Origin of the sequence: Mucilaginibacter sp. (assembly GCF_035492695.1) — a bacterium.
Classification (GTDB): domain Bacteria; phylum Bacteroidota; class Bacteroidia; order Sphingobacteriales; family Sphingobacteriaceae; genus Mucilaginibacter.
This window is the reverse complement of record NZ_DATJJC010000007.1, coordinates 115,343-173,013: the sequence shown is the minus strand read 5'-3', so window position 1 is coordinate 173,013 and position 57,671 is coordinate 115,343. Positions and strand designations below refer to the sequence as shown.

The 57,671-nt window shown below is 45.7% G+C and carries 51 protein-coding genes (2 of these 51 running past the window's edge); 23 read left to right on the top strand and 28 right to left on the bottom strand.

All coding sequences use genetic code 11. From position 1 onward, the window contains the following. Together VL525_RS04955 and VL525_RS04950 are read right to left on the bottom strand one after the other, a co-directional pair. Positions 1–377 carry the 5' end (the start) of a penicillin acylase family protein gene (locus VL525_RS04955; RefSeq protein ID WP_325383979.1) on the bottom strand. It extends 1,801 nt beyond the left edge of the window, so only the first 377 of its 2,178 coding nucleotides appear in the window; the start codon lies at positions 375–377; the stop codon falls past the left edge of the window. Between the two features lie 382 nt (positions 378–759). Beyond that, positions 760–3,189 carry a PAS domain S-box protein gene (locus VL525_RS04950; RefSeq protein WP_325383977.1) on the bottom strand — a complete coding sequence of 810 codons (2,430 nt, stop codon included), beginning with the start codon at positions 3,187–3,189 and terminating at the stop codon, positions 760–762. A 291-nt stretch (positions 3,190–3,480) separates the two neighbouring features. On the opposite strand from VL525_RS04950, the gene VL525_RS04945 reads away from it, so the two are divergent. Then, the gene (locus tag VL525_RS04945) at positions 3,481–4,884 is read left to right on the top strand and encodes an aminopeptidase P family protein (protein WP_325383975.1); all 1,404 of its coding nucleotides are present in this window, start codon (positions 3,481–3,483) and stop codon (positions 4,882–4,884) included. 35 nt (positions 4,885–4,919) lie between these two features. Here the strand turns inward: VL525_RS04945 and VL525_RS04940 are convergent, their stop codons facing one another. From VL525_RS04940 to VL525_RS04925, 4 genes are all read right to left on the bottom strand, one after another. Beyond that, entirely contained in the window at positions 4,920–5,798 is an 879-nt protein-coding gene (locus VL525_RS04940; RefSeq protein WP_325383973.1) for an alpha/beta hydrolase, read from the bottom strand. A 69-nt stretch (positions 5,799–5,867) separates the two neighbouring features. Then, positions 5,868–6,584, bottom strand: a complete 717-nt coding sequence (locus VL525_RS04935) for a hypothetical protein (RefSeq protein WP_325383971.1) — start codon at positions 6,582–6,584, stop codon at positions 5,868–5,870. 11 nt (positions 6,585–6,595) lie between these two features. Further along, positions 6,596–7,492 (bottom strand): MBL fold metallo-hydrolase, encoded by an 897-nt coding sequence (locus tag VL525_RS04930; RefSeq protein ID WP_325383969.1) that lies wholly within the window; start codon positions 7,490–7,492, stop codon positions 6,596–6,598. Between the two features lie 127 nt (positions 7,493–7,619). After that, positions 7,620–8,480 (bottom strand): alpha/beta hydrolase, encoded by an 861-nt coding sequence (locus VL525_RS04925; RefSeq protein WP_325383967.1) that lies wholly within the window; start codon positions 8,478–8,480, stop codon positions 7,620–7,622. Positions 8,481–8,639: 159 nt separating this feature from the next. On the opposite strand from VL525_RS04925, the gene VL525_RS04920 reads away from it, so the two are divergent. Further along, a complete protein-coding gene (locus tag VL525_RS04920) occupies positions 8,640–9,878 on the top strand; it encodes a serpin family protein (protein WP_325383965.1) in 1,239 nt (412 codons plus the stop codon). 60 nt (positions 9,879–9,938) lie between these two features. Here VL525_RS04920 and VL525_RS04915 read toward each other — a convergent pair whose 3' ends face one another. Together VL525_RS04915 and VL525_RS04910 are read right to left on the bottom strand one after the other, a co-directional pair. Next, the gene (locus VL525_RS04915) at positions 9,939–11,477 is read right to left on the bottom strand and encodes a S53 family peptidase (RefSeq protein ID WP_325383964.1); all 1,539 of its coding nucleotides are present in this window, start codon (positions 11,475–11,477) and stop codon (positions 9,939–9,941) included. Between the two features lie 129 nt (positions 11,478–11,606). Then, positions 11,607–11,849, bottom strand: coding sequence for a hypothetical protein (locus tag VL525_RS04910; protein WP_325383962.1), 243 nt, complete (start codon positions 11,847–11,849; stop codon positions 11,607–11,609). 245 nt (positions 11,850–12,094) lie between these two features. On the opposite strand from VL525_RS04910, the gene trxA reads away from it, so the two are divergent. Continuing rightward, positions 12,095–12,391 carry a thioredoxin gene (gene trxA, locus VL525_RS04905; protein WP_325384520.1) on the top strand — a complete coding sequence of 99 codons (297 nt, stop codon included), beginning with the start codon at positions 12,095–12,097 and terminating at the stop codon, positions 12,389–12,391. A gap of 38 nt (positions 12,392–12,429) precedes the next feature. Here trxA and VL525_RS04900 read toward each other — a convergent pair whose 3' ends face one another. Together VL525_RS04900 and VL525_RS04895 are read right to left on the bottom strand one after the other, a co-directional pair. Beyond that, on the bottom strand, positions 12,430–13,659 hold the full coding sequence (locus tag VL525_RS04900; RefSeq protein ID WP_325383960.1) for a DUF1624 domain-containing protein: 1,230 nt from the start codon (positions 13,657–13,659) through the stop codon (positions 12,430–12,432). 107 nt (positions 13,660–13,766) lie between these two features. Further along, positions 13,767–14,954, bottom strand: coding sequence for a DUF1624 domain-containing protein (locus tag VL525_RS04895; RefSeq protein WP_325383958.1), 1,188 nt, complete (start codon positions 14,952–14,954; stop codon positions 13,767–13,769). A 168-nt stretch (positions 14,955–15,122) separates the two neighbouring features. Between VL525_RS04895 and VL525_RS04890 the strand changes: the two genes are divergently transcribed. After that, a complete protein-coding gene (locus VL525_RS04890; protein WP_325383956.1) occupies positions 15,123–15,989 on the top strand; it encodes a sugar phosphate isomerase/epimerase in 867 nt (288 codons plus the stop codon). Positions 15,990–16,045: 56 nt separating this feature from the next. Here VL525_RS04890 and VL525_RS04885 read toward each other — a convergent pair whose 3' ends face one another. The 4 genes from VL525_RS04885 to VL525_RS04870 form a co-directional block, all read right to left on the bottom strand. After that, positions 16,046–17,560 (bottom strand): glycoside hydrolase family 32 protein, encoded by a 1,515-nt coding sequence (locus VL525_RS04885; RefSeq protein ID WP_325383954.1) that lies wholly within the window; start codon positions 17,558–17,560, stop codon positions 16,046–16,048. 1 nt (position 17,561) lies between these two features. Then, on the bottom strand, positions 17,562–18,932 hold the full coding sequence (locus tag VL525_RS04880) for a sugar porter family MFS transporter (RefSeq protein WP_325383952.1): 1,371 nt from the start codon (positions 18,930–18,932) through the stop codon (positions 17,562–17,564). 132 nt (positions 18,933–19,064) lie between these two features. Next, positions 19,065–19,703, bottom strand: coding sequence for a flavin reductase family protein (locus VL525_RS04875; protein ID WP_325383950.1), 639 nt, complete (start codon positions 19,701–19,703; stop codon positions 19,065–19,067). 131 nt (positions 19,704–19,834) lie between these two features. Next, a complete protein-coding gene (locus VL525_RS04870) occupies positions 19,835–20,128 on the bottom strand; it encodes an antibiotic biosynthesis monooxygenase (protein ID WP_325383948.1) in 294 nt (97 codons plus the stop codon). A gap of 132 nt (positions 20,129–20,260) precedes the next feature. On the opposite strand from VL525_RS04870, the gene VL525_RS04865 reads away from it, so the two are divergent. Both VL525_RS04865 and VL525_RS04860 read left to right on the top strand, forming a co-directional pair. After that, positions 20,261–20,782: a hypothetical protein gene (locus VL525_RS04865; protein ID WP_325383946.1), complete on the top strand. Its 522-nt coding sequence runs from the start codon at positions 20,261–20,263 to the stop codon at positions 20,780–20,782. 146 nt (positions 20,783–20,928) lie between these two features. Next, positions 20,929–21,447, top strand: a complete 519-nt coding sequence (locus VL525_RS04860) for a hypothetical protein (RefSeq protein ID WP_325383944.1) — start codon at positions 20,929–20,931, stop codon at positions 21,445–21,447. A gap of 11 nt (positions 21,448–21,458) precedes the next feature. Here the strand turns inward: VL525_RS04860 and VL525_RS04855 are convergent, their stop codons facing one another. Continuing rightward, the gene (locus VL525_RS04855) at positions 21,459–22,547 is read right to left on the bottom strand and encodes a DUF3810 domain-containing protein (RefSeq protein ID WP_325383942.1); all 1,089 of its coding nucleotides are present in this window, start codon (positions 22,545–22,547) and stop codon (positions 21,459–21,461) included. A gap of 137 nt (positions 22,548–22,684) precedes the next feature. After that, complete coding sequence (locus VL525_RS04850; RefSeq protein ID WP_325383940.1) at positions 22,685–23,203, bottom strand: DUF2911 domain-containing protein; 519 nt, start codon at positions 23,201–23,203, stop codon at positions 22,685–22,687. 511 nt (positions 23,204–23,714) lie between these two features. Between VL525_RS04850 and VL525_RS04845 the strand changes: the two genes are divergently transcribed. Beyond that, the gene (locus VL525_RS04845; RefSeq protein ID WP_325383938.1) at positions 23,715–24,131 is read left to right on the top strand and encodes a response regulator; all 417 of its coding nucleotides are present in this window, start codon (positions 23,715–23,717) and stop codon (positions 24,129–24,131) included. Between the two features lie 132 nt (positions 24,132–24,263). After that, positions 24,264–25,910 carry an ArnT family glycosyltransferase gene (locus VL525_RS04840; RefSeq protein WP_325383936.1) on the top strand — a complete coding sequence of 549 codons (1,647 nt, stop codon included), beginning with the start codon at positions 24,264–24,266 and terminating at the stop codon, positions 25,908–25,910. Between the two features lie 3 nt (positions 25,911–25,913). On the opposite strand, the gene VL525_RS04835 is transcribed toward VL525_RS04840, so the two are convergent. After that, the gene (locus tag VL525_RS04835) at positions 25,914–26,582 is read right to left on the bottom strand and encodes a cytochrome b/b6 domain-containing protein (RefSeq protein WP_325383934.1); all 669 of its coding nucleotides are present in this window, start codon (positions 26,580–26,582) and stop codon (positions 25,914–25,916) included. 174 nt (positions 26,583–26,756) lie between these two features. Here VL525_RS04835 and VL525_RS04830 point away from each other — a divergent pair, with 174 nt between their 5' ends. Then, positions 26,757–27,521 carry a hypothetical protein gene (locus VL525_RS04830; protein WP_325383932.1) on the top strand — a complete coding sequence of 255 codons (765 nt, stop codon included), beginning with the start codon at positions 26,757–26,759 and terminating at the stop codon, positions 27,519–27,521. 114 nt (positions 27,522–27,635) lie between these two features. Here VL525_RS04830 and VL525_RS04825 read toward each other — a convergent pair whose 3' ends face one another. The 5 genes from VL525_RS04825 to VL525_RS04805 all read right to left on the bottom strand — a co-directional run bounded on the left by VL525_RS04825 (position 27,636) and on the right by VL525_RS04805 (position 36,004). Then, on the bottom strand, positions 27,636–30,395 hold the full coding sequence (locus tag VL525_RS04825; protein WP_325383930.1) for a TonB-dependent receptor plug domain-containing protein: 2,760 nt from the start codon (positions 30,393–30,395) through the stop codon (positions 27,636–27,638). A 215-nt stretch (positions 30,396–30,610) separates the two neighbouring features. Next, the gene (locus VL525_RS04820; protein ID WP_325383928.1) at positions 30,611–30,853 is read right to left on the bottom strand and encodes a hypothetical protein; all 243 of its coding nucleotides are present in this window, start codon (positions 30,851–30,853) and stop codon (positions 30,611–30,613) included. Between the two features lie 88 nt (positions 30,854–30,941). Beyond that, positions 30,942–33,467 carry an outer membrane beta-barrel family protein gene (locus VL525_RS04815; protein WP_325383926.1) on the bottom strand — a complete coding sequence of 842 codons (2,526 nt, stop codon included), beginning with the start codon at positions 33,465–33,467 and terminating at the stop codon, positions 30,942–30,944. A gap of 89 nt (positions 33,468–33,556) precedes the next feature. Continuing rightward, positions 33,557–33,991, bottom strand: a complete 435-nt coding sequence (locus VL525_RS04810) for an EamA family transporter (RefSeq protein ID WP_325383924.1) — start codon at positions 33,989–33,991, stop codon at positions 33,557–33,559. A 57-nt stretch (positions 33,992–34,048) separates the two neighbouring features. After that, entirely contained in the window at positions 34,049–36,004 is a 1,956-nt protein-coding gene (locus VL525_RS04805; protein WP_325383922.1) for a PAS domain-containing sensor histidine kinase, read from the bottom strand. 174 nt (positions 36,005–36,178) lie between these two features. Between VL525_RS04805 and VL525_RS04800 the strand changes: the two genes are divergently transcribed. The 9 genes from VL525_RS04800 (at position 36,179) to VL525_RS04760 (ending at position 47,712) form a co-directional block, all read left to right on the top strand. Next, positions 36,179–36,856, top strand: coding sequence for a response regulator transcription factor (locus VL525_RS04800; protein ID WP_325383920.1), 678 nt, complete (start codon positions 36,179–36,181; stop codon positions 36,854–36,856). After that, positions 36,853–38,127 carry a HAMP domain-containing sensor histidine kinase gene (locus VL525_RS04795; RefSeq protein WP_325383918.1) on the top strand — a complete coding sequence of 425 codons (1,275 nt, stop codon included), beginning with the start codon at positions 36,853–36,855 and terminating at the stop codon, positions 38,125–38,127. The genes VL525_RS04800 and VL525_RS04795 overlap by 4 nt, the downstream gene beginning before the upstream one ends. A gap of 69 nt (positions 38,128–38,196) precedes the next feature. Further along, the gene (locus tag VL525_RS04790; protein ID WP_325383916.1) at positions 38,197–39,438 is read left to right on the top strand and encodes a TolC family protein; all 1,242 of its coding nucleotides are present in this window, start codon (positions 38,197–38,199) and stop codon (positions 39,436–39,438) included. A 1-nt stretch (position 39,439) separates the two neighbouring features. Then, the gene (locus VL525_RS04785) at positions 39,440–40,390 is read left to right on the top strand and encodes an efflux RND transporter periplasmic adaptor subunit (protein WP_325383914.1); all 951 of its coding nucleotides are present in this window, start codon (positions 39,440–39,442) and stop codon (positions 40,388–40,390) included. Then, positions 40,387–43,491, top strand: a complete 3,105-nt coding sequence (locus VL525_RS04780; RefSeq protein WP_325383912.1) for an efflux RND transporter permease subunit — start codon at positions 40,387–40,389, stop codon at positions 43,489–43,491. Before VL525_RS04785 ends, VL525_RS04780 begins: the two co-directional genes overlap by 4 nt. A 175-nt stretch (positions 43,492–43,666) precedes the next feature. Further along, complete coding sequence (locus VL525_RS04775; RefSeq protein ID WP_325383910.1) at positions 43,667–44,671, top strand: fatty acid desaturase; 1,005 nt, start codon at positions 43,667–43,669, stop codon at positions 44,669–44,671. A 68-nt stretch (positions 44,672–44,739) separates the two neighbouring features. Beyond that, complete coding sequence (locus VL525_RS04770) at positions 44,740–45,180, top strand: hypothetical protein (RefSeq protein WP_325383908.1); 441 nt, start codon at positions 44,740–44,742, stop codon at positions 45,178–45,180. Between the two features lie 115 nt (positions 45,181–45,295). Further along, positions 45,296–46,198: a hypothetical protein gene (locus tag VL525_RS04765; RefSeq protein ID WP_325383906.1), complete on the top strand. Its 903-nt coding sequence runs from the start codon at positions 45,296–45,298 to the stop codon at positions 46,196–46,198. A gap of 113 nt (positions 46,199–46,311) precedes the next feature. Next, a complete protein-coding gene (locus VL525_RS04760) occupies positions 46,312–47,712 on the top strand; it encodes a serine hydrolase (protein WP_325383904.1) in 1,401 nt (466 codons plus the stop codon). Between the two features lie 127 nt (positions 47,713–47,839). Here VL525_RS04760 and VL525_RS04755 read toward each other — a convergent pair whose 3' ends face one another. The 5 genes from VL525_RS04755 to VL525_RS04735 all read right to left on the bottom strand — a co-directional run bounded on the left by VL525_RS04755 (position 47,840) and on the right by VL525_RS04735 (position 54,940). Then, complete coding sequence (locus tag VL525_RS04755; protein WP_325383902.1) at positions 47,840–49,090, bottom strand: NAD(P)/FAD-dependent oxidoreductase; 1,251 nt, start codon at positions 49,088–49,090, stop codon at positions 47,840–47,842. A 5-nt stretch (positions 49,091–49,095) separates the two neighbouring features. Next, a complete protein-coding gene (locus VL525_RS04750; RefSeq protein ID WP_325383900.1) occupies positions 49,096–50,097 on the bottom strand; it encodes a 4-hydroxyproline epimerase in 1,002 nt (333 codons plus the stop codon). Between the two features lie 28 nt (positions 50,098–50,125). After that, positions 50,126–51,739, bottom strand: coding sequence for an aldehyde dehydrogenase (NADP(+)) (locus VL525_RS04745; protein WP_325383897.1), 1,614 nt, complete (start codon positions 51,737–51,739; stop codon positions 50,126–50,128). A 125-nt stretch (positions 51,740–51,864) separates the two neighbouring features. Further along, positions 51,865–52,803 (bottom strand): dihydrodipicolinate synthase family protein, encoded by a 939-nt coding sequence (locus VL525_RS04740; protein WP_325383895.1) that lies wholly within the window; start codon positions 52,801–52,803, stop codon positions 51,865–51,867. Between the two features lie 127 nt (positions 52,804–52,930). Then, on the bottom strand, positions 52,931–54,940 hold the full coding sequence (locus VL525_RS04735) for a glycoside hydrolase family 127 protein (RefSeq protein WP_325383893.1): 2,010 nt from the start codon (positions 54,938–54,940) through the stop codon (positions 52,931–52,933). Positions 54,941–55,160: 220 nt separating this feature from the next. On the opposite strand from VL525_RS04735, the gene VL525_RS04730 reads away from it, so the two are divergent. The 5 genes from VL525_RS04730 to VL525_RS04710 all read left to right on the top strand — a co-directional run bounded on the left by VL525_RS04730 (position 55,161) and on the right by VL525_RS04710 (position 57,404). After that, the gene (locus VL525_RS04730; RefSeq protein ID WP_325383891.1) at positions 55,161–55,523 is read left to right on the top strand and encodes a hypothetical protein; all 363 of its coding nucleotides are present in this window, start codon (positions 55,161–55,163) and stop codon (positions 55,521–55,523) included. 103 nt (positions 55,524–55,626) lie between these two features. Further along, positions 55,627–55,989, top strand: a complete 363-nt coding sequence (locus VL525_RS04725; RefSeq protein ID WP_325383889.1) for a hypothetical protein — start codon at positions 55,627–55,629, stop codon at positions 55,987–55,989. A gap of 79 nt (positions 55,990–56,068) precedes the next feature. Next, on the top strand, positions 56,069–56,437 hold the full coding sequence (locus VL525_RS04720) for a hypothetical protein (protein WP_325383887.1): 369 nt from the start codon (positions 56,069–56,071) through the stop codon (positions 56,435–56,437). A 184-nt stretch (positions 56,438–56,621) separates the two neighbouring features. Further along, on the top strand, positions 56,622–56,990 hold the full coding sequence (locus VL525_RS04715; RefSeq protein WP_325383885.1) for a hypothetical protein: 369 nt from the start codon (positions 56,622–56,624) through the stop codon (positions 56,988–56,990). A gap of 42 nt (positions 56,991–57,032) precedes the next feature. Beyond that, on the top strand, positions 57,033–57,404 hold the full coding sequence (locus VL525_RS04710) for a hypothetical protein (protein WP_325383883.1): 372 nt from the start codon (positions 57,033–57,035) through the stop codon (positions 57,402–57,404). A gap of 39 nt (positions 57,405–57,443) precedes the next feature. Here VL525_RS04710 and VL525_RS04705 read toward each other — a convergent pair whose 3' ends face one another. Further along, on the bottom strand, positions 57,444–57,671 hold the 3' portion of the coding sequence (locus VL525_RS04705; RefSeq protein ID WP_325383881.1) for a PQQ-binding-like beta-propeller repeat protein. Its footprint extends 1,122 nt past the window's final position; 228 of the gene's 1,350 nt are visible here — the last part of the coding sequence; its start codon lies off the right edge, out of view; the stop codon is at positions 57,444–57,446.

Genomic DNA, 57,671 nt, shown 5'->3' with positions numbered 1-57,671 from the left:
TTAACGCCATCGGCAAAAGCGTCCATCAATTTACGGAACCACGGAGCAGCAGCGCGGTAATCCCTGATAGCATCAGCCGTATCGGCTATCAGCTGCAGTTGAATATCGGTGTATAAATTACTTTCCCCGTCAACTTCCGACTGTTTGCCCAACTGGTAAAGATAGTTACGTTCGATACCCTTGAAATTTTCTTCGCATTGCGCATACATCAAACCAAAAACAGCATCAGCGTCAGACTTGCCATAAATGTGCGGCACACCCCAGTTATCACGAATGATAGTTACTGCCTGAGCTTCCTTTTTAAAACGCTCGATTTCCTTTCGGCTGAACTTTTGACCGAAGCCAAGAACCGGCGCGCATAACAACGCTGCAAGCAAAAGCTGTTTTATTGTAACAAAAAATTTACAGTAACAAAAAGTCATAATATGATATCAAAAAACCGTGAATAGAGTAAAAAGGACTATTTTTGTCGAATTGACATTTAATATGAATGTCATATAAAAAAGAAAAATACGCTTTAGCACAATTTTTAAAGCAAACTTCTGTTCATATTACTGGTTTTATTTGTAACAATTGCAAAACAAGAGTTTCAATCAGTTGATTTACAACTATATAAACCACCATACGTACAGTAAGCGATCGATACGATCATAAAGAACTTGGATCAATATTAAACATGTTATCTGAGATTTAGTTGATTCAATATCATTGAGAGTGATATTGATAGTGCGTTCCGGGGTGAGATACGGAACGCATTTTTTATACCTGCTCATTCTTATTCGTCAGTGGCAAAGTGAACCAGAATGTAGAACCTTTGTCTTCCTCGCTAACCAGGCCAACCTTACCCCCATGCCTGCTGATGATTTCCGACGAAATATACAAACCGAGGCCAAGGCCCGAAAAATTATAAGACGATTCATGCACCCTGAAGAAGCGGTCAAAAATATAAGCCTGCTTATCCTGCGGGATACCGATACCAAAATCGGTAACTGAAAACTTCAGATTGGAGCCCGCTTTTTCAATATTGACCATTACCTTATTTTGTCCGGGTGAATATTTAATAGCATTACTCAAAAAGTTCACCATCACCTGCTCGATCCTGGTACGGTCGGCATACACTTCGAGGATTTCATTTTTGTTGACGACGATCTGGTGTGAAGATGTGTACTGCGCGATCTCATTTATACAATCCCGGACTGATTCGCCGAACAGATAATTTGTACAATTCAGCTGCATTTTTCCCGATTGTATACGGGTTACATCCAACAGGTCGTCAACAATGTTCGTCAATTTTCCAACCTGCTTGTTAGCCATGGCAATAAAGGGACGTATTTTAGCAGGATCGAAATCCCTTTCCGATAATTTCTCCAGTATCTGCATCGAAGCTTTCAGGCTTGTTATCGGTGTCTTCAATTCATGACTTGCTACGCCTAAAAACTCGTCGCGCTGTTTTAACAATTTGCTTGCGGCCTTTTGCGCGCGTTCCTGGTCGTCTATATCAATTATGCTGCCGATATACCCTGCAAACCCGGGGTTAAACAAGGGGTTGGCGTAAGTAAGCACCCAGCGGTACTGCCCCTCCTTATTACGAAACCTGAATTTGGTTTGTAGGGGGGTTCGCGCCTGAAACTCGCTGCCAAGCTTTTCAACAACGCCCTGTACATCCTCGGGGTGTACCGCCGCAAGGGTATGCTCCAACAGTTTATCGCTTATGCCGAACCCGGTATAATTTTTCCACGTGTCATTAACGTAAATCAAAGCGCCTTGTTCGTTCGCCTGCCATATAATGATCGAATTGTTGTTGGCTATCGCCTTAAAATGTTCCTCGCTTACTTTCAGCGCTTCCAACGCCATTTTTTGCTCGTGAATGTTCGTGCTGGTACCCACCCACATGATCACCTTCCCATTTTCATCTTTATGGGGATAAACCCGGGTAAGGTGCCAAAGGTATTCACCGTCAGTATTTAAAAAGCGCTGTTCAGATTCAAGGCTCTCACCATTTTTAACAACCCTTGTCCATGCTTCTTTCGCGCGTTCGAGGTCATCCGGATGGATGATTTCCCACGCTCTTTTATTCAGCGCTTTAAAATCAGATAATCCTGTATAATCATACCATCCCTTGTTGTAATATGTAGCGTGGCCATCGGGACCCGATGTCCACATTTTGTGGGGAATAGCATCGGCTAAAAAACGGAACCTGTTCTCGCTTTCCTTTACTTCCTTATTGGCCTTAACCAGTTCTGTAACGTCAAATCCAAAAAATGCGACGCCGTCAATATTACCATCATTGTCATATACGGCTTCCAGTACCATATCCAGCCATATATCTTCGGGCTGCCCCGTGCCATGACGGTCCATTTGAATATGAAATGCCTTGGCACTAAACGGCACACCGGTGAGGTAAACCTCCCGTGATAACTGCGGATCAGCCATCACCTTAAACTTTTCCATCAATTCTTCGGTAGTCAAACCAAGTCCTGAACCCAATTTTGCGAAGTCAGATGCTACCTTATTTGAAAATTCAAGCCTCAGCTCCGGCCCCCTGCGGATAGCGATCATGGCCGGGGCGTTCATCAATATGCTGTAGAGTTCTTCCCGTTGTTTTTTAATGGTACGGTTTAATTCCTGCTCCCGCAATTCCGCCTGCTTCTTATAGCTCACATCTATTACATAGGTTACCGCCTCGGCAAAGTCATTTTCTGCAAGGCGCGAAGAGCCCAGCATTATGCTCACCCGCCTGCCATCCTTCCGGATATATTCTTTTTCAAACGGAGAACAGTACCCCTGCTCATATATTTGTTTTACACCCTCCATGGTGATGGCCGCGTATTCGGGCGGCGTAAGCTTGTTCCAGTTCACCTCACCATTTTTGATGTCCTCTTCAGTATAACCGATAATATCCAGGAAAGCTTTATTTGCATGAACTACCTTACCATCGAGATTGGTGAAGATCAAACCCACAAGCCCTGCGTCGTACAATTTTCGGAATCGCTGGTCGCTGCTATAAACCTTGGAGTGAAGCCGCCGTAATTGCCTTTCCCGGTACGCAATGACTATCAGCAACGCGGCTACCACTGCAACCAGCAAAATATTCATTTCCGATATTTGTGCGCGTGAGCCCATTGCAATCGAAGCATATGTTTTAACAGGCGAACATAAAATGATCATGGCTGCGATCATTTTCAGCATCGCACACCTGTGTTTGCAGTATGAGTGTATTTCCGGTTCGTTAGTTCTCATATATGCTTCACAGCACATGGGTTTAATTGGTTCAAGATAAATATCCGAACGGCTGCAGAGCAGTATTATCCTACCGTTATAAATTGTGGAGGTATAAGGCCTTATTTTAAAGACAGATGTATCCAATAAAGATATGGATTATTTTATATCATTTGGAATAGCCGTCGTCACCCACCCGTACTTCGCAGTATCCGCAAAATAATATCACTTTTAAAGCTGATGGGGAGTATATTTGACGGTATGAAACTCAACCTTTTTGATAAGTACATTTATATAGGGCGCAGGCACCAGTTGAAGCAGAATATGGGCCAGGATGGGCTGATACTTTTGCTCGGCAACGAAGATAGCAGCATGAATTATAAGGATAACACCTACCTTTTCAGGCAGGACAGCAGCTTTCTTTATTATTTCGGGCTTGATGTGCCGGTGCTGGCGGCTATTATTGATACGGAGTCGGGCGATGAAGTGATCTTCGGCAACGAACTGACCATTGATGATATTGTATGGACAGGAACACTTCCTACTGTAAGCGAAATGGCGTCCATGGTTGGGGTAGACAAAACTAAGCCCTATGCGGATATAGCCCGTTACGTGCACAAGGCGCTCACCGATGGCCGCAAGGTACATATCCTGCCCCCATATCGCCCCGAAAACAAGATGAAACTGGCGGATTGGTTCAATACTAGTTTAAACGACCTGGCCGATCATGTTTCGTTAAAGCTGACCAAGGCCGTGATCGCACAGCGTGTTATCAAATCGCCGCTGGAGGTGGCCGAGATGGAAAAAGCTGTTAATATCAGCGTTGATATGATGCAGGCAGTGATAAAACATACCCGCCCAGGTATTAAAGAATACGAGCTGGTTGCGAAAGCTCATGAGGTTGCTATTGCCAATGACGCGCGGCTGGGGTACCCGGCTATCATTACGACGCACGGCCAGACATTGCATACGCATTATTACGGTAATACACTACAGGAAGGCCGCATGGTACTGAGCGACATAGGGGCTGAAAACACCATGCATTACGGCGGCGATCTGACCCGTACTTTCCCGGTTGGCCGGGCTTTTACACAGCAGCAAAAGGAACTTTACGAGGTAGTTTTGAATTCTATGGATCATGCTATAGATATGCTGAAACCCGGAACGAGATATAAAGACATTCACCTGGCCGCCTGCCAGAAACTGGTGGAAGGGCTAAAACAAGCAGACCTTATGAAAGGCGACCCGGAGGAAGCCGTGGCAGCGGGGGCGCATACTATGTTTTTCCAATGCGGGCTGGGGCACATGCTGGGCATGGATACGCATGACATGGAAGACCTTGGTGAACAATATGTAGGTTATACCGATAAATTGAAAAAAGAAACCTCCATATTCGGACTTAAATCATTGCGCCTTGGGCGCGAACTGCAAGCTGGCTTCGTTGTGACGGTTGAGCCGGGTATCTACATTATCCCCGAACTGATAGACCGGTTACAGGCTGAAAAGAAATACACCGAATTCATCAATTACGATAAGCTGAATACCTACCGCGATTTCGGTGGTATCCGTATCGAGGATAACTTTTTGATAACAGAAGATGGTTACCAGCTTTTAGGCAAATACTTGCCAAAATCGCTGAAAGAAATTGAAGCGTTGAAAGGTTAAATCTTAACCAGGCCGATAAATAGGATATCCGAAATTCAATTATGCATCACCTTCGGCCGTTCGGTTGATGGTTTAAAATAATTATTGTCCGACAGCCAGTCGGCCAGGCGCTGGGGCCAGGTATTTACTGATTTTAGCTTTGACCGGTTACCCATGTTAAAACCATGCCCGCCGCTTTGCAATATATGTAGTTCGGCAGGAGCTTTAGCAGCACGATATGCTTCCAGCAACTTGATAGTCGGCAGCGAACAGCAGGGATCGTCGTTAGCCGCCAGCAGGAATATGGGCGGCGCATCTGCCGAAACAGCATCAGGCACATATAAAGGCCCGGGATATATCTGCACCAAAAAATCGGGTTTCCCGTTCAGCCGGTCGACAGGGTCGGCGGCATTCGGGTCGCCTTTGCCATCCCCAAAACCCACCATATCCACTACTTCGCCCCCGGCTGAAAAGCCCATCATGCCTATGCGGTTGGTATCCAGGCCATACTGGTTTGCCAGGCTGCGCACCAGGCGCATGGCGCGGTAGCCGTCCTGTTTGGCGTGTAACTCTATTTTATAGGGCGAATTGGTGTCGCGGGCCAGGCGGTATTTTAATACGAATACGGTTACGCCAAGATTGCTCAAAAATTGTCCCGGTTCGACGCCTTCAGCATTAAAAACAAGCAAGCGGTGCCCGCCACCGGGGCACACTACTATTGCCGAGCCATTTGCCTTACCTTTCGGCGGCAGAAAAACTGTGAGCGATGGGTTATTGATATTTTTAACCCAGTAATCTTTTGCCTGTTCGGGTACGTCTTTCAGTTTTTCAAAACCGGGCGCGCCGTTTTTCCATAAAGGGATTACAGTTGGCTGCGTTTGGGCGAATGTTATTGCCGGAATGAGGCTTAGAAGCAACAGGAGTTTTTTAAGCATAGCCTAAGGTAAGGAAATAAAATAGCAAATGTCATCCTGAACAAGCCCGGCATGACGATGAATTCAATACTACTTTCCTACCATAGCCGGCTCAAACAAATTCTTATCAACCGGGCCGCCGGCAACTACGTCGTGATATTTTTCTACCTGCAGCACATGGTCGTTTATGTAAAATTTGCACAGGGTTTCGCTCCAGGCTTTTTTGAGCGGTACCTGGTCCTCAAAGGTGCCTTCTTCCTTTGTATCACCATCATATTTTATAAAGCGAACGGACACGAGTTTTTCCTGGTCTATCCAAAGCTGGTTCACCTTTTCGTCCGCGCTGTCCGCTCCTATCACAAACACCGGCTTTCCTTTCCAGGTATCTTCATGAAATTTCACCAGGTCATAATTGAGGGCTTTGAAATGCGCCACCACCTGATCAAACGGCACGAAGTACATTCCACCCAGAAAAAAAATCAGTTCATTTTCGTTCTTTATTGAACGCGTTATTTTATTGTTACTGATCACATAGGTCGAATCGGCCCGAAAAATGATGCCGTTACCGCTGCCGGGTTTGTCAAATTCTATCCGCAGTTTATCCGGGTACAATATATGTTCGTACCAGGTTTGAGACTTAAAAAGACTGTCCTTCCGGTACATCTCGGTCGTTTGGTTGAACGACAGGTTCTTGTGCCATTTACCATGATATTTTGCGTACATCTTTTGCAACAATTCGGTGGATGTCATATCCTTCGGCTGCGTGAAAGGAAGAAAAAGGAAAATGATGGCTGCGAACAATTTCATATGGTAATTTATTAAGTCGTGAATTCCTGGTAAGCTGCCTCGAGGCTGCGGTTAATGCCATCGCCCTGCCAGTCTGTTATGCCGGGAATGGATTGGGCCTTTAATATTTCGTCTTTGCTTTTACCGGCTTTTATACTGCTTTGCACAAAATCGGCCAGCTTTTCCATATAATTTTGCATAGCCTTTATATCTTCCATATCGCCCGTCACCTTCATGGGATCAAAGGCATGGCCAAAAACAAACAGGGTGTCCTTATCAAATTTCTTCTGCGCCATTTCAAGCGTTACGGGCCAGTTCTTTACTGATGCTCCGGCACTTTTGTCGATAAAAGGATAACGGCGGTTAAATACCAGGTCGCCCATGTGCACCACATTGGCGTGTTCAAAATGGATCATACTATCGCCATTGGTATGGCCCGGTCCAAAATAATATGCCTTAATACTTTCGTCGCCGACTTTAATTTTCCAGGTATCGGTAAAGGTGGTATCAGGGTACAATTGCTGGTCCTCTTTCTTTTGGGCAATGGCCGAATTTTTTTGGTTGATCAGCGAGTTTGCATGCGCCGCAACATTTTTCACTAACCCTTTAAAGGAAATGTTGCCGCTGGTATGGTCGCCGTGGTGGTGCGTATTGATAAGCCATTGGAAAGGCTTATCCGACTGCTTTTGCAATTCGGCGATGAGGTGTTTTGCCGGTTCGGGGAATTCAGCATCAACAACAACAATACCTTCCTTGTTTACCAGCCAGGCAATAGTACCGCCCTGCTCGGCAAACATACCCACATTGCGGCGCAGCGGTTTAAACTGGTAGTTTTGGTCGGCCAGTACCGACGCAAAGCTGCTTTTCCCAAAAATACTGAATGCACTTGCTGCAAGCGCGGTATTGAAAATGAAATTACGGCGTTTCATGATGTAATTTTTTGAAGTTAGCGGTTATTTTGTTTAACTGTTTGTGCTGAATGAACAATGTTGGTTTTCACACATTATCAGGTACGGCAAATATATCAGGGCGTTGCCTGCCATCGGATTTTTATACTTAATACTGGTGGAACGCCTGCGACACAAATTCCAGCACTTTTGGCAACGATTCGCGCCAGTAGGTCCACGTATGGCCGCCATCGCGGACGCGGAACTCGTGCGGGATCTCCTTTTTTCGCATCGCAATGTGTACCATGCAGTTGCCCTCGTATAAAAAGTCGTCGTCGCCATCATCAATGTACCAGCGCACGGCTTTTTTCTGATCATCGGGTACGGCATTAACCAGCGCGACCACACTCTGGCGGTTATAATATTGGGTCACAACCGAATCGGCTACGTCAGGCATCGTCCTCATTAATTGTTTTTTAGCATCCTCAATGGTCAACGGGCCGGTGGCTGCGCTAAGCGGACAGGCGGATGAAAACATTTCGGGATGATGCAGGGCATACACAAAACTGCCTCCCCCACCCATAGACAGACCAGCGACTGCACGATAGCGCTTATCGCTTTTGATACGGTATTTCTTTTCAACATAGGGCACCAATTCTTTAAAAAAGAAATCCTCGTAGTTCCAGTCGCCTTTAGGGTCGTTAAAATATCCCCGGCGGCCCGTATTGGCATCGGGCATTATGATGACCATCGGGGTTGCGGTGCCATCTTTTATGGCGTTATCAGCAATACGCAACACTTCGCCAAATTGCACCCAGCCGGTCTGGTCGTCGCCGCTGCCATGCAGCAGGTACAATACCGGGTAACTGCGCGTTGATGTTTCAAAATCGGGTGGCAGATAAACGGCATATTTTCGATCCATCTTTAAGATCTTACTGGGAAGGCTAAGGTCGTCATAAACCTTGCCCGACTGCGCAAAAACAGCAGGGCAGAAAAATAACAGGGCAACAAAGAAGGGAAACTTTTTCATAGCATCATAATTGGTTTGAACAGGAAATTGCGGGGTACACGTAAAGTTATAATTTAAGTTGAGTATCAAAAAGAGAACACGTAAATGTTTTGTTGCCTGTAACAATTTAAACCATCGGCCCGTAAGGTTATTAAAAAGAACATATTAACTGAATTTATTATGAAGCGCGCCGTCCTGCCCCTTATCCTCGTTGCTGTTTTGTTAACGATTGGCTCCTGTAAAAAGGATAGCAAAAAGCCATCGCCCGACACCGGTATCAACCTAAGCTTAAACGCGACAGAACAGCAGCAGGCGACAGGGGATAACGCTTTTACTTTTAACCTGTTCAAAACAGTGGCCGCTTCAAATACTAACGGCGTAAATCTTTTTGTTTCGCCCCTGAGTGTTAGTATGGCTTTAGGCATGACAGCGAACGGCGCCAACGGCCAGACACTTGCTGATATGCGTTCAACCCTCGGGTTTAATGATTTTACTGAGGACCAGGTAAACAGTTATTACAACAAACTTGTCACCCAGTTACCGCAACTCGATCCGAATACCACTTTGAAGATCGCTAATTCGATATGGTATGATCAAAAATTTAGCGTATTGCCACAATTCATTAAAACCGACAGTACTTATTTTAATGCGAAAGTGCAATCGCTCGATTTTAAAGCCCCGGCTTCCGTAACTACGATAAACGATTGGGTAAGCGGTCAAACCAATGGGAAAATAACCAAACTTCTGCCGTCCATATCGCCGGGCGAAGTGATGTTCCTGGTTAATGCCATTTACTTCAAAAGTGTATGGAAGAACAAATTCGACCCCGCTAAAACACAAAAAATGCCTTTCTATACTGATGCGGCCAATTCGGAGCAGGCAGATTTCATGCAGGGAAATATCAGCTATAATACTTATTACGATGATGGCGTATCGGTGGTGGAGTTACCCTATTCAAATGATAAGTATAGTATGGTGATTGTGATGCCAAATAATAGCAAATCGATAAGCGACATTGCTGCCGGGTTAAACAGCACCACCTGGCAAAACTGGATGACCAGCCTGAGACCGGTGACGCAAATGCTGGCTTTGCCAAAGTTTAAATTCAGCTATGAGATTATGCTGAATGATGCACTCACTTCTATGGGCATGGGTAATGCATTTTCGTTGTCAGCCGATTTCACACGTATCAACGTCGGCGGCGGACTTCAGATAAGCCAGGTAAGGCATAAAGCCTATGTAGCCGTCGACGAAGACGGAACTGAAGCAGCCGCTGCCACATCTGTGGGTATTGAACTTACAGCTGCCCCGGAAGAGTTGAGGATCAATCGTCCATTTATATTCGTTATCCGCGAAATGAAAACCGGTTTGATCCTGTTTACCGGAATGGTAAATGATCCAACACAAAGCGGCCTGTAAAACAAAAACCCCTTCAACACGCGTGTTGAAGGGGCCCAAACACATTCAATATAACTATATCTAAAACTTCGATAATACACCCAGGCCCGTACATGCATCCCAGCCCGGCCCGGCGCTATAGCCTGTATTAGCGGCCGTAGTGTTGTTATTGCCTACGGTAATATCGCGGCATAACGAAGGATTGGCATAAATTACCGGGTTAATAAAGCCCGCCCATTTACCTTTTTGCTGATTGATGCGCGCCACCAGGCCGGCATACAAAGGCGCAACCGCACTGGTGCCACCAACTACCATCTGCTGTCCATCCACTAATACTTTGTAACCTGTATCGGGGTCAGCATCGGCTGCTACATCGGGCACACCGCGACCCTCGTACCTTGAATTGAGCGAACCCGGGACATTAGCATTGGCCTGGTAATCGGGCAGCGGGAAAAACTCGCTGACCCCGCCACCGCCTGCCGATGTATTGGAATCGTGCCAAACGGTCTCCGATGCTATGTTATTTCCGTTCATGGTTAAACGCGTGCCGCCGCAAGCCAGCACATACGGACTTGAGGCGGGAAAATCGACGTGGACGCGCCCGTCGTTAACCGAATCGCTCGAGCCACTGTCTCCAGAGGCTACACATATGGTTACTCCGAGCAACGAGGCCGCCTTAAAGGTTTCATTCATGCTTTTCATGGTCTGGTCCGTCCAGTTTGCTTCTGCCGAACCCCAGCTAATAGATATAACCGAAGGTTTATTGTGCGTATCATGAAGCGCTTTGGTTATCATATCCAGGAAACCCTTATCGGTATTCGGGGCAAAGTATACTACAATTTTAGCACCCGGCGCAACGGCCCCTGCCACTTCTATATCAAGCATTACTTCACCGTCGGCACTGTTGGCGTTCGACGGACTATTTTTTCCCCTGTCCACTGAAACAGCTTTCACCGACGGTTTTTTAATACCCAGGCTTTTAAAATACTTACTTATATCCTTTGCGCGATAGCCTCCGCCGAGCTCAAGTATCGCTATGGTTTGGCCTTTACCATTAAACCCATCCGGGAATCCATATATCTTTGCCAACTGATCGGCGGTAAAAGCATTTGGAGCCGCGGCATGTGATACTACTTGTCCGTCCCTCGTGGCCAACCGCAGCATGGGGCGGGCTACCGGACGGTTATCAAGCCCAAAAACACCTTCAATAATATCTTTCAGTTTTGCAGGAATAAAGATATCGCCCTCGCGAACCCGGATATCGTTCCCTTCCGCATCTTTCGACCCGCTTAGCTCAACGCCAAAGGCGGCTTCCATATCGGCAATGCTGCCCCTGAGTACCAGGCTGCGGCGGGCCAGGTCAACCTCTGCCGTGGCCAGGTGATACTGGGCTGCGAAAGCTTCGACCCTCTCCACGTCCTTTTGCGAAGAGCCAAATTCCTTTTCATAGTTTTTTTGGCTGATACGGTCCTCTGACCCTACTTTATGTTCAATGGATTTTTTTCTGCGGATACGTACTGTTATTTCAATGGCTTCGCTTTTATCGAGCGTACCGGTAGCCGGTGCAGCGTGCGCTTTTTTATGGCTGCCCGGCAGGACAATTTTCTTTGGGGTTCTCATGTTAATTCATTTTAGGCTGAATGGTAAAACATGAATAAAGATAGTACGGCCCTTTTAAAAACCTGACAGTATGAACACGCAATATGATACGTGTTTTTACGCTATTTTTATTACCGTCAAAAAGCGGTATCAGGAATAATGTTTTCGGATGCCCTTTTTGATCTGGGTAAGTATCCTGGGTTCAACCTCGCAATGGGCAGATACACAATTTAAGTGGCTATCATAGGCAAGTTCGCCTAACACCCGGCCCTGGTCAACTACCAGGAACTGGCCCACCTGGCTTGGTAATACGGCCACGCTGCGCTGGTCACCCTTAAAGTGAATAAGCAGGTGAAATTGCTGTTGCGGTATATATGCTGTTCTCGGTTTCATGGCAGACCTCCTTTTGTTTGTCGTTTACAGGCAGATCAATCAGGGTATATCAAATTTAACGAATAGTTATCCGAAATAATACAACAAAACATTACTATTTTGTTAAAAATCGTTAATATTATGGAATAGCCTATAACTAAATTTAATAATAAGTTAACCCGGCGACGGTTGCGACTGAAACTTTACCGTGTAGCAACAATAACCTGTAATATCTGTTATTAACTTTGATCAAGCAAACAACAACCATGGCAAACTTCCAGGATATTATCAATTCAGAAAAACCGGTACTGATCGATTTCTCAGCCGAGTGGTGTGGCCCGTGTAAGATGATGCCGCCGATATTGAAAGACGTAAAAGATGCACTGGGCGACCAGGTGACGATCATCAAGGTTGACATCGATAAAAATCCTGCCGCTGCAAATGCCTACCAGATACAAAGCGTGCCCACGCTGATGATATTTAAACAAGGCGAAACCAAATGGCGCCAAAGCGGTGTAGTACAGGCATCACAGTTGAAATCGGTCATTCAGCAATTTATCTGACCTGCAGTAAGTCAAAAGCATCACCGCGAGGCACAACCCTACAAATAGCTTAGCCACCATTTGGCGTGCGTCTGCTTATACCTGCTGTACCACCGGCAGGGAAAATACAGTATAAATACCACGCAAAACCAGATAAAATAAACACCGCCAAGGCTGAAACCGAAATCATCCGGCTGGAACATGATAGGGCCCTGGTGCGGGTTGTATATCTGGCTGCTGTTATGGCCGGTGATAAAGAAAACGGCGACTGTGGTGAACCTGATGAGGTACCAATGGCACAGGTAATAAAAGAACGGTACATTACCATAGATATATAGTATCCCGGTAAATTTATTCTTGATGTTTTCCGTTAGCGATAAAATGACCAGGGCGGTGCCAACCGTCATGCACGTATAGAGCAGCGATGGTGGGTATTTGGTAACATTGAAGAACGATATGATACTGAGCGACGTTGTTTTTTGCGACGACCATGCCGCCGGATCACCATAGATGTTGAAATACCTGAACAAGAAAAACAGGGCGAGCGCACCCAGCCCGGCATACAGCAATGTTTTGCGCCGTTTTACAGCATCGTAGGTTTTTACGTAAAGTGAACCAAATACATACCCGATCATCATCAGGCCGGCCCAGGGCAATAATGCATAGGCCAGCAAAAAGCCGCGCTGGGGAGCGAAGGGCCAGAATTCGCCGAAACCCTGTCCGGAAACCAGCAGCTTACCTGCGAAGGTTTTATCGATGAGGCCAATATGCCAGGTATCAAAAATATTATGCCCGAATACTAATATCGCGCCAATAATGAATATAACGGGTAGGGAAGCTCCAGATAATAACCCTAAAAGGATCATACTGCCTCCAATGGCCCAGATGACCTGCAGCACAAACACATTGTAAAGCGGGTTAAACGTAATAGCGAAAGTGATAAATATAAGTTCGACAGCAATTAGCCAGAGCCCTCTTTTGATGAGAAAGGCCCGCATAGCGCTTTTTGTGCGGCGTGTGCCTGCAAGGTATGCCGATATCCCGCTCAGGAAAACGAATGTGGGTGCACAGAAATGTGTTATCCAGCGGGTGAAAAACAAAAATGGGGTGGTTATTGCCAGATCTGTAGCTTCGGGATGCCCGAAATGAAAAAAGTCGCGCACATGGTCAATCGCCATGATCACCATTACAAGGCCGCGTAAAATATCGATAGATGCAATACGTTGTTTTGGTCCGGGTTCTTTCAGTATGGTGTTACTGCCGGCTAAAGGCATGGAGGCTGCTGTCATCGTGAGGGTTGGCTTGAAAAATGTGAAAGCGAATATAAACAGATTTCGTCCGGCAAACAATAAAATGCTAAAAAAATTAGTTCAGCAATTTATGATCAATCAGTTGTCTACAAATAACTTAGCCACCATTGTCTGTGTGTTTGTTTATACCTGCTGTACCAGCGGCACGGCAGGTATAGCGCGGCAATAACACAAAACCAAACAACATACACACCAAACAGGTTAAAACCGAATGTTGCAGGCACAAAAGCAAAACCTTTGGGGTTGGCAATATCTTTTCCGGTATAGCCCATGGCAAAGAAAAGGATGAGGTTATATACCCTGATGAGATAAAAATGCAAAACATAGTAAAAAAACGGAACGGTACCGTAAACGATGAACAGGCGGGTAATCCTGTTATCGACACCCTCGAATGCACGTAGCAGCAATAGTCCCGGACCGATGGTCATACCCAGGTAGATAAGCGAAGGCGGGTATTTACTTACATTGAAGAATGAAATGATAGTTAGCGCAGTGCTTTTTTGCGCCGACCAGGGCGCAGGGTCGCCATAAATATTGAAAGCACGCAGGATGATAAACAGCCCGACGAGTGCAAGCCCGGCAATCAATAAATTGCCCCTGCGCCTTGCCTGCCCGAATGACGACCTAAACATAACGCCCGCAACATAGCCCAGTACCATTACCCCTGTCCAGGGCAGCACAGCATAAAAGGCGCCAAGGAAATGTGTTTTATCAAGCGGGAAAATAGAACCCTGTGCTGTAAACAATATCTTCCATTCCACCGAAGACGCACCACTTTGCGGAAGGTTGATATGATCCAGTATATCGTGCCCGAAAAATAGCACTACGCCAATAGCAGCTATTGCCGGCAAAGGCAGCCACACCAGCAACCCCAAAACGATCATACTGGTACCGATGGCCCAGATAACCTGGAAGATGATCAAATGATATCCCGGATCGAGCGTAAGCGCGAAAGTGATCACTACAACTTCTATAAATACAAGCCATAAACCGCGTTTGATGAGAAAGGCGCTAAGTTGTGGCCTGGTCCGCCGCGTACCGGCAAGATGGGCCGAAATGCCGCTTAGAAAAACAAACAAGGGTGCACAAAAATGAGTTATCCAGCGGGTAAAGAATAAAAATGGGGTGGTTACTGCCAGGTTTGTCGGATTAATGCCACCCAGGTGAAAATAGTCGCGGGTATGGTCGATAGCCATAATGAGCATGATCAATCCCCGCAAAATGTCGATGGATTGAATACGTTGTTTTGGTCCGGGTTCTGCTAAAGCGGTCATTTTGGGTTGAGGGTTATGGTCGAATATAAACGGATTTAGCATGAACATTATATTCGCATAAACACATTGTTGATTTCCGCATATTAAACCAATTAAAAAAAATTTAGTCTTTCATTAATAAACTTATTGTGTTAATTTTACACAACCACCAATTAAACAAACCAATTTATGACCACGAGACGTGATTTTCTCAGAACCTCTGCGCTTATTTCGGCAGGGCTGTTAGTTGCCCCGCAGTTATTTGCTTATGATAAAAAATATATAGGCCTGCAGTTGTACACCGTGCGCGACCACATGGCCAAAGATGTACCCGGCACGCTGGCTAAGGTGGCCCAATTGGGTTACAATTCTGTCGAAGCGAGCTATAGCGCAGGTAAATACTATGGTACCGAGCCAAAGGCATTTGCCGAACTGCTGAAACAAAATGACCTGATCATGCCAAGTTCCCATTACCTGCTTGGCGAGGATATGAAAGGCCCCGGAACTATTTTGAACGGCTGGGATAAAGCTGCCGAAGATGCTGCATCCATAGGACAGAAATATATGGTTTGCGCGTGGCTATCGCCAAAAGAAAGGGGTTCGCTCGATCATTACAAAAAACTGGCCGAGGATTTTAACAAAGCCGGTGAGACCTGTAAAAAAGCAGGGGTGCAATTCTGTTACCACAATCACGATTTTGAATTTGTACAGGAAGACGGTAAATATCCATACGAAACCCTGCTGGAGAACACCGATAAGAGCCTCGTAAAAATGGAAATAGACCTTTACTGGCTGACCAAGGCCAAGCAGGACCCGGTAGCCCTGATAGAAAAACACCCCGGCCGTTTCCCTTTATGGCACATGAAGGATATGGATAAAACCGAAAAACAAATGTTTACCGAGGTTGGCAACGGAGTTATAGACTTCAAAAAGATACTTGAACACAGCAAAAAAGCAGGCTTAAAATATTTCTTTGTAGAACAGGACGTTTGCCCCGGTGATCCCTACAACAGTATCACCCAAAGTATTGATTATATCAAAAAGAACCTCGTATAAATCTAAATTGAATGACTGATGTAAGCCGGACACGCGAGGGTCCGGCTTTTTTTGTTTTACGGCCAGATGCTTTTCAACTGAGCATAGGAGATCGAACTTGCAGAAAACCCGTCGGCAGAGCTAACAGAAATATTATTCAGCGGTTTTTTAGGGAAAAATATCGAGGTCATAACCGTCAACCCTTTATCGGCAAATAACTCCACGGATGCTGCATCAACAACCAGGGTCATATCTGTTCCGGCTGCGCTGCCTATGCGTTTTACGGCAAAGCGTTTAGCGAAATCATTGTTGAATCCTGATTCGCCTGCGTGGGTTCGGTCGATGAACCATGAATTTTCTTTTTCATCAAACCCGATAAGCAGTTTATCCCCTGCCCCGTTTGATAAGGTGATTGAAAAACCTTTTAACTGTTTAGCTGATAGGCTAAGCTGGAACTGGTTGTCCGACCGGTTAAGTATCTTAGTAAGGTTAACCTCGCCCTTTACAGCCATAGCTGGCAGGCTTTTGGTCTCGTCTTTCAGGCCACCTAATTCTTTTACCGGCTGCGAGGCTAAATAATAAGCCGTATCAACCTTAACTAATTTTAAATCGCGCGGAATGGTCATGGCGCTGCGCCAGGCTTTGGTAGGTACCGTAGTGGCATAGTTCCAATTGCTCATCCATCCTAAAAATATACGGCGGTTACCCGTGTTGCTCCAGGTAACGCCGGCATATTCGTCGGTACCCTGGTCGGCCCAGCGGGTATCGGTGTTATTGGGTTTGAAAGTTTTCCCATCAAAATCGCCGGTAAAATATTGCGTAGCCGAACCGCCCTGGGGGCCGCCCGGATTTATATTAACGATAAGCACCCACATCTTTTTACCATCGGCAGCTGTCATCGGGAACAGGTCGGGGCATTCCCAAACACCGCCGTGTGCGCCAAGGGTCTCGCCAAACTCGCTTTCTTTGGTCCAGTCTTTTAAATTTGGTGACGAATAAAAAGTGATCCTGTCCTTAGTGGCTAAGGTCATTATCCATTTTTTTCCGGGCGCATACCAGCTCACTTTTGGGTCGCGAAAATCGCTGATGCCCGGATTCTTAAGGACGGGGTTATGAGCGTATTTCTGCCAGGTATTACCGCCATCGTTACTGTAAGCCATGCTCTCGTTCTCGGTATCGTTCTTGCCATCTTTCTCCTTTGCCTGATCGTGGTGGGTAAAAATGGCTATCAGCGGCGGCCGGCCGTTTTTACCAAGTCCGCTGGTGTTATTGATATCCACCACGGCGCTGCCGGAAAATATCAGCCCAAGGCTATCGGGATACAAGGCTATCGGCTTGTTATTCCAATGAACAAGATCGGTACTGGTGGCATGGCCCCAATGCATGGGCCCCCAAACGGTTGCCTTTGGGTAATACTGATAGAAAAGGTGATAAACCCCTTTATAATAAACAAGCCCGTTCGGGTCATTCATCCAATGCGCGGCAGGCGAAAAGTGTATCTGGGGGCGGTACTGCTCGTGGTACGTCTTTTGCCCGAAGGCCGACGAGGTAGTTATTAAAACAGTAAAGAAAAAAATAGCCTTTTTTATCATATCAGTGCATACTTAAAGTGCGCTCCATATTTTCCAGCGATTTACCCTTTGTTTCGGGCATCAGTTTCCAAACAAATAGCAACTGCAATATCATCATTCCGCAGAAAAACATAAATATATACTGTCCTTCGACATGTGTTCTTACGGCAGGGAACAAAAACGTAATAATGGTAGCCAGTGTCCAGTGGGTAAAGCTGCCAAGCGACTGCCCTTTGGCCCGTACCTGGTTTGGAAAAATTTCGGAAAGGAATACCCATATAACTGCACCCTGCGATACGGCAAAAAACGCTATGTATGCCATCAAAAGCCATATGATATATCCCCCGTCGGTATTATTAACTACCCCATTTGCACCCGCGACGGCTGCATGGCTTTCCTGCAAATGGAAACAATAAGATACCAGCCCCAACGCTGCAATGAGGCCGAATGAGCCGATCATCATCAATTTGCGCCGCCCTGCCCTATCGATCAAAAATATAGCGAGCATGGTGAAGGCAAAATTGACCAGCCCGAGATAGAAGGACGCCGAGAAAGAATCGCTTTTATCAAATCCGGCAAGGGTGAAAATGCTCGGTGCAAAATAAAGTATGGCATTAATACCTGATACCTGGTTGAAGAAGGCTATAAGGAATGCCAGCCAGGCTAACTTACTGTAGCGCTTTGAAAATAATTTTTCGCTGGATGAATCTTTAACTTCCCGGTTCTTGCTGTTGACAATGTTTTCCATGTCCTGCTCGTAACCGTCGGCATTCATTAATTGCAGCGTCTTTTTAGCCTCATCGTATTTAGACTTATGCAGGATGAGCCAGCGTGGGCTTTCAGGAACAAACTTGAGCAATATTAAATATAGTAACGACGGAACAGCCATTACAGCCAGCATAAGCCGCCACGAGCCATGGTAGGACGTTACAATGATATAGTTAGAAAGCAGGGAAACCACGATACCTAAAACAATATTGAATTGAAACAATATCACCAGGCGGCCCCTGAAGGATGCGGGAGATATTTCCGAAATATAAATTGGCGCAATAACCGACGACGCGCCGATACCCAGCCCACCAATAAATCGCAGCACAACAAACAAATACCAGTTGTTGACGAATGCAGTACCGAGCGACGTGACCAGGAAAATGACAGCAACGATCATCAAAGCGGCTTTCCGGCCAAGTTTTTCCGCAGGCATACGTCCGGCAAAGGCGCCGGTCATGGTACCAACCAGGGCGATAGCAATAGTAAAGCCATGCTGGAAATCGCCCAGCTGCCAGAATTTCTGTATTGCCTGCTCAGCGCCGGATACAACAACGGTATCAAAGCCGAACAGAAATCCGCCGAGGGCCGTAATAACAGCCCAAAAAATTACTTTCCGATTCATAAAAGGTTTATAAGAGGTTGAAAGGTAAATATAATTTTTTTGCCCGTAAGTATATGCCCGGAGAGAAAATAGAAAAAACAAAAAACCGGCTGCTTTATATACCCGGTTTTTTTTAAAAGAATTTTGTCATCATCAATTACCGTGTGCCCGGTCCATATCAACGGAGTGATAGAGCGCTTCGGGTATCTGGGCCAGGGTCGATTCGTGCACCTGGGCGCCCAGTCCGTAAAACTGTTGAAAGCTCATGATAAGCGGCCTCCATTTATCCGGGTCGACCCGGTTTGGAGCGCCATCCATTAATATCGATTCCTCTGCATGGACCCGTTGTATGCGGAGTTCTATGGTGAGCAGCCTTCCACGCTGCACGTCGTCAGTCTCAGCAAGGCTATGCACAGCTTCAACAACCGCTTCCAATTGCACCGGGCATTCGTTTACGCGCGGTGCGGCTACGATATGAGAACCGACCGGTGTAAGTCCGGCGGTTCCGAATTTATCAGCCTCAAACCGGTAGCCCTTAAGTAGTTTGCCCTGGGGCACAGGATTTGTCCCGGTAGTACGCGCCAGTTTGTTAACAGCAGCTACCTGGCCGGCCGACGGCAGGTTAAGTACGCACTGCCGGGTGCGCAGCATGTTTTCAGTTGTTTTGGAAAATGCGGATATGCCGATCACACAACGCCATCCGAGCCAAAAAACAGATGATATCGGGGCAAGATTGAAGGTTCCATCTTCATTACAGGTACTGATAAGAACAACGGGGGTTCCGAAGTACAAAATTTCAGGTTTGCTAACTTTGTGCATATTGATGGCGAATTAATTATATCACAAAATTATGCCCTTGAGCAAAGCCCGAAAACCCGGTTCTTGCGGAATATCTTCACGCAATAACCGGGTTTACTGGTCCGTTATTTCGCTGCCAGGACAGTCAGCTTTTCAATTACCGGCGGCGAGGCCAATAACCTATCGGCATTGGCCATCAAAGCCGCTGCGATGGGGCCGCTTAGATGTGCCTCACGCCCCTCTTCGGCTTCGAATGTATCGAATATCCCAAAGGTCGATTCGCCTATCTGCCATGCATACCACGTAACTGTACCTGGTTCCGATTGGGCCAGCGGCAGCGCACTTTTTAAAAAATTGGCTACTTCCTGTTCCATGCCGGGCTTTGCCTCCAGCCTGGCTAATAATGCTACTTGTATCATATAATTAAGTTTTTTTGCGGTTTTTCCAAAACTACAAACCAAATTGAAACCCCATTGTCATTTTTTGTTTGAAGGTTTAATTCCGTAAAAACAATTAAGCCTGTTAAGTTTTATATAGAAAAACTTAACGCCATGAAATATGCTTTTCTGCTCGGCTCCAACTTGTTTGTTGTTCCGGGCAATACCATTAACTTTACAGATAACGAAGGCGCTCACCGTTTTCTCAGGATCCTTTCCGTTAATCAGCCAACACCTCCCGATCAGCCCCGCTCAGTATTGACCATCGATGCCGATATAAAAGATAACAAGGGCAACGAAATACATTTGATAGCCAATAAACCAGAAGTTGCACCGCCTTACGACATATTGGAACAGACTGACCGTGTAATTGTTACCCTGCCAAATGGCAACACCGTTTTGGATGTTCACCAGTTGGATGATCATGCAGCACGAAATCTCGAACACAATATCGTGGCTGAAATTGAGGTAAATGCGCCGGTTGCTGTTATCCGTGTCCGCGGCGACTTTATAGTAGGCGACCTCCATATCGAGATCGATAACGAAAAATTGTTCCTGGGCGAAGATTCGTACGCTAACTCAGTTTTGGCTGGAAGTGACGAGCTTAGTTTCTCGCATTCCGGCGTGATGATTTAACAGGCAGGCATGCGTTATTGTACTGGTAATTAAATACTTTAGCTAAAAGAAGCTTTTTTGTAAAAAAATTATCACAGAACTTAAAACATTCCCAAAACTTTTAAGTTATCTATTCAATCTACCAGATTTAAATTAACGCAGCAAGTATGAAATTAGCATTCCTGTTTGGGTCGAATGTGTTTATTATCCCCAATAATATTATCAGTTACGTTGATAACGATCAAACCAATATATTTTTGAAGATCCGGTCGATCTTTAGGAAGAACACGGCACAATCTGCGCTAATGATCGACGCCGACCTGAAAGATACCGAAGGACGGGGTTTAACAATCCATGATAACGAGATCGTTTCGTCGTTTGGGTATAAGGTTTCCAAAACCCCTGACCGTATTTTGGCAAAAGGACTAAAAAACGATACGGTATTTGATATACAACAGCTCGACAGTGAATCAGCTACACAGCTTGACCGTAATATACTTGCCGAATTACGGGCTCATTCGCCCGATGCGGTTCTGCGTATCAGCGGCGATTTTATGATGGGTAAAATGCACGTTGCTGTAAACAATGACCGGTTATCGATAGGCCGCGATTCATATTACGCAAGCGAAGCAAGGGCAGGTGTTAATGAATTGACATTTACCCCTTCGGGCCTGGTTGTGGCTTAAACGGCCGATTATTATAACTGGTGTTTTTTTCGATAGGCTAAAACCAATAACACCATGCGATTGTAGGTTTTGAGTCCCTGCGGCTGGTTATTGGCTTTCAGGAAATTATCGTAAAAAAAGCTACTGACGGTTTCAAGCTTGCCTTCGTACAACATCCAATAATCCCGTTCTGTTTTAAAGTCATTGAGCACCACGGGCGAAATACGCTTTCGCAATTCTTTTCGTGCCAGGCTATCCTGCGATCTTAGCGTATACATAAACTCCTGCACACCGAGGTAATAAGCAGAATAACGAAAAAAATTATCTCCCGACCGCGTAGCGGCTATAAAACCTATAAAATTGGCTTCGTCCTCCGGTCCATAGCCCATTTGATGCGAAAGTTCGTGGCAAGCCACAAAGGGGCGGACAAATGAAGGCATTTCATAATTCATCTGCGATTCTGACGTAAAAGGGTTATAATAGCCTGACGTGCCGAGGTAATTTAGCAGGGGCGAAATAAGGGACGACTTTATTTCGGGATCATACACCCTGAAATTCGGAGAGCCGTCGTCCAATTGCTTCACTGCCCTTATGGCTGTTTGATAAATGCTTGCGTTAGTGCGGTCCAAATCGGCATGGCTCACCCTCTCTCGACAGGCGTTGGCGCTGTCTATCAGCATAGCGGTAACGGCTTTCAGGTCGGCAAGAGTGTAGGTGCTATCTTGCAGCCCTAAGCGCTCGCCCGCCGACGGCCGATAATAATTCATTCCCCACAAAAGGTAGAATGCGGCAATAGCTGATTGTATACCTATCGTTATCCCAAAAACATAGATCGCAGCAAGCTTCCAACTACGTTTGAGCAGCATCCTCACCAGCTTAACGAACGCATAAATGAGGTAGACAACCGCGGCTATATAAATAACATCGCCAACACTGAACGGGACGAGATTGAATACAGGGTGAAAAACATGGCAAATAAAAGGGTACACACCCCGCGAATAATACCGCTCGACGGCGGATGGATGATCCTCAAGCAGTGTGATCAAAAAGATCAAAATGGCAAGAACAGCAATCGTAGCGAGCCGGGCGTTAACAGGGTGTTTCTTAAAAGGGTTAGCCATTATCAAAGCAAATATAACAGATGGCAGGGAACACGGTGCTGGTTTATTATAACGTTCTTATCTGCTAAACACATAACAGCATTACAAAAAAGCCCCCCGGTAAAACCGGAGGGCCTGATCTTTTTGATGCGTTGACGTTATTGAACCGCAACAGGCACCTCTACATCTCCCCAAAGGAATGTAAAGCCTTTTGGCGTGATCTTAAAGGTCATGCGCTCGTTCATCGCTGGCGATTTCATTGCTTTGGCCATAACCGTCAATACATCTTTCGATGCGTCATCGTTAGCAGATCCATCCATTTTGATGCCCCACTTGCCGGTTACCGAATTGAAGATAAATTTCCACTCTGTTTCCCCGGGTACCGAGAACAAGCTGTATTTGCCGGCCGGCAAAGTTTTACCACCTATTTTAAGCGCCTTGCTGGTCTCAAAAGTGGTCATTTCGTTTGCGCCTGTGCGCCAAATTTTTCCGTATGGGGCAATTTCTCCCCCAATTTTCCTGCCTTTCACAGCAGGGCTTCCAAACGCGATTTTAACGGTTGCGCCGGCAATTGTACCGCTAACACTATCGCGTGGGCTCGCTATGGGCTTTTTTTGTGCGAAAACCGCTGTTGAGGCCATAAAAACAACGGCAAATAGAAGATTTAACTTTCTCATAGTTTTTTGTTATTGATTTGAGTATAAATATAAGGCGAAAATTCTATTGATTGAAACATGTAAAAGTCACCTTTCTATCGTGAGGCAGGAAGTTTATATAACATTTCCCTTAATGTTAAAAACCAAAACCTTATGGGTTTGTTTTATTAGAAAATCACATTGCAGTTAGGAATAGCCGAAAGGTTAAACAATTGTTGTGAGTTTGGCTCCCCTGCCCAGGCCGGGGGGCTTTTTTATTGATAACAAGTTTGTTACAAACCCAATCGGCTTGTTTAATGGCATGATGCTTGGTTAATTCTTTACACAAAGAATTGAATTTTGATGCAATAACAGATAGGTGGTGTGGGACATTATTAAACTGAAATAGTCTGTAATGAGCATTCAAACAAGATGTTGAAAAATTAAGGGGCGATTTAGCCGATAGTTATTCACACTAACATTCTTTGGAATACGATTTGCATTTGATTTAAAAAGTATTTTTAGAAATAACCCAACCAACCAAACCACTGTTATGTCAAAACTTATCATAATTGACGACGACCCGATCCATCACAAGATCGTTCAATACATGCTTACGAAAAATGAGCTGTCGAAAGAGACCACCTACACTTTTGACGGAAAGCTTGTACTCGACTACCTGGAGGAGAACCGGACGAAGATAACTGCTTTGCCCGATTATATTTTTCTTGATCTGTATATGCCTGACAATAGCGGGTGGGATTTCCTGAATCGCTTCCAGGAAATATACAAAACATTGAAAAAGGAGATCAAGATATACATTGTGTCCTCATCGATATTCCAGATGGACATCAACCGTTCTAAAAGTTATCCTTTTGTAACCTCGTATATTACCAAACCGCTGATCAAAAGTGTTTTTGAAAATATCAGGGGGCGTTCGCTAAAGATCACCGGGGCGCAGTTAAATTAACTAGACCGTATCACATAATATTCGGGCCATTTCGATGCTGAAAAACAGTACCGGGATGGCCTGAACTGTTTAGGCCGGCGGTAATTTGACCGGCCGTTTGCATTTACCGCTAAACTTGCTTTGTTTTGGGCGATGAAAGATAACCACAGGCAACTATACCTCCTGCTTTTTGTTTTGGCGCTTGTGGTCAATTTTTCAGGTATCAACCTGGATTTCTTTACTGACGACCCGGGCCTATATGCTTCCATCTCCAAAAACCTAATTTACAGGCATCAATTTTTTGAACTTTTTACCTATAACCAGGATTGGCTGGATAAGCCACACTTCCCGTTTTGGATGGTGATGGTGAGCTTTAAGCTGTTCGGTATATCGGTTTGGGCATACCGGCTCCCGGCATTGCTTTTCTTCCTGCTGGGATTACGATATACCTGGCTTTTCAGCAAAAAGTATTACGGTGTTGAAACAGCATGGATCGCTGTACTGATAGTGTCAACCGCCCAGCACCTGGTGATGTCAAATACGGATGTGCGGGCCGAGCCTTATCTTTTGGCATTGGTCATCGGCAGCATCTATCATATCAGCAAACTCGACAAACGCTTTACTATAACTGATATGCTATTGGCCGCCCTGCTTACCGCCTGCGCCATCATGACCAAGGGGATATTTGTTATTGTGCCTATTTATGGCGCGTTGTGCCTGCAGTTGCTTTTTCAAGGCCGATTGCGGGAACTTTTCAGCCTAAAATGGGTCGGTTTGGTAACTTTCTCGGCTGTTTTTGTCCTGCCCGAGCTATATGCTTTGTATATTCAGTTCGATTTCCATCCTGAAAAAACGGTTTTCGGGCGGCACCATGTATCCGGTATCAAATGGTTCTTTTGGGACAGCCAATTCGGGCGTTTTGTAAATAACGGGCCCATTACGCGGCAGTCGGGCGATGTGTTCTTTTATCTGCATACACTGCTCTGGGCATTTGCTCCCTGGTGTTTGGTATTTTATTACGCTGTATATCAAGGCATTAAACAAATAGTTCAGCGGAAACCATTAGCCGAATATTATAGTATTGGCGGCGGATTATTATTGCTTCTCCTATTTTCTTTGTCACGTTTCCAATTACCTTTTTATACCAATACCGTCTTCCCGTTATTTGCCATCATGATGGCGCCCTATTGTTTAAAACAGCTAAGCGTATTTGGCAGCTATTGCCGAAGTTTTGGTCTTTCCATTTATATCCTGTTGCTCCCGGTGGCCGTATTGACGATCCATTATTTTTCAGAGCCGGGTCACACAGCTTATCTGGTAACAGATTGTTTAGTTTTTGCGATCGTGGCGTTCATGATCGTTAAAACAAGCACCCAGCCGGCAAGGTTGTTTTTCCTGGCATGCGCCGCGTCGCTGTTTGCGAACTTTTACCTGAACACGGTTTTTTATAAGCTGGTCATCAGTTATAGGGGGCAGATAAAAGCCGCAGATTACGTTAATCAAAAGAGCATTGAAAAGTACCATTTGTACAACCTGAGCGCCGAGAACAATGTGTACCAATTTTACACACAAAGGCAGGTAAACTATCTTCCGCCCGAAGATTTTAAAGCGATATATCCGCCAGGTCCTACATTATTCTTTGCCAATCAAAAAACTGTGGACTCGTTGAAAGTATGGCATATAAGTTACAAAACAATAAAAGCCTTCCCTAACTATCGAACTGAAAGTATCTACCCGGAATTCATCAATAAAAAAACAAGAAAAAACACAATAGACAGCGTTTACCTTATTAGCAAATGATCGCTACCTGGCCCCTCCCCCGTTGATCATATCCGAAACAATGCCTTTACTGTCCTTCCTTTCGGCAAGGTATACCCCGGCAATGTGTACCACGATAAAGGCCAGTACCAGGTACATACAAAATCCATGTATCTCCTTAATAAAATGCAGTTTTTTTATCGCAGGCACGTCGTCGCCAAAAGCAAGGGTCAGGCCGGTAACCGCCATGATGACCAACACCAGGTAAAACGTGGCATATAGCGATTTTACAATCAGTTCGTGCCGGGCTATTAATTTATCCTTACCGCCTTTAAACCGGCGGTATGCTGTTTTGATGTTCGAAATAAGCTTCTGATCGGTAAGTTGGAAAAACTCAGCAATAAACCGGAACAATAGCAGGGCAGCAAGGCAGTAGCCAAAATAAATGTGGTAGTCCCATACCCTGTCGCGCAAACCACCGACTATGGACCGTCCCTGCTGTTCGGTGATCGTTGTGCCCGACTTTTTCAGTTGGTCCTGTATAAACATCAGGGTGGGCCAGCCGCTTAGCACAGTTGAGTTGACAAGGACGGTAAGCAGCGAACCAGTGATAACCGTTGCATTGGCCCAATGCCAGAAACGTAACGACGATGAATATTTCTTAATTTTCTGCGGATTCTCAATATCCCTTAATGATGGTTCGATACCGGCCATATATTGTATAAATTGTTCGATCTTAAAGCTATTTGAAAAATTTGGATTAAATCTGGATTCTTAAAAATAGTTATTTACCGGCGGCGTTTCAGAATTCGAACAGAATTAAGTCATAGCTTTATTACAAGATTTCTGAGCCTTTTCTTTTAGTTTTGACTTGATAACGACGTATCTATGCTGAAAAAATTACTCCTGATAACTTTGCTCCTGGCCGTTTTTGGCAAACTTAAGGCACAAGACAATTACGAAATACAGGTTTACGGTTCGGAAACCGTGGAAAAAGGACATACCATGCTGGAACTACACAGCAATTATACTTTTAACGGCACCAAGACGGTAACCGACGGCGAGTTTCCGACCAACCATATTTTACATGAAACCATAGAAATAACCCATGGCTGGACGCCCTGGTTCGAGACGGGTTTCTACATATTTAATGCAATAGGCAGCGATGGCAGGACCAATTACGTAGGTTCGCACATTCGCCCAAGGGTAGCCGCGCCCGAAGATTGGAAATGGCCGGTTGGCGTAAGTATCTCTTTTGAATTTGGCTTTCAGAAGAAAGAATATTCGGCTAATACTTCGACACTCGAGATACGGCCTATAGTGGATAAAAAGTGGGGCAAGTTCTACATGGCGTTCAATCCTACCCTGGAACAAAGTTTTGTGGGGCCCGATGCCCATGCAGGCATGATATTTTCGCCTAATCTGAAGGGCAGTTATGATGTATCGAAAGTAGTGGCGCTTGGTTTTGAATATTATGGCAGCACAGGGCCGTTCTTTCACTACTACACCCTGCAACAACAGGAGCACCAGCTTTTTGCCGCTGTCGACCTTACTACCAGCCCTAACTGGGAATTTAACGGGGGTTTCGGCTTTGGGCTTACCAATAGTACAGACAAGTCGATAGTGAAGATCATTATCGGCAGGAGATTTTGAGGTTGTTCAACTCCACTTACGATAGGCTTCGAAATTTGAATTATACAACAAAAGCCGGCTAAATTAAACCGGCTTTCTGAAAAATATAATTAACTCAAATCAACTAATTGTCTTTTATTCTACATTATAGCGGTACACCTGCCAGCCTACATTCCCGTTAGCATCTATACCCTCTACAATCACACGTTTGCTGCCGCGTCCATCTGAGTTATAAAACTGGAACGTTGCAGCGCCATTACTATCCGTCGCGATATTAGGATTCCAATAAAGGGTGCTCCGCTGGTCGGGAACGTTGGCAGCAGCCGATGACACATCATATTTAGGCGAATAAAACTCTCTTGCTTTGTAAAAACCATGAGCCTTGAATCGCAGGCTGCCTATGGAAGATGATACAGCGGTCACATCATCGCTTTGCTGACGACTGGTTACTACTATTACGCCCGGCCCGCCGGCGACACCATAAATAGAGGCGTTGGCCCCTTTCAAAACTTCCACTGTTTCGACGTTATGGGGATTGATATTCTCTAAGCTTCCCCCGGGCACACCATCTACAACGATATACATAGCCTGGGTTCCTCCGCCGCCGCCACCTACCACTGCATTGCCACGCAGGGTGGCCACACCATTCTGAAAATCGACGCCGCGAAGCCGCCCGTTTAACGCAGTAATCAAACTGGTTGCATTCTCAAAGGCATCAGCATGTAAAACCTGGTCGGCATGACCGGGGCCGGCAAGGTTTGACGAACGATAATGGTCGTCGTCAGCGCGTTGAACGTTATTATTCTTTACTTTTACAACATTTTGAGCCTCGTATTTATAATCGTTCTGTGCATTCAGGTCAGCACCCGACGAACCTCCCAGTGTATTGATCACCAACACACCTGAACTGCCATTGATACCGTAAGCATCGGCATTTGTACCTTTTAATAGTTGTACTTTGGAGATATTTTGAGTGCTAAGGTTATCCAGTTTCACCAGGCTGCCCCTGATCTTGCCGTCAACAACGATCAGCATCGGGTATTTATTCCCTTTAAGATAGGGTATGCCGGAATTAAAAGTTACGCCATTTAAGTGTTTCGCTAAAGCAGCCGTAAGCGTTGCGGAACTGCTAAGATCGGCGCTGCTAAGTTCCTGGTCAGCGGTAACATTAGCCGGTAATTTGCCTGGTTCCCCAACTTTCTGACCGTGAATATAAGTTTTCATTAATTGCGCCGTGTACTGATCGGTTAAAGGATCCGCTTCTATTTGGGGCTCAGGAGACCCTTTTACAAGAGCAATGACACTTGAATTTTTATCTTTGGTTGATCCGGTCGCCTGCAACGCGAACTGGGTACCTTCGTCAAAATCGATATTGTCGAATCTGAAAGCTCCGGATTTATCGGTTTTTTCGCCCATCATGTTGCCTGTTTTTGCTGTAAGCAGCATCACATCTTTATTTACCAATGGCGCACCGGCCGAATTTTTTTCGATACCTGAAATCGAGAGCGATTTTTCGGGAGCATAAATATACCGTGTTGTATCAGCAGCCAGTTGTTTCCAGTCAAACCGCCGGTACCCTTGTGTAAGCATCAATGCATCAAGGTCCTTGTTTCTTTGCGCGGTATTTTCGACGAAGTAATAATTTGGCTTTTCGATATAACCTTTCAATTCGGAACTTAACAACAGGTAAGATAGAATTGTAGTTTCATCATCGTCGCGGTAAGGCACCTTACTTTCATCAACTACCGCTGCCGATAAAAATCCACCGGCAGCAACGCCCTTGCTTTTGGAAACCAGGTTTACTGTCACCTTTTCCCTGGTTTTATATGAAGGCTTATCGCTGCTGACTGAAAGGTTCAGCATATCTTCATTTTTTAAAAACACCAGCCTTTCGCTTAAAGGTTCGCCATCTTGCGAAAAAAGCGTTATCCGCAATACACCTGATGGAAACTTAGCTTTAGGCAGGTCCATCCCCATTTCCTTATTATCAAGTTTGGTAGTTACCTGGCTAAGCAGGCCGTTAGAATAGATGAGCAGGCTGATGTCTTTGTTCATGTTCTCCTGCAGATAGGCTTTATTGCAAACTATTTCTATCCCAACTTTATCCGTCGTATCAGTAACATGTAAAACAATGCCTTTATCAGCAGCTACAGGTAGAGCAATAGTGCTTTGAGTTCCATTTGCAAAGGCTATTTTTGCTTTGTATGTCTTCCCTGCCTCCGGCTGGATATAGAAAAATCCCATCCCAAGGTCGTTAGAAGAGAATGACGCTACCTGTAAGTTGGCATTATCAACTATTGTCCCCTTTGCCTTCATACCCATGCCATTTGTGCCGATAGCTTTAAACGCCACTTTGGAAATAACAGATGAGATCAATCCTCCCCCTTCCGGGAAAAACTGCATATCAGGGTTAGCGGCCTGGCGCGTGTCAACCTCGCCCGAATTAATGCCATGTGAAGAAGAGATAGCGATGGTTTTATCGAAAAAATACCTTGGTTCGTTTTGCATGTAGCGGGTATAGGCACGTACGCGGTAAGCACCTGCCTTTAGCGTATCCGGTAGAGACAGATCGCCCCAGGCTATGCTGTTGTTAACACGAAGTATGATATTGCTAATAATTATGTTTGACGGATCGATCAGGTCGACATGTAAAATACTGCCTGTTTTAGAAAGTTCGTGCCGCTCGCCGATAGTCATATATGCCTTGAAGTACATCGTATCCCCCGCCGTATAATACGGTTTATCAAATTGCAGGTACGCTCTTTCGGCGATATGACTGGCAGAGTAAGCCTTTAATTTGGATACAATGTTTTGCAAGGCCGGATTGCCCTGGCTAAACGAAACACTGTTGAATACAATTACAAACAAAATAGCGAAGAAACCTATCTTTCTCATGGTATTACAAGGTTGACCTGTTAAAAAAATGATCTAAGGCGTCAAAAAGAGAATGGTTCTCTTTTTAAGTTGCTCAAACAAAAAGTGTATTAGAATTGGCTTAATAAAGCTATAACTAAATTTTTAATTTTCAAAATCATAAATACAGTTATAAGTATAAAATACTGATTATCAGCGATTAAATAAATATGAGCAGGATATTAGTAATTACCAGATCAGTTAGCTGCGTTGAACCATTGTGCCACTTTTTTCAATTGTTCGTCGGTGATCAGTTCAGGGGATTGAAACTGTTGTGCGACAAGTAAAGCCGGAAACCTGATGTTCCCGCCGGACGTTTTAACAATCACTTCATCATCATAAACGGCGTGATCTTTATAATCTCCTATCGAGCTATCGAATTTGGCCAACCTGATCAATAATTCAACAATAGCGTATGTGGGTAAATTGCTTTTGGGCATAAACCCAAAAATACATTAACCAAATAATAAGCAAACATTAATTTTTTGTTAAAGCAACGTAGTTGGTTAACAATAATTAAATATTTAGCTATCGCCTGTTTCCACCGGGATCGGGACTACCGGGCATATTGTCATCCCCGCCATTGTCTGTTCCTTTATCCTTATCCTTTTTGAAATCGAGCTTGCCGAAACGATAACTTAAAGTTACGCCAAACGAACGGAACGGCAATTGGCGTAAATTCGACTGGTAAAAATTGGCCCCTGATGTAGTGGACCGCTGGCTTATATACGGGCTGAACGGATCGGAAGCGGTAAGACCCAAACTTAATTTCTTTTTCATGAATTGCTTGCGTACGGCCACATTGTAAAAGCCAAACGCCGGCCGGTTGCCTTGTATGGTGCGTTCAGACGAGTGATATACACCAAATAGCTCGGCAGTGAAATCATGTGGGAACTGGTAGGTCGCGTTCAGGTTAAGGCGCGACGTAAACCCGTGCACCGTGGGGTTATTAGGGTTTGTATTTATTCTGTTGGCAAGCATTATATTAGAACGTAAAGTAAGCTTGCTGGTTATCTGCACAGAACCAAATAACGAAAGGCCCTCGGTGGTTTGAGTGCCAATATTATAGCGCTGGTTCAAGAATACGTTGTTGTATTGATTTCCGCCGACAGACAAGGTATCGTAAAAGGTGGTGTACGACTGCAGGTCGTTCGTATTATGCCGGTAAAACCCGCCGATATAAAGATCGGCACCTTTATTGAACGTTTTACTGTACCCGAACTCATAATTATGCCCTATCTCAGGCTTTAGGTTGGGATTACCTGTACTGATATTGTGAGGGTCGCTGATATCGTAAAAAGGGTTCAGATCGCGATACTCGGGTCTTTCTATCCTGTAAGTATAGCTTAATTTAAATGATTGCGTTGCGTCTATCTTATGGGACAGCACGGCCGATGGGGCGATAGTATTGTACCCGGGTATGTTCGTGCCGGGAAAATCAGCCGACGTAGAAGTATACTCATCCCGAAGCCCGGCTTTACCGTCTATAAACCCGTTGAATAAGGAGAATGTAGCGGAAAGGTAACCTGCGTAGATTTTCCTGTCATAGTTAAATCCATAAGTTTGATTGGCATTCGGCACGAAAACGTCTCCGGACAAAGTATCGGTGACAACCGTATTGTTAATATTCTCAAAAATCGCTTTGGCCCCGGTCTCCAGTGTAAATGTTTTGCTAAACGGCTGCGTATAATCTATAGAAATATCGGTTTCATGATCCTTGCCGGGGTTGTTGCTTGTTGAACCCGACGAAGGGTATCCGCCATTGAGATAATCCTGCTGCTGAAAAAAGCTGGAATTGTTGTGACCGTAGCTTGATGTATACAGTACATCCAGCTCTTGTCCCTCGGTTTTAAAGGTCTTTTTATAAGAAGCACTATAGTCGAAGTATTTTCCGCTGAACCGGCTGTTCGAATTGCGCTGGCTTAAAACGTCCGAAGCTATGTTGTTATTGGCAATGTCGTATGCTGTCTGCTCCTGGTTGGTAATTCCGTTATTATGGAAGCCAAAATGATTGTACCCGCCCGACACCGTCAGCTGATCTTTAGGAGTAATGTCCCAATTGAAACTGAGGCCCGACTGGAAACCTCCGCGGGTGAAATTGCTGTTGCCATTTTGGACCAGGTGCGTTGAAGTATCCCTTGCTGAATTATACGAAAGGCGGTCGCTGCTGTTAACAGTGGTGCTGTTTATCATCTCGCCACCGTTGAAGAACGCATTTACCCCAAAATTACCCTTACGGACATTTAAATTAAGCGAACCGTTTTCGCGGCGTGTACCGGCCGTCAGGTTAACGCTCCCGTTTACACCCTGTATCTTGTTATCTTTTAAAACAATATTGATGATACCGCCGGTGCCGCCGGCATCGTATTTAGCACCCGGGCTGGTGATCACTTCAATGGTTTTGATCTGGCTGGCCGGTATCGATTGTAAGGCATCGGCCACACTGGCGCCAAAAATACTGGATGGCTTGCCGTTGATGAGGAATTTAATATTTGAATTACCCTGCAACTCGACATTGCCGTCTATATCAACAGATACCTGCGGAACCTTCTGCAACACTTCGGATGCCGAAGCCCCCTGGGCGGTCAGGTCGTTTGTGACGTTGTAGACCATCTTATCGATCTTGTTCTCTACCACGGGCGCCTTGCTTACTATTTCGACCGTTTTCAATTGATTTTGAGCCGATGCAAGCATAATCGAACCCAGTGAAACCGTCGGCGAGCCTTTAGTTATGACAATATTATTGATGGTTTTCTTGCGGTAACCAATAAAATCGACAGTTATACGGTAGCTGCCTGCCCCGATATTATTTATGGTAAATGCGCCATTATCGTCAGTTATAACGCCATTGAAGGGACTTTTGCTATTGGCTTTAAAAACGCTGATAGTTGCGTATGACACCGGGGCTTTCGTTACCGAATCTATTACTTTGCCAGTTACCTGTCCCTTTACTACATCGTCATCAACACGTGAAAGCGCGCTTGCTCCAAAGGAGATGAAAAGGAGTATTAATAAAATTAAAAAATACCTTATTATACAGATCTTATTTCTCATATCTGCGGCGAAATTGCGCAGAAATACTGGATTAAATCTGTAACAGATGTGTTAGTAGTGCGATTGTTACATAACGGCACCCGGATTTGTTAAAGACCGAAATAGTGCCCTGGCAGTATTAAAACAACGGTTCCGCTAATGATGAGCAAGGCCCCGGCCGCCGTTTGCCAGTTCAGCGATTCCTTTAAAAACAGGGCCGAAAGAACGATGGCAAGGGCAACGCTCAGCTTATCAACCGGAGCAACCTGTGATACCTTTCCAATTTGCAGCGCCTTGAAATAAAATATCCATGAAAGCCCGGTCGCACAGCCCGAAAGCGCCAGGAACAGCCAATTGGTTTTGCTAAGGCCGCCAATATTTTCGGCGCTGCCTTTGAACAAGGCTATCCCCCATGCTATGACCAGGATGACTACTGTACGGATAGCGGTTGCCAGATCGCTGTCCATACCTTTGATGCCAACTTTTGCGAATATTGCGGTAAGCGCCGCAAAGAGAGCCGATAGTAATGCATATATCCACCACATAACTTTTAATTATTGAATTAATGAATTATTGATTTATTGCGGAATTTATCCCGCAGATTATTCCGCCATTGGCAATGTAAAACAGAAAGTTGAACCTTCGCCCAATTCGCTGCGTACACCAATTTGACCGCCGTGTTTTTTGACGATCTCCGAACAGATGTAAAGCCCCAGCCCCAATCCCGAATTTTTATATCCGTCGGTATTGCCCTGGTAGTAACGTTCAAACAAGTGCGGTATTTTTTCAGGTGTTATCCCCGGGCCGGTATCTTTTACAGAGATCCTGATCATCTCATTTTCTTTTTCGGCCGAAAGCTGAATTTGCAATGAACCCGGCGCATATTTGATCGCATTATTTACAAGGTTGACGATCACCTGGTCAATCGCGTGTTCATCGGCATACACTTTTAATTTTGTATCGCCTGTTACTACCAGATTGTATTTACCCTCGACCCTTATATGATTGCAGCAATTTTCGAGCAGCTGAGAAATATTAAACTCTGTCTTGTTAAGAGCGAGCTGTGATTCGTTTGCGCGGCTTACATTCAAAAGGTCATCTACAAGGGCGCTTATTTTTTGCATACTTCGTGACGATTGCTCTATCAGGCGGGGTAAAACCTGCGGCGAAGGGCTATCCTTCATTCTTTCGAGTAATTGGAGCGAAGCTTTAAGGCTTGTTATAGGGGTCTTCAGTTCATGGCTTGCTATGCTGATAAAATCGTCCTTTTGTTGCTGCAGTTGCTTAAATTGTGTAATGTCCAGCACAGTACCCAATATTCTGACAGGCTTCCTTGTGCCATCATAATACACCTGGCCCTGTATTCTGATCCAATGCATCGAATTGTCAGGATAACTTACCCTGGCCTCGTAAAATAACTTGCCCGTTTTTAAAGCCTGCTGATGCGCCGCTATCCGTCCGGATTGGTCATCGGGATGAATAACCGCGGCGTAATCTTCCCACGATACAGGTTGCTGAAAACCGAAAATGGTGTCGAGCCGCGGAGAGGTAAGCATCACGCCTTTAATAAGATCAAGATCAAATGTTCCGGTCTCGGCCGCTTCGACGGCCAAACGGGCTCTTTCTTCCATTTCTTCTATATTGCGCCGCGCTACCACCTTGTCTGTAACATCAATAACCAATGCCAAGATCGAATCAACGCGCCCTTTATAAATGATTGGTTCATAAACAAAATCGAGAAAGAATTGCTGATCTATTCCCTGTCGGACAAGCGTCACTTCGGCCTCCCTGGCTTTGAAAGCGACGCCTGTATTTATAACCTGGTTCATTATCGGCGCATAAACTTCAGCTGCTTCGTAAATTGCCTCCCAAATTGTCCGATTCTCCATTTCAGCCCGGGTACGTCCTACCAGTTCAAGGTATGAATCGTTTAGGTCTTCTATCATCAGGTCGTGCGCGCGAATGATGCAAATGCCTACCGGCGCCTGTTTTACCAGGTTTCGGAAACGCATTTCACTGTCGTTCAAGGCGTCATTTGTAACCTGCAGTACTTCCTTAGACTGAACTAATTCCTCGTTGGCTGCATTTAGTTCTTCATTTGCCGAAAAAAGCTCCTCATTGGCTGCCCGCATTTCTTCCTGCAGGGCCTGTTCACGCTGCTGGCTCAAAAAACGTTCGGTAACATCAGTAGCTGTATGGAGTATGCAGTAAGTTTTACCTGCATCATCGGTCATTGCCCGGTACTCAAAATCAAAATAAAAGGTTTCTAATTCGCCGTCGATCAGCAGGTCGGCGGGCGTATCTTTGCCGCTTATCGTTATTCCTTCATCCCATACCTTTTTGAACATACCGAGGAAGGGTTGCCCTTCCAGTTCGGGCAAAGCTTCGCCCAACGGCAGCCCGACGACATCGGAACCCTTACCCCAAATGGCCAGCATGGCGGTGCTTGCGTATCTTATATTAAACTGATCGGTGGTATGAATAGCGACGGCATTTTTGCCCTGCGCCAGCACATTGATAAGCTGATCGTTGGTTAAGGCCGGTTGAGGTTCATTCATAAACACTTAAATAGCGAAGTTTTAAAGTTAAAATAACTTTATAAGCATCAAAAAGTTTTTACGCAGGCTGCGCAAGTCTATTTATTCCTGCAGGTTGTGGAATTTAACATAATTCAAAATGTATACAAATTGTGTTTGTACATTTATTGAAAAATTGGCCACTGTCATTGCTTAATGAAAATACTGATAATTGAGGACGAAAAAGGATTACGCGAAAGTATTGAAGAATATTTTACCGAAGCCGGTAATATTTGCGAAACAGCATCGACATATGCTGAAGCGATATCCAAAGTAAGTTTATACCGTTACGATTGTATTCTATTAGATATTACACTGCCCGGCGGGACAGGTATCGAGATATTGAAAAAAGTGAAAGAAAACGATCACCAGGATGGCATACTCATTATTTCAGCAAAAAACTCGCTTGATGACCGGCTTCAGGGTCTCGATCTCGGGGCGGATGATTATTTGGTAAAACCATTCCACCTGTCGGAATTAAGGGCAAGGGTAATGGCCATCATCCGCCGAAAAAATTTCAGCGGAAACAACCTGCTGCAATTTCATGAGCTCACCATAGACTTATTGGCGAAATCGGTAAAAGTGAAAAACCAGGCCATAAGGCTCACACGGAAAGAGTATGCCCTGTTACTTTATTTTATTGCCAACAAGGGTAAGGTAGTATCCAAAAACGCTATTGCAGAGCATCTTTGGGGCGACGGTATTGATATGGCCAATAATTTCGACTTTATATATTCACACATCAAAAACCTTAGAAAAAAACTGATAGAAGGCGGCTGCGGCGATTACATACATGCATCGTACGGCATGGGTTATAAATTTACCGACCAATGAAACTGCTGGCCAGGTATAACCGGGTAACACTTGTAACCACTGTTATAATGATGCTGATAACCGGTATCATCTATTATTTCACTATCAGCCTGATATTGACCGACGATATAGACAAGGACCTGGAAGTAGAGGAAAATGAGATTTTTGAATATGTAGCTAAAAACAACCAATTACCACAGGTTTTTGAATCGAATGACCAGCAAATATCATTTTCAGAGGCAACCCAGGGCGCGATAAAGCGTTATTACATTGACACCGTATACAAAAAAAGCGAGGTGCACCGAAGGCACAGGCGCCGTCACGAAGAATATGAATCGGGAAGGGCCCTTATCAGTTCAGTATCGGCCGGTGGCAAATATTACCGCGTAGCAATCGTAAAGTCGACAGTGGAAACCGAGGATCTGCTTAAAATTATCTTCGGTATAACCATTGGTGTAATTTTATTATTGTTGCTTGCATTATTTACCGCTAACAGGCTACTGCTCAACAGGCTTTGGCAACCGTTCCACAATTTACTGAAAGAGCTGCGCTCGTTCAGCATATCAGACAACAAAACCATACCAGAGCCGGATACGAATATTGACGAGTTTAAAGAGCTTAACCACGCCGTAGCGGCAATGTCCTCAAAAGTCAAAAAAGACTATAAGGAACTGAAAACATTTACAGAAAATGCCTCGCACGAATTGCTTACGCCTATTGCTGTCATTAATTCCAAACTGGATTCGTTATTACAGACCGAAAATTTCAGCCAGCAGCAAAGCAAATTGCTGAACGATCTTTATACCTCGGTATCGCGGTTGACACGCCTGAACCAATCGTTGCTTTTATTGGTGAAAATAGAGAACCGGCTGGTGGACGGCGACGAGGAAATAGACCTGAAACCCATAGTTGAAGAGCTGCTGGCGCAGTTCGAGGAGATATTTAACGATAAGGGCCTGAAAGTCACTTTTACGGGAGTAGATAAAACGCTGAAAGCAAACCGTTACCTTATTGATGTGTTGCTGAACAATTTATTGAGTAACGCAATCAGGCATAATATAACGGGCGGCCAGATCGTCGTTACGCTAACGGCCGATAGCCTCGTGATCCGAAACACAGGAGATGATACCCCTTTACAAAGCGATGAACTTTTCAAACGCTTTCATAAGTCGTCATCATCCGAGGGCAGCGGGCTCGGTCTCACCATCGCACAACAGATATGTGAGAATTTGGGCTTCGGTCTGAACTATCAATTCGTGAACGGTCTTCACACTTTTACTGCAAAGTTTTGAAATTGCCATCCCAAATTATTCCAGAATTAAATCTTTATTTTAGCCAAACAAACCCATACCTGTATATTGATGAAGTGGATCTCCGGCGTGATCATTGGCCTATTTGCCTGCTCTGTTTCACTTGCACAAACCCGCACGCTGGACCATTATATCGACCTGGCCAGGAACAACAGTCCGCTTTTAAAAGACCTGCGTAACCAGGTAACTTCAAATCAACTGGATAGCTTACGGATAAAAGCAGGGTACAGGCCACAGGTAAACGCAACCAGCGGCGGTCTTTATGCTCCAACTATCAACGGGTTTGGGTATTCATCGGCCATCACCAATGAACATACGCTGAATGGTTTGGTAGGCATAAACCAGCAGATCATTGGCAAAAACAATGTTGCAACGCAGTTGGAGGGCATTACTTTGCAATCCTCATCGACCCTTAATACGCTTAAAATATCCGAGCAAGACCTTAAGAAGGCAGTTACCGCACAATACATAACCACATACGGCGATCAGCAGCAGTTAAATTTCAACCAGGAGATCGTCGACCTGCTTCGCACAGAGGAACAATTGTTCAAAAAGCTAACCCAAAACAACGTCTATCACCAAAGCGATTACCTTACTTTCCTGGTGACGCTAAAACAGCAGGAATTACAATTATCTCAAGCGCGGTTGCAATATAAAAATGACTATGCAACGCTTAACTACCTGTCGGGCGTAGCCGATACAACTACTGCTGACAGCCTGTTGTACCCCGGTTTACAACGGATGCTTATACTGCCCGATAACCGCAGCAGCATTTACTTTGCCCAATACAAACTGGACAGCCTGAAGATAGTTAACGGTCACCAGCAGTTGGATTATTCCTATAAACCAAAGACCAATATTTTTGCCGATGGCGGTTACAATAGCGATTTTATGGGGCAGGCCTGGAAAAACTTTGGAGTAAGCGCCGGGTTTAGTTTGACCATTCCCTTGTATGACGGCGGGCAAAGGAAAATGCAACATAAAAAGCTATCGCTTGAGGAAGAGACCCGCGAGAATTATAAAGCCTTTTTTGATATTCAGTATCGCCAGCAAATTGCGCAGCTAAACCAGCAGATAAGCGAAAACGAAAAGCTGTTGCCGCAGATAAACGACCAGATAAAATTTTCGAAGGCATTAATCAAAGTGGATACAAAACTACTGGAAACGGGGGATGTGAAAATTGCAGACCTTATACTGGCGGTGAACAATTACCTGGCCGTCCGAAACCTGAAAATGCAAACGGAGATAACCAAATTACAGCTTATCAACCAGCTAAATTACTGGAACAAGTAATATGAAAGAGACAATAACCAAATATCCGGCCTTGCTGTTCATCTTTTTTTTAGGGCTAACGCTATGTATCGGTGCATGCAACAGCCATAAAAAGGATGACGACGAAGACACCTCGAAGATAGACGCGCAAACGCCGGTAACGGTAACTACCATTGACCAGGATGCTATGGCCGACTACATTGATGTTAATGCCACCTCGGTATTTTTGCAGAAGAACTATGTAAAATCAAATGCTAATGGTTACGTGGAAAAGGTGAACGCCCAGCAAGGGCAACCGGTACGCGAGGGGGAAGTGCTTTTCACCGTTAAAACCAAGGAGGCGCAAAGCATCGGCAATAGCATAACCGTGTTAGATACCACGTTTAAATTTTCGGGAGTAAACAAGATCAAAGCATCAAGGCATGGTTATATTTCACAGGTAAACCACCAGGCCGGCGATTATGTGCAGGATGGCGAGGCGTTAGCAACTATAAGCGATCAATCCAGCTTTGTGTTCCTGATGCAATTACCTTATGAGCTAAGGCAATATGTAAACATAAACGACAACATACAGCTTACGTTGCCGGGCGGGCAAAAACTGGATAGCCGCGTGGCATCATTCATGCCGGCGGTTGATACCGTGTCGCAAACGCAGCCGGTTGTACTTAAGGTGAACAGCAGCCAGCCGATACCCGAAAACCTTGTAGCCAAAGCACGGATCGTTAAATCGCAAAAGAACAAAACCGAATCGCTGCCAAAGGAAGCGTTGCTGACCAATGAAACGCAAACCGAATTTTGGGTTATGCGACTCGTTAATGATACAACAGCGGTTAAAGTTCCGGTTAAAAAAGGCATCGAAAGCGGCGACCGTATTGAAATTATCTCACCTAAATTTTTACCACAGGATAAGATAGTTGTCACCGGTAATTACGGATTGCCCGATACCGCGAAAGTTAAAATTGTGCAACCATGACGGGTATCAAGAACGCTTTTGTATCGCACAGGAAACCCCTTAGCCTGGTACTGGCGCTCATCGTTATCGGGGGCCTTTTCGTTTACTCGAAAATGCAGACCTCGCTTTTCCCCGAGATCACGTTCCCCAAGATCAAGATCATTGCCGACGAGGGCCTGCAACCTGTGAACAAAATGATGGTGACCGTTACCAAGCCACTGGAAAACGCTATAAAACAAGTACCCGACCTGCAAACCGTACGCAGTACGACCGGTCGCGGCAGTTGCGAGATATCGGCCTTTATGAACTGGGATGCGGATATCGACCTTGCGCAGCAAAGAATACAGGCGAGTATTGACCAGGTAAAAAACGACCTTCCAGCCGATGTTAATATCACCGTAGCTAAAATGAACCCGTCCATTTTGCCGGTAAGCGGATACACACTGGAAAGCCATACCCGCTCCCCCATCGAATTGCGGCAACTGGCAACCTATACAATCAAACCTTTCCTGTCGCAGGTTGACGGCGTTTCCGAGATCAGGATAATCGGCGGCAAAGTAAAAGAGTACTGGCTCACCCTGAACAAGCAAAAAATGAGTTCGCTCGGCTTAACGCCCGACATCATCAATACAGCGCTAAACAATACCAATTTTGTAAAATCGGAAGGCTATTTATCGGATTACAAAAGATTTTACATGACCGTAACGGACGCCACCATTAATGCAAAGGACCAGCTTGAGAACCTTGTTATCAACAATAACCGCAAAAGGATAATACGTCTGAAAGATTTTGCTGATGTTGCGGTGCAGGAAGGAATTGCTTACACTAAAATAAATGCAAATGGACACGATGGGGTATTGATTGCCGTTATCAAGCAGCCGAATGCAAACCTGGTGTCGCTATCTGCCGATATGCAGGCAAAGGTTGCCGGATTGCGAAAACTGCTGCCAAAGGATGTTACCGTAAAACCTTATTATGTGCAGGCCGACTTTGTGAACGATTCGATAAAAAGCGTAACAGATAGCCTTTGGATAGGTCTGCTGCTGGCAATAGTTGTCGCCATTATATTTTTAAGATCACTCAAAGCGAGCGCGACGATATTATTTACCATACCGGTTACGCTGTGCCTTACGCTGATAGTACTGTACGCGTTGGGTTACACCTTTAATATCATGACGCTGGGTGCTATTGCGGCAGCCATCGGGTTGATAATTGATGATGCCATAGTAGTGGTGGAACAGATACACCGTACACACGAGGAACACCCCGAGGAACCAACGAAAAAATTGCTGCAAAGCGCCATAGACTATCTATTGCCTGCGATGATCGGGTCATCAGTTAGTACCATCGTGATATTTATACCCTTCTTTTTGATGACAGGTGTAGCGGGTGCATATTTCAAGGTACTGACCAATACCATGATCATTACGCTGGTATGCTCTTTCTTTGTTACCTGGATAGGCTTGCCCGTTATCTACCTGCTGTTAACTAAGCCCAAACACAGGAATGTAATATTGGAAAAGAAGGAAGAAAGCCACCAGGTTCACAAACAACGATGGGTAAAATGGTTTATTTTAAGACCATACGTCAGCTTATTTATTGCCGGTTCGCTTGTGGCTGCGATAGTTATCATTCCTAAATTACTGGAGACAGGTTTTCTGCCCGACATGGATGAGGGTAGCATTGTGCTCGATTATAATTCGCCGCCGGGCACATCGCTCGAGGAGACCGACAGGATGTTAAGGCAAGTAGAAAAGATCATCAGCAAGCAGCCCGAGGTCGAGGCCTATTCGAGGCGCACCGGCACGCAGATGGGCTTTTTTATCACCGAACCTAACCGCGGCGACTACCTGATACAACTGAAGAAAAAAAGAGATAAAACGACAGAAGAAGTAATAAGTGAACTCAGGCAAAAAATTGCAGCCGACCAGCCGGTATTGGCTGAAAAGATCGAATTCGGCCAGGTGATCACCGATATGCTTGGCGATCTGACTACCTCGGTAGAGCCGATACAGATCAAAGTTTATGGCGATAACCCGCAAAAACTGCACGAACTGTCTGCAAAAATAGCCGACGCCGTAAGCCCGGTAAAGGGCACCGCCGATGTTTTTGATGGCGTTGTAATAGCCGGGCCATCGGTAAGCATCGACCCCAATTACAGCAAACTCGCACAATACGGCATTACGCCGGCCAGCCTGCAGTTCCAGCTTCAAACTTCGCTCGAAGGCAATATTATCGGCAGCATGCTCGAACGTGAGCAATTGTCGCCTATCCGGATGGTATACCCGGGAAATTTGAACCTGAAGGTAGAGGACATCAAAAATCAGAACATATTTACGCCCTCGGCTAAATTGATCCCCATAAGCGAGCTGGCATCTGTAACCGTAAAGGCCGGCGATGCCGAAATAGAGCGTGAGAACCTGCAATCCATAGGTATTATTACCGCCCGGCTGGATAAAGGCGATATAGGAAGTGTGATGCCGGCAATTAAAAAGAGTATCGAACAAAAAGTAAGTCTGCCCGAAGGATACCACATTGAATACGGCGGCGATTATGCCCAGCAGCAACAATCTTTCAAAGAATTGCTGATAATACTGGTTGCCGCCTGCGCACTGGTATTTGGGGTCATCCTGTTTTTATTCAAGCAATTCCGTATTGCCTTGCTGATACTTATTATAGCGGCGCTTGGCACCGCCGGCAGCCTGCTGGCCTTGTTTGTTACTCAAACTCCGCTGAATGTAGGCAGTTATACGGGCCTCATTATGATAGTAGGCATCATAGGCGAAAATGCCATCTTCACGTTTCTCCAGTTCAAACAACGGGCTATGGAGAATTTGGATAAGGACCCTGAAAATATCAAAGAGGATATTAACGAAGCGATCGTTTATTCCATATCCACCCGTTTACGGCCAAAACTGATGACGGCTATAGGCGCTATTATTGCATTAATGCCGCTGGCGCTCGGTATTGGGGCGGGTGCACAACTACATCAGCCACTGGCTATTGCGGTTATCGGCGGTTTTATTGTGGCCTTACCCCTGTTACTTATCGTGCTCCCAAGCATGCTTCGCATCTTGTACCGTTCGGGCGAATTTCACCGGCTTTACCACAATTATTTGTAAACAAAATGTCACAAATCACAATTTTATCCAGAATTAAAATTTATATTTAACACCTGAGATTTTAGCTTTAATCTCTTCATTAAACCTAAAATACAATAGATTAGAATATATTTTGTTATATTTGGAAAATAATTTAACTATTTATTAATAAACCAGCGCCCAGGCAAGAACTTTTATGGCAATTAAAACCGATTTTGTTTATTCCCACGAATCTGAACCACACCGTGTCCGCACCAAGAAAATTTTAAAACAATTTCCGCAGACAAGAGAGTTGATCGGCAAAAATCCGCTTACCTTTTTAGTTATCCTGGGAATTGTCGGATCGATGATCGGTATATCATGGCTGCTTCGCGATCAATCGTGGTGGCTGATCTTTGCCGTTGCCTATTTATATGGCGCTTTTGCCAATCATGCGCTGTTTGTGATGATACACGAATGTGTTCACCAGCTTTTGTTCAAGAACGCTGTAGCCAACCGCTGGGCCGGTATAATTGCCAACCTGCCACATATTGTTCCCGGCGCTATTTCGTTTGAAAGATATCATATTAAACACCATTCTTTCCAGGGTATCCACGAACTGGATGCCGACCTGCCCAATAAATGGGAAGCCAAACTGATCAATAATTATTTTTTAGGTAAGGTATTATGGCTGTTTTTCTTTCCGGTTTTCCAGGCTACACGTGTATCAAGATTAAAAGAGATCAAATTTTATGATACCTGGCTGTTGGTTAATATATTGGTACAAATAGCCTTCACGGCTGCCATCTGGTATTTCTTCGGGATAAAGGCTGTAGGATTTATGTTTATCAGTTTCTGGTTCTCCATAGGACTTCATCCGGTGGGCGCACGCTGGGTGCAGGAACATTACCTTACCTTTGAGAGTGAGCAGGAAACGTATAGCTATTATGGCCCTTTAAATACAGTAGCTTTTAACGTAGGCTATCATAATGAACACCACGACTTTCCATCCATTCCATGGAACAGGCTGCCACAATTAAAAAAGACTGCTCCTGAATATTATGATACCCTTTTATATCATGGGTCATGGTTCAAGCTGTTTTTCCGTTTTCTGTTTGAGCGTGAAATATCGCTTTATAACCGTATCCTGCGTAAGGAACGAGGTAAAGTGCCGCTTACCGATGTATCAAAACCTGACGTGGAACTGGAAACGGTTAGCTAAAAAAAATAGCTAAATGCTATTTGCATTTGTCGTTGCTATCGTTATATTTGCTAATAATATTAGCAAATATGATACGGATAAGCACATCGGAACAACTGATCATTTTCAGCAGGTATATAGGTCAGCAGGTAGTGATCAAGAGTTTTTTGAATGATGAAGAGAGCATCGGCACCCTAAAAGGTATCCGCCAGGATGCTTTGCTGGTGGCTATTGATGAAGTGAACCGCTGGATTCCGCTGAATGACAATTTCAGGGTATGCGATGTGAAATTATTGCTGAAACCATTAAAGAAACTTACATCCGCTATCATTGATACCGCCAACGGTTTGCCTGTACAGGCCTTCATCACCCCCTACTACCAGCAGCTTGGATTTGACATGCCTGTTTTTGTAGCGCCCGGGCATAGTTGCAACTGTAAATATGTGCAGGAGCTGGGCCTGGCCGATTACCGTTCTGCCGATGAAATAGCAGGATACGCACAACAGGTTTTTGCCGGGGGCCAATATTAAATATCCGCCGCAAAACATATTAGGATTTTGCCCGTTTTAGCCGTGTAAACAGGAACAGCAATTAAAAACCTCGTGTTTTTTAGCTTTCTTTGCATGTTTTTTCACCGTGTCCAAAATGAGCAGCACCAAGAAGATAAAAATATTAGTCCCCCTTATTATCGTGCTGTTCTTTGTTGCGTATGCCGAACATCGTCACAATAACAAACAACTGGACACCACCGGGCGGCTGCGTGATAAGGCAATGGACGAAACATCGGGTATTGCTGCCTCTGGCGTACGCGAAAATATCTATTACGTCCATAACGATAGCGGCGACACCAGCCGCTTGTTTGCTATTACTCCCGAAGGCTTTATAAAAAACACCATTTACTTTAAAGGCGATACAAAAGAACCGCTCGGCGTTCGCGACTGCGAGGATATAGCAGTAAGCAGTGGCCCGGCCAAAGGTAAAAGCTATATTTATCTTGGCGATATCGGCGATAACGATAATTCCAGAAAGTCACTGACCGTTTATCGCATTGAGGAAAAAAAAGGATGGGATAAGGACAGCCTGGTAAAAGCGGATGCTGTGCCCGTAAATTACAGGTACCCCGACGGCGCTAAAGACGCAGAGGCCATGATGATAGACCCAATAGAAAAGCTGATATATATCGTATCGAAACGGGCCGACTCGGTAACTGTTTATACTGCACCGCTAAACTTTAAACCGAACGATACGGTAACACTTGAGAAACGCTGTAAACTACATTTTGAGGGTTTCAGGCCATTTAAATGGATAACTGCCGGTGATATTTCAAGGGACGGTCAGCAGGTACTGCTGAAGAGCTATGAAAAGGTTTATTACTGGAAACGCGAAGCCAGCGAACCCATTTGGAAAACCATGCTGAGAAAGCCCGCCGAATTACCTTACAAGCCTGAGAAACAGGGCGAAGCCATTGGTTTTACGCCGGACGGCAAGGGTTACTACACCACCAGTGAGGGCGTTTTTGCACCCATCTATTATTATAAAGTTCCCTGAGTTTAATTTCCTGCGGGGCTCTCCTGTTGTATAGCACAAATTTTGCAACGAAAGCAGATCGTGTTGCGTCATTTATATAATAAGTGTTTAACCGGTCTCTATCCACACCCGAAATGAAAAAAGCGCTATACCTGCTGCTCCTGCTGCTAACCTGTAATTTTGTATTTGCACAGGAACAACAATTAAAAGACATTATAACACCTTATGGCATCCCGGGTATGCAATTGGTTTGCATTAAGGGTAATAAGGTTCAAAACGTCAACGTCGGGGTTATCAGCAAAGATTCGGATAAGCCTGTCACCTCCAATACGGTATTTGAGGCAGCTTCGCTAAGTAAGTGTGTGTTCGCTTATGCTGTTATGCGCTTGTACGACAGGGGTATCATCGACCTTGATAAACCATTAGTGGATTACTACGGAAGTTATGACCGGTTCGATCCAAATGATCCGCGATATGCGAAAATAACCGCGCGGATGGTGTTACGCCATACAACAGGTTTGCCAAATTGGGGTGGCAAGAAGTATGCGAAATTGATATTCACGCCGGACAGCACCTTCTCTTATTCGGGCGAGGGGTTTCAATACTTGCAGCGCGTGGTTGAAAAACTAATGAAAAAACCGCTTAACGATATTGCGCAGCAGGAAGTATTTACACCGCTTGGGATGACGAACAGCAGTTATACGTGGATGGAAAAGTTTGCTACACTAGCCGCTTTTGGCAATGGGCCCGACGTGGTGAGCAGTCATCAAAATCAGATGGCGGCGGCCAGCCTGCTCACCTGTGCACATGATTATGCTATTTTTTTACAGGCGCTGATAAATGGCAAGGGCTTAAAGCCTGAAACCGCGAAGATGATGTTCGCTACACAGTCAAATGCAGATTGGTTTAAACATAACATCGACACCGATGTAAAAAAACATATTTCATGGGGGCTTGGTGTTGGGTTACAGGAAAATGAAACCGGCAAATGGATTTGGCACTGGGGCGATAACGGCGATTTTAAGGCCTTTTATATTGCCAATCCTGCGAAAAAGGAAATACTGGTTTATTTTACCTACAGCACCTGGGGCCTGCATGTTGCCACTGACATTTTGAACACCTTCCTTCCCAAACAAAGCTGGTGGCCTTGTTTGTGGACCGGCTACCAGTTTCATGAACTGGAAAGGATGAAAGCCTTTTGGGCACAGCTTGAAAAACAAGGTTATGAACGCGCCGGCGCAATAGCCGGGCAGATGAAACAAGCAGATAGCGGATTTAAACTACCAGAAGATGATGTGAACGACCTGGGTTTTATTTTGTTGCGGAATAATAAGAAGGCACAAGCTGTGGAAATATTTAAGTATAATCTCGACGCGCACCCCGGAAGCGCCAATGCCTATGATAGCCTTGCAGAAGGCTATGAAGCCGTGGGAGAAAAAGAGCTGGCTCTAAAGAATTTTAAAAAGGCTTATGAGCTTAACCCAAAAAATGATTATGCGGCGGAGCATATCAAGGAACTGGAGGAAGGTAAATAATACATTAAATTGTCATTGCGAGCGAGCGTAGCGACGAGAAATCCTATACATCATTTCAGCCGAACATTCAAGGTGTTCAAGATTTCTCTCTATCGTTCGAAATGACAGCGTTGTTTATTGCATTTCTTTACGCAAACCTATCCACTGCAAAAGGGCTGGTGTTCATACTTCTGGCCGAACCATTTAATGCTTCGGCAATCAGCTTGCCGGTTGCAGGACCCAGGCTAAGGCCTATCATAGCATGCCCAGTGGCAACGGCCAGGTTACTGTATTTTTTTGACAGGCCGATATAAGGCATGCCGTCCGGCGAAACCGGGCGAAAACCGAACCAAATGTCTTTTTCTGCGGGAACGTCAACCTTGAAATTCGGGAAGTATTTCGGCACCGATTCGACGATACCTTTTACACGATTCATGTTTACCTGGCTGTTTATTTTGCCTACTTCCATGGTGCCACCGTAGCGGATGCTGCCATTCATAGGGGTAACGGCTACGCGGGCCTCACAAAGTATGGATGGGATGGTCATACGTTTAGCATCGTCCTGCGGAACCATAAAGGAATAGCCCTTGCCGGGCATCAATGGCACATGCAGGCCGGTCAGCTTTGCCACCGCCGGCGAGAATGCGCCTGTGGCAATAACAAACGCATCGCCTTTAAACTCTTTATCAGCACTGCTTACAGACGTAATCTTACCTGCATCGTTACTTATCCGGTCGATGCGCGTATTACGGTGGATCCTGATATCGTTCTCTTCCAGGTATTTTATAAACACTTTCATCAATTTATTAGGATACAGGTGAGCATCGCAATGATAATGCACCGCACCGGCAATATCCAGTTCGACCCCAGGCTGTAGTTTTTGGCATTCTTCGGGACTCAGGTATTGTGCATCTAAACCCAAATTGGTTGCTTCTGCCGCCAGGTGGCGTTCCTCTTCCACCATTTTTGGCGTTTTGAAAAGCATCAGTATGCCTTTATCTTCCAGCCCGAATTCGAGCGCAGTATCTTTTTCAAACTGGAAAAACAACTTCTTGCTCAGTACAGAAATATCGCGCAATGCTCCCGCCGAACGGTCGACATGCTTTTTGGTGGCACTTTTTACAAAATTGAGGCCCCAGCCTAAAAGCTCCGGGTTTAACGACGGCCGCACATAAAAAGGACTTTTACTGTTAAACATCCAACGGATGCCCTGCTCTACCATACCTGGTGCTGCCAGCGGAACAAAGTGGCTCGGTGTTATCATACCAGCATTACCATACGAACAATTGTCGGACAGGTCACCCTGGTCAACAATTTCCACTTCCCAGCCCGATTGATGCAGGTAATAGGCCGAAAACAGCCCGATTATTCCCCCGCCGATTATGATTGCTTTACTCATTTTTATTATATCACCTGGAACCCATACGCGTACGGATCCTCATCGTCAATTTTTATTGTATTGTATCCGTAAACCCTGGCCCAGCCTTCAATACCCGGGATAATAGCGGGTTTACCTCCTACAGTCGCTTCACCTTCGATGGTGCCGATAAACTGGCTACCAATGATACTTTCGTGGATAAACCGATCGCCTTTTTTCAATTTCCCTTTGGCATACCATTGCGCCATGCGCGCTGATGTGCCGGTACCGCAGGGTGAACGGTCGATGGCCTTATCGCCATAAAAAACGGCGTTGCGGGCAGTAGCCTCGGGCGAGATAGTTTTGCCGGCCCACAAAATATGTGTGCAGGTATTAATGGTCGGGTTATCGGGGTGGACGAATGTATATTTTTCATTGATCCTTTGCCGCATCGTCCTGCTCCACGATATCAGCTGGTCGGCGCTGTAATTCTCCAGCCCTTTAAAGTTTGGCTGCGGATCGACAATGGCATAAAAATTCCCCCCATAGCTCACATCAACAGTAAGCGGGCCCAGGTCGGGACATTCTACTTCCAAATTTTCTGCAGCCAGGTAGGCGGGCACGTTAGTAAGCTTTACCGACTTCACCTTGCTGCCCTCCTGCTTATATTCGATCAGTACCATACCGGCAGGCGCTTCCATGCGGACAATACCCGGGGTTTTTGGCGTGATCAATCCTTCCTCGATAGCAATGGTGATAGTGCCGATGGTGCCGTGCCCGCACATAGGCAGGCATCCGCTGGTTTCTATAAACAATACGGCCACATCGTTCGCCGGGTCGTGCGGCGGATATAATATACTGCCCGACATCATATCATGCCCGCGCGGCTCAAACATAAGCCCCTTGCGTATCCAGTCATATTCTTTCAAAAAATGCTGGCGCTTTTCGCTCATATTGGCGCCGTTTAAATTCGGCCCGCCACCGGCCACCAAACGCACCGGGTTACCGCAGGTATGCGCATCGACGCAGAAAAAGGTTTTTGTTGACATGTTTTATTTAATCCTGACTCTGGGGCCTTTATAAGGCTTCCGACTTCTGACCCCTGACTTCAGACTTCTCCTTACTCCATTTATTATTAAGCAGCCGCCATATCTCCAGCGGGTTACTGTCTTTCAATTCATCCGGAAGCATATCCTGGTTCCAGTTCTGCCAGGCTACCGGGCGCACAAAACGTTTGATAGCGCCCGTGCCTACCGAAGTAAAACGACCGTCTGTAGTTGCCGGGAACGGCCCGCCATGCTGCATGGCTTGCACCACTTCCACTCCCGTAGGTACGTTATTCAAAATAACCCGGCCCGCAATATTGGCCAAGTTTTGGATCAGCTCTTTATGAGTTTTCAGATCGCCTTCTTCAGCAACTATGGTCGCCGTCAACTGGCCTTGCAAGGCATCGATCACCTGCTGTAGCTGCACTTCATAATCAGCTATAACCAATAACGAATATGGGCCGAACACTTCCTCGCGCAATTTTGGATTGACCAGGAAAGATGAGGCGCTAACCTCTGCCACTATAGGCTGCGCCTGGTTGGCTTTGCCGCTGGTAAGCTGGCCTTTGCCAATCAAAGAAACACCCTGCTCGCGCAGCGACTCTTCTGACACGTTAGCGTAATTTTTGCAAATGCCCGGCGTAAGCATGGTGCCCGAAGTGATCTTCGCAATAGCATCTCCTAATGCACCTTTAAATTTATTCAGTGTTGGAGATTTCAAAGCAATGAGCAAGCCTGGATTGGTACAAAACTGGCCGGCGCCTAAAGTGATAGATGCTGCGTATTGTTCGGCAATTTGCTGGTAGCGGCATTCCAGTGCTTCAGGTAATATGATTGTTGGGTTAATGCTGCCCATTTCGGCAAAAACCGGGATAGGGTTTTCACGCTGCTGCGCCAGTTTGAGCAAAGCGGTTCCGCCCCTGAAAGAGCCCGTGAAGGTGACAATTTTAGTTTTAGGGTGTTTCACCAATGCTTCACCTACAGCATAGCCGTCGTCGTAAAGCATGGAGAATACTCCCTCGGGCATATTATTTTTCTCTGCCGCTGTTTTTATCGCCTCAGCAACCAGGGCGCTGGTGCCTGGATGAGCAGGATGCGCTTTCACTATCACCGGGCAACCCGCGGCCAAAGCGGAAGCCGTATCGCCGCCGGCCACAGAAAATGCCAGCGGGAAGTTGCTTGCACCAAACACCACTGCCGGACCCATCGGGACCAGCATTTTCCGGATGTCGGCGCGCGGGGCCGGCTGGCGTTCAGGCAAAGCGGTATCGATCACCGCTTCCACCCACGAGCCTTCTTCCACCAGGTCGGCAAATAGGTGAAGCTGGCCTGTGGTACGCCCGCGTTCGCCCTGCAAACGCGCCTGCGGCAGGCCACTTTCGGCCATGGCGCGTTCTATCAGTTCGTCGCCTATGGCGTTTATCTCGTCAGCAATACTGCGCAGGAAAGTTGCTTTGGCTTTTTTGCCGATATAGCGATACACGGCAAAAGCCTTTTCGGCCAACGCCAAGGCAGCATCGGCGTCGTCTGCGGATGCTATGGAGAACTCCCCGTCAAGTTCGTTACCGGTAGACGGGTCGACGGCTTTGAAGGTTCTTTTGGCCTCCTCTGTATATTGATACCCGATCAGGTTTTCTGTTTTCATGCGATCTCACTCTGTGAACTTTGTGCTTTCTCTCTGAGCTTGCGGTAAATCCCGATAGCTATCGGAATAACCACAGAGGCCGCAAAGACTCTCACAGAGAACACGAAGTTATATATATTGTTCAGTTATGCGGTTTGTAATTTGCTAACCCTGCCCCAGCTTCCTTCCGGTAATACCGGGCGGACGGCCAGTGCATCATTGATGATTTTCAGCACTTTTTCGCGCTCCGCGCCTTCAATTTTCAAACGCGGTGCACGAACATTTTCGGTACCGATGCCTGTGGCAACTTCCGCCAGCTTAATATACTGAACCAGTTTTGGATGGATGTCCAGTTCCAGCACCGGCAGGAACCAGCGGTAAATCGCCAGCGCTTCAGCAATCCGGCCTGCTTTTACCAGGCGGAAAATGGCCACTGTTTCTTTCGGGAAAGCATCCACCAAACCAGCTACCCAGCCGTCGGCGCCCATAACCAGGCTTTCCATTGCCAGCGGATCGACCCCGGTCAGTATTTTGAATCGGTCGCCAAAGCGGTTGATCATGCGGGTAACGTTGGAAATATCGCGGGTCGATTCTTTCACCGCCTGGATATTATTGTATTCGGCCAGTTGTGCAAACATATCCAGGGTCACTTCTATCTTGTAATCCACCGGGTTATTATAGATCATGATGGGCAGCGGGGTGCTTTTGGCCACCGCAGCAAAAAAGGCGACGGTTTCGTTATCGTCGGCCTTGTAACGCATAGGCGGCAGCATCATCAGGCCGCTGGCTCCGTTGTCCAACGCTTTTTGGGCGCAGGCAACAGCCGCTTTGGTGGTCGATTCGGCTATGTTAAGTAACACCGGCACTTTACCATCAACCAAAGTTACGGTATGCTTAAGCAAAGCGAATTTCTCGTCATCGCTTAAAACGCTGGCTTCGCCAAGCGAGCCGCCAAGTATAAAGCCATCGACACCGGCTTCCAGTTGTGCATTGATATTAACGTCGAACGCATCGAAGTCCAGTTCGTCATCATCGGTAAATTTGGTTGTAACTGCCGGGAAAACCCCGTTCCATGTAAATTTCATGATCTTCTATTATTGAATTGTTGTATTGTTTTATTGTCGGTATTGCACTGGCTATTTTCGGATTGCCCGGACGTCCCAAACACGCCCGGTTATCGCTCATCCGCTTGCCCTCGGGCGTTCAATATCTTTATTTGCTTTGTATATCCACATATTTCACCTGTTCGGGGAACCACACTGTCATTTCCCCTTTGCCCCGGTTCGCCCACGAATAGTACGGTATAGCGGTAAGCGTAACATTTTGCGTACTAACATTTTGCCCGGCAGCGTCAATAGTAATGCTTTTTGCCGGGGCCTCCAGGGTCATCACGCCATTAAGCATATCGGCCCGGTATGCTGTTTTAAATTCCGCAGCCTTCGGTAGTATGATATTGCAGGCAAGCCCGTTATTGTCCTTCCATTCGGCGCAATACATGATGGGGCCGCGCTGCAGGGCCACTTTGCCTTCGTCGCCTTCTATCTTATTGTTTGCAATCACGCGGCGCACGTTCATCGGCAAGGTCATTTCCACCTTGTCATTCTTTACCCATTTCTTGCTTAGTACGGCGTACCCGTTCTCGATGCGGTAGTTCACAGGCTGCCCGTTTATTTTTATAAGGACATTCTGCGCCGAGGGCACCTTGTAACCATACAGATCGGATGGCATAGCCACATTACGCGCCCATCCCGGGATACGTATGCGCAGGTCCATATCCATAGCTGAAGAGGGGTTTACAGTAAAGGCCAATCCACCATCCCAGGGGTAATTGTTTTGTTGCGTGATGCTAACTTTTTTGTCGTTCACCACCAGGTTACCCGTACCACTGATAAACAGGTTAACGTAAACCGAATTACCCTGCTCTGCATATACGTAACCGGGGATCGACGGGATGAGCCGCACGACATTAGTCGGGCAGCAGGAACAAACAAACCAGCCGGAACGCTCGCGTTCAATATCCGGGTGCGAAAAGCCGTTGCTGATCTGCATGGCATTGGTATAGAAAAACGATTTGCCATCCAAACCTACACCGGATATCAAACCGTTGTACAGGGTCTTTTCCAACACATCGATATATTTTGAGTCGCCGTGCAGCAAAAACATACGCTGGTTCCAGAATACGCTGCCAATGGCAGCGCAGGTTTCGTTATAAGCAGTAGTATTGGGCAATTCATAGTTTTCGCCAAAGCGTTCCCCGTCGCCAACGGCGCCGATGCTGCCCTGCACGTACATTTTTTTACCCACCATGTTATTCCATATTTTGTCGATAGCTTTCAGGTAGGCGGTGTCGCCTGTCAGCGCAGCCACATCGGCCATGCCCGAATACAGGTACATTGCGCGCACGGCATGGCCCTCAGCCTCATCCTGTTGTACTACCGGGATATCATCCTGGAAATATTTGCCGTTCTCGTATTCGTTCTTGCTTTTCTTATTGTATTCTTTATGGCCGCGCTGGTCGATGAAAAATTTGGCGAGGTCGAGGTATTCCTTTTTACCTGTAATGCGGTATAATCTCACCAAACCCATCTCCACTATCTCGTGCCCCGGCGCCACATGCATTTTATCGGGCCCGAAAGTGCGCACCAGCAGGTCGGCATTTTTCAGGGCGATGTTAAGAAAATTGCGTTTGCCTGTAGCCATGTAATGCGCCGCAGCAGCTTCGTACATGTGCCCGGCATTATACAATTCGTGGCTCATTTTCTGCTCGTTCACCCAGCGTTCAGGTCCGGCCCAGGGGCCAGGGTGCAGGGGGTCGATGGTGCGGGCGGTGTACAGGTAGCCATCGGGTTCCTGGGCATTACCAACTATGGTGATAAGCGAATCGAGGTATGCGGAAAGCTTTGGGTCAGGATGCTCGGCCAGTGAATACGACGCGCCTTCAATTGTCTTGTAAATATCGGTATCGTCGAAGGGGTAAACCGTGCAGAATTTCCCTTTATGTTCGGCAGCCATTACGAAGTTTTTGATACGCCCGGTGCTGTCGCAGCGTGCAAAAGAAGCAGGAATGGTTACGGTGCGATTAGTCTCGATGCGCGATGTCCAGAAATGATCGCTCAGTTTTACGCTGGTAAAAGGCACCGGCTGTATCGGGTAGTCCTTATTTTGTGCAAGGGCTGACAAACTTAAGCCCGTCAACAATAAAAAACTGATATGCTTTTTCATAGTTCTGTCGCTGATGTACAAAATTACACAGGCAGCCCCATCAAATCGAAATACTTCTTAGCAGGATATAGCAGGATTTTAACCTAAATATTACGATATCTGAATTTTGATTGCAAAATAAGGGAAAATGGGAAAGTTGTTTGTTGAAAATTTAATATACCGGTGATTTTTACTTTGTAATAAAAATCTTACATTTATTACCCAGAAAATAACCTGATTTATGAAAAGAAAATTTTTGATCACAAGCGCACTGCTGTCCTGCATCATCTTTGTAATGGCTGTGATAGCCGACCTTAACGGCAAATGGAAAGGCACCCTTCACACTCCTGATGGCAACGAACTGCAGGTAGTTTATAACTTTAAGGTAGACGGCGATAAACTAGGCGGAACAGCCGAATCGCCAGCCGGCGTGGTTTCCATCGACGATGGTACGATAACCGGTGACACGTTTAAGTTTAAAGTGACCGTGGATGGTAACGATTACCCGCATAAAGGCAAAATGTATGCCGACTCCTGCGGTATCGATATCGATTTTGGCGGGTCGACAGTGCATGCTACTGTTGTACGCGACACAAGCAAGTAATATTCAACCCAAACAGTTCATAGTTAAAAGCCCCTTGCGTTTATTGACGAAGGGGTTTTTCGTTTGGCAATGTTATATTTATATTATTTAAAATCAACCCATTATGAAAAGAAAGATATTGATCACCACTGTGTTACTGTGCTGCTTTACAGCTGCTTTTGCATATTTCGCCGACATAAACGGCAAATGGTCGGCAATGCTGAAAGGCCCCGACGGTAACGAATTCCCAATCACCTATACTTTTAAAAGCGACGGCGCCACACTAACAGGCACCGTAACTTCGGAGATCGGGACATTTGATATATCGGATGGTATGGTGAAAGGTGACAGCCTGTGGTTTACCGCCAACATCAACACGATGAAGATAAAGAACAAAGGCAAGTACTATGCCGACGGCGATTCGATAAGCCTGCACGTTGGCGCCAGGTCGACACACACTACGCTAAAACGCGTGATAGAGAAATAAGAGCGAATAAATTGCTGAGAATTTGTAACTTAGGTAATCATCAACAGTCTTATAATCAAATCAAACAACTATTCAAACCATGAAAAGAAAAGTACTAATTACCTGTGCGCTGCTGCTGAGCTTTTCGGCAGTGTTTGCGTATTTCGCCGACCTGAATGGCAATTGGAAAGGCACGCTGGTAGCGCCCGACGGCAATGAATATCCATTGGCCTACACCTTTAAAATTGACGGCGATAAACTGACCGGCACGGGCAATTCGCCCCAGGGATCGGTTGACCTGACGGATGGCAAAGTAAAAAGCGACAGCCTTTCGTTTGCGATAGATGTTAACGGGGTAAAAGTGATCAACAGCGGGAAATATTTCGCTGAAGGCGATTCGATCAGCCTGAGCATTGATTACCAGGGCTATATCATGCACTCGACCTTAAAACGCGCTGCTGATAAATAAGCAACCATTTACAATAGTTTTCATAAAGTGCCCCTTCGTCCTGTTTTGGCGGAGGGGTTTTTTATAGATAACCCCGTTCATCCCTGATAGCTATTGGCTTTCCCACAGACAGATAGAACCTGTTTATTTCCAGGATGATGTAACGTATGCGCCTGATTTTGCATCTTATTAAAAACTCAAAATAATGAAAAGAAAAACGCTTATTACCGGGGCATTGCTTTGCTTTGTTACGGTTGTTTTTGCCGCCGTTGCCGGCCTTTCGGGCAAATGGAAAGGCGCGGTGAAAGATCCCGAAGGGAATGATCACAGTCTTCACCTTGTTTTTACGGTGGACGGCGATAAATTAACGGGGACGGCACAGGCAGAGGGAGATCCGCTTAATATCCAGGATGGCAGCGTTGCCGGCGATGAATTTAAATTTAAAGTGGTTGACCCGGAAGGTACCGAGATCCCGGTTTATGGAAAATACATTGCCGCGGGAGATTCCGTTTCGTTAAATTTCGAGGAGAACGGGGCCAAATTTCACGCCACTCTTGTACGCGACGACAAATAGACCATTCGTTTTGTTTAGTATCCTGACCGAAATACACAAGCTATGAAAAGGAAGATTTTGATTGCAGCAGTTTTGTTCTGCTTTGTTACGGTCTGTATGGCGGCCATTGCCGACTTCTCGGGAAAATGGCGCGGCAGCGTAACTACCCCCGACGGGAATGAAGTAGTGCTTACTTACAATTTTAAGATAGACGGCGATAAACTGACCGGTACCGGCGAATCGCAGGACCATGAAGTAACCATTGATAGCGGCAGGGTAAGCGGAAACGAATTCAAATTTAGTGTTACCAATAGCCAGGGTATTGTTATTCCGCACAAAGGGAAATATTACCCGGTTGCCGATACGTGCGGAATCGATCTTGATTTCCAGGGAACAATGTTCCATACTACACTAAAACGCGTTACAGACAAGTAATAAATGCGAAAAAAGCAGGTCTAATTTAAGGGCCTGCTTTTATTTCGAACCAAGCGCATACACGGAGCCATCTGCACTGCCGAAATATATAGTATTGCCGTGTATAGCCGGCGACGAGACTATCGGGCCAAGCGAATACAGTCGGTTCATCCCATAAACTGTGGTGGCATATAGTGAAAGGTCCCTGCTCCCAACAAGGTAGCTAAAATCAATATTACCCTGCTTGTTGAGTATCTTAGCTGCATTAACAATGCGTCCAGGAGTACT

Excerpts from the sequence above, each read along its gene's own strand:
- VL525_RS04950 (WP_325383977.1), bottom strand. The coding sequence starts at position 3,189 with ATGCTGAAAATGATCGCAGCCATGATCATTTTATGTTCGCCTGTTAAA.
- VL525_RS04945 (WP_325383975.1), top strand. The coding sequence starts at position 3,481 with ATGAAACTCAACCTTTTTGATAAGTACATTTATATAGGGCGCAGGCAC.
- VL525_RS04940 (WP_325383973.1), bottom strand. The coding sequence starts at position 5,798 with ATGCTTAAAAAACTCCTGTTGCTTCTAAGCCTCATTCCGGCAATAACA.
- VL525_RS04935 (WP_325383971.1), bottom strand. The coding sequence starts at position 6,584 with ATGAAATTGTTCGCAGCCATCATTTTCCTTTTTCTTCCTTTCACGCAG.
- VL525_RS04930 (WP_325383969.1), bottom strand. The coding sequence starts at position 7,492 with ATGAAACGCCGTAATTTCATTTTCAATACCGCGCTTGCAGCAAGTGCA.
- VL525_RS04925 (WP_325383967.1), bottom strand. The coding sequence starts at position 8,480 with ATGAAAAAGTTTCCCTTCTTTGTTGCCCTGTTATTTTTCTGCCCTGCT.
- VL525_RS04920 (WP_325383965.1), top strand. The coding sequence starts at position 8,640 with ATGAAGCGCGCCGTCCTGCCCCTTATCCTCGTTGCTGTTTTGTTAACG.
- VL525_RS04915 (WP_325383964.1), bottom strand. The coding sequence starts at position 11,477 with ATGAGAACCCCAAAGAAAATTGTCCTGCCGGGCAGCCATAAAAAAGCG.
- VL525_RS04910 (WP_325383962.1), bottom strand. The coding sequence starts at position 11,849 with ATGAAACCGAGAACAGCATATATACCGCAACAGCAATTTCACCTGCTT.
- trxA (WP_325384520.1), top strand. The coding sequence starts at position 12,095 with ATGGCAAACTTCCAGGATATTATCAATTCAGAAAAACCGGTACTGATC.
- VL525_RS04900 (WP_325383960.1), bottom strand. The coding sequence starts at position 13,659 with ATGACAGCAGCCTCCATGCCTTTAGCCGGCAGTAACACCATACTGAAA.
- VL525_RS04895 (WP_325383958.1), bottom strand. The coding sequence starts at position 14,954 with ATGACCGCTTTAGCAGAACCCGGACCAAAACAACGTATTCAATCCATC.
- VL525_RS04890 (WP_325383956.1), top strand. The coding sequence starts at position 15,123 with ATGACCACGAGACGTGATTTTCTCAGAACCTCTGCGCTTATTTCGGCA.
- VL525_RS04885 (WP_325383954.1), bottom strand. The coding sequence starts at position 17,560 with ATGATAAAAAAGGCTATTTTTTTCTTTACTGTTTTAATAACTACCTCG.
- VL525_RS04880 (WP_325383952.1), bottom strand. The coding sequence starts at position 18,932 with ATGAATCGGAAAGTAATTTTTTGGGCTGTTATTACGGCCCTCGGCGGA.
- VL525_RS04870 (WP_325383948.1), bottom strand. The coding sequence starts at position 20,128 with ATGATACAAGTAGCATTATTAGCCAGGCTGGAGGCAAAGCCCGGCATG.
- VL525_RS04865 (WP_325383946.1), top strand. The coding sequence starts at position 20,261 with ATGAAATATGCTTTTCTGCTCGGCTCCAACTTGTTTGTTGTTCCGGGC.
- VL525_RS04860 (WP_325383944.1), top strand. The coding sequence starts at position 20,929 with ATGAAATTAGCATTCCTGTTTGGGTCGAATGTGTTTATTATCCCCAAT.
- VL525_RS04855 (WP_325383942.1), bottom strand. The coding sequence starts at position 22,547 with ATGGCTAACCCTTTTAAGAAACACCCTGTTAACGCCCGGCTCGCTACG.
- VL525_RS04850 (WP_325383940.1), bottom strand. The coding sequence starts at position 23,203 with ATGAGAAAGTTAAATCTTCTATTTGCCGTTGTTTTTATGGCCTCAACA.
- VL525_RS04845 (WP_325383938.1), top strand. The coding sequence starts at position 23,715 with ATGTCAAAACTTATCATAATTGACGACGACCCGATCCATCACAAGATC.
- VL525_RS04840 (WP_325383936.1), top strand. The coding sequence starts at position 24,264 with ATGAAAGATAACCACAGGCAACTATACCTCCTGCTTTTTGTTTTGGCG.
- VL525_RS04835 (WP_325383934.1), bottom strand. The coding sequence starts at position 26,582 with ATGGCCGGTATCGAACCATCATTAAGGGATATTGAGAATCCGCAGAAA.
- VL525_RS04830 (WP_325383932.1), top strand. The coding sequence starts at position 26,757 with ATGCTGAAAAAATTACTCCTGATAACTTTGCTCCTGGCCGTTTTTGGC.
- VL525_RS04825 (WP_325383930.1), bottom strand. The coding sequence starts at position 30,395 with ATGAGAAAGATAGGTTTCTTCGCTATTTTGTTTGTAATTGTATTCAAC.
- VL525_RS04820 (WP_325383928.1), bottom strand. The coding sequence starts at position 30,853 with ATGCCCAAAAGCAATTTACCCACATACGCTATTGTTGAATTATTGATC.
- VL525_RS04815 (WP_325383926.1), bottom strand. The coding sequence starts at position 33,467 with ATGAGAAATAAGATCTGTATAATAAGGTATTTTTTAATTTTATTAATA.
- VL525_RS04810 (WP_325383924.1), bottom strand. The coding sequence starts at position 33,991 with ATGTGGTGGATATATGCATTACTATCGGCTCTCTTTGCGGCGCTTACC.
- VL525_RS04805 (WP_325383922.1), bottom strand. The coding sequence starts at position 36,004 with ATGAATGAACCTCAACCGGCCTTAACCAACGATCAGCTTATCAATGTG.
- VL525_RS04800 (WP_325383920.1), top strand. The coding sequence starts at position 36,179 with ATGAAAATACTGATAATTGAGGACGAAAAAGGATTACGCGAAAGTATT.
- VL525_RS04795 (WP_325383918.1), top strand. The coding sequence starts at position 36,853 with ATGAAACTGCTGGCCAGGTATAACCGGGTAACACTTGTAACCACTGTT.
- VL525_RS04790 (WP_325383916.1), top strand. The coding sequence starts at position 38,197 with ATGAAGTGGATCTCCGGCGTGATCATTGGCCTATTTGCCTGCTCTGTT.
- VL525_RS04785 (WP_325383914.1), top strand. The coding sequence starts at position 39,440 with ATGAAAGAGACAATAACCAAATATCCGGCCTTGCTGTTCATCTTTTTT.
- VL525_RS04780 (WP_325383912.1), top strand. The coding sequence starts at position 40,387 with ATGACGGGTATCAAGAACGCTTTTGTATCGCACAGGAAACCCCTTAGC.
- VL525_RS04775 (WP_325383910.1), top strand. The coding sequence starts at position 43,667 with ATGGCAATTAAAACCGATTTTGTTTATTCCCACGAATCTGAACCACAC.
- VL525_RS04770 (WP_325383908.1), top strand. The coding sequence starts at position 44,740 with ATGATACGGATAAGCACATCGGAACAACTGATCATTTTCAGCAGGTAT.
- VL525_RS04765 (WP_325383906.1), top strand. The coding sequence starts at position 45,296 with ATGAGCAGCACCAAGAAGATAAAAATATTAGTCCCCCTTATTATCGTG.
- VL525_RS04760 (WP_325383904.1), top strand. The coding sequence starts at position 46,312 with ATGAAAAAAGCGCTATACCTGCTGCTCCTGCTGCTAACCTGTAATTTT.
- VL525_RS04755 (WP_325383902.1), bottom strand. The coding sequence starts at position 49,090 with ATGAGTAAAGCAATCATAATCGGCGGGGGAATAATCGGGCTGTTTTCG.
- VL525_RS04750 (WP_325383900.1), bottom strand. The coding sequence starts at position 50,097 with ATGTCAACAAAAACCTTTTTCTGCGTCGATGCGCATACCTGCGGTAAC.
- VL525_RS04745 (WP_325383897.1), bottom strand. The coding sequence starts at position 51,739 with ATGAAAACAGAAAACCTGATCGGGTATCAATATACAGAGGAGGCCAAA.
- VL525_RS04740 (WP_325383895.1), bottom strand. The coding sequence starts at position 52,803 with ATGAAATTTACATGGAACGGGGTTTTCCCGGCAGTTACAACCAAATTT.
- VL525_RS04735 (WP_325383893.1), bottom strand. The coding sequence starts at position 54,940 with ATGAAAAAGCATATCAGTTTTTTATTGTTGACGGGCTTAAGTTTGTCA.
- VL525_RS04730 (WP_325383891.1), top strand. The coding sequence starts at position 55,161 with ATGAAAAGAAAATTTTTGATCACAAGCGCACTGCTGTCCTGCATCATC.
- VL525_RS04725 (WP_325383889.1), top strand. The coding sequence starts at position 55,627 with ATGAAAAGAAAGATATTGATCACCACTGTGTTACTGTGCTGCTTTACA.
- VL525_RS04720 (WP_325383887.1), top strand. The coding sequence starts at position 56,069 with ATGAAAAGAAAAGTACTAATTACCTGTGCGCTGCTGCTGAGCTTTTCG.
- VL525_RS04715 (WP_325383885.1), top strand. The coding sequence starts at position 56,622 with ATGAAAAGAAAAACGCTTATTACCGGGGCATTGCTTTGCTTTGTTACG.
- VL525_RS04710 (WP_325383883.1), top strand. The coding sequence starts at position 57,033 with ATGAAAAGGAAGATTTTGATTGCAGCAGTTTTGTTCTGCTTTGTTACG.